At 70.5% G+C, this 53,749-nt stretch carries 47 protein-coding genes, 1 tRNA gene, 1 other RNA gene and 3 pseudogenes; 21 read left to right on the top strand and 31 right to left on the bottom strand.

The annotated features are described in order from the left end of the window. From ABZ374_RS28605 to ssd, 4 genes and pseudogenes are all read right to left on the bottom strand, one after another. Positions 1-752, bottom strand: a pseudogene (locus tag ABZ374_RS28605) (site-specific integrase); the annotation flags it as partial. After that, positions 749-1,918 carry a site-specific integrase gene (locus ABZ374_RS28600; protein WP_360316057.1) on the bottom strand — a complete coding sequence of 390 codons (1,170 nt, stop codon included), beginning with the start codon at positions 1,916-1,918 and terminating at the stop codon, positions 749-751. The gene ABZ374_RS28600 and the pseudogene ABZ374_RS28605, both read right to left, overlap by 4 nt. Then, positions 1,885-3,183, bottom strand: coding sequence for a TadA family conjugal transfer-associated ATPase (locus ABZ374_RS28595; RefSeq protein WP_360316054.1), 1,299 nt, complete (start codon positions 3,181-3,183; stop codon positions 1,885-1,887). Before ABZ374_RS28595 ends, ABZ374_RS28600 begins: the two co-directional genes overlap by 34 nt. Next, complete coding sequence (ssd, locus tag ABZ374_RS28590; RefSeq protein ID WP_360316051.1) at positions 3,180-4,274, bottom strand: septum site-determining protein Ssd; 1,095 nt, start codon at positions 4,272-4,274, stop codon at positions 3,180-3,182. The genes ABZ374_RS28595 and ssd overlap by 4 nt, the downstream gene beginning before the upstream one ends. Positions 4,275-4,864: 590 nt before the next feature. Here ssd and ABZ374_RS28585 point away from each other — a divergent pair. Continuing rightward, positions 4,865-5,671 carry an HAD-IB family hydrolase gene (locus tag ABZ374_RS28585; RefSeq protein WP_360316048.1) on the top strand — a complete coding sequence of 269 codons (807 nt, stop codon included), beginning with the start codon at positions 4,865-4,867 and terminating at the stop codon, positions 5,669-5,671. 431 nt (positions 5,672-6,102) lie between these two features. Here the strand turns inward: ABZ374_RS28585 and ABZ374_RS28580 are convergent, their stop codons facing one another. Next, positions 6,103-6,906: an oxidoreductase gene (locus ABZ374_RS28580; RefSeq protein WP_360316046.1), complete on the bottom strand. Its 804-nt coding sequence runs from the start codon at positions 6,904-6,906 to the stop codon at positions 6,103-6,105. 212 nt (positions 6,907-7,118) lie between these two features. Here ABZ374_RS28580 and ABZ374_RS28575 point away from each other — a divergent pair, with 212 nt between their 5' ends. After that, positions 7,119-8,099, top strand: coding sequence for an ATP-binding protein (locus ABZ374_RS28575; RefSeq protein WP_360316043.1), 981 nt, complete (start codon positions 7,119-7,121; stop codon positions 8,097-8,099). 58 nt (positions 8,100-8,157) lie between these two features. On the opposite strand, the gene acs is transcribed toward ABZ374_RS28575, so the two are convergent. Both acs and ABZ374_RS28565 read right to left on the bottom strand, forming a co-directional pair. Next, positions 8,158-10,146 (bottom strand): acetate--CoA ligase, encoded by a 1,989-nt coding sequence (acs, locus tag ABZ374_RS28570; RefSeq protein WP_360316041.1) that lies wholly within the window; start codon positions 10,144-10,146, stop codon positions 8,158-8,160. A gap of 148 nt (positions 10,147-10,294) precedes the next feature. Next, positions 10,295-12,643 (bottom strand): SulP family inorganic anion transporter, encoded by a 2,349-nt coding sequence (locus ABZ374_RS28565; protein WP_360316039.1) that lies wholly within the window; start codon positions 12,641-12,643, stop codon positions 10,295-10,297. Between the two features lie 258 nt (positions 12,644-12,901). On the opposite strand from ABZ374_RS28565, the gene ABZ374_RS28560 reads away from it, so the two are divergent. The 5 genes from ABZ374_RS28560 (at position 12,902) to ABZ374_RS28540 (ending at position 18,551) form a co-directional block, all read left to right on the top strand. Continuing rightward, positions 12,902-13,888, top strand: a complete 987-nt coding sequence (locus ABZ374_RS28560) for a sulfite exporter TauE/SafE family protein (RefSeq protein WP_360316036.1) — start codon at positions 12,902-12,904, stop codon at positions 13,886-13,888. A 205-nt stretch (positions 13,889-14,093) separates the two neighbouring features. Beyond that, the gene (locus ABZ374_RS28555; RefSeq protein ID WP_360316034.1) at positions 14,094-15,431 is read left to right on the top strand and encodes a hypothetical protein; all 1,338 of its coding nucleotides are present in this window, start codon (positions 14,094-14,096) and stop codon (positions 15,429-15,431) included. A 326-nt stretch (positions 15,432-15,757) separates the two neighbouring features. Then, complete coding sequence (gene nhaA, locus ABZ374_RS28550) at positions 15,758-17,029, top strand: Na+/H+ antiporter NhaA (protein WP_360316074.1); 1,272 nt, start codon at positions 15,758-15,760, stop codon at positions 17,027-17,029. 110 nt (positions 17,030-17,139) lie between these two features. Further along, complete coding sequence (locus ABZ374_RS28545; protein WP_360316031.1) at positions 17,140-17,559, top strand: phage holin family protein; 420 nt, start codon at positions 17,140-17,142, stop codon at positions 17,557-17,559. 71 nt (positions 17,560-17,630) lie between these two features. Then, positions 17,631-18,551 (top strand): alpha/beta hydrolase, encoded by a 921-nt coding sequence (locus ABZ374_RS28540; RefSeq protein ID WP_360316028.1) that lies wholly within the window; start codon positions 17,631-17,633, stop codon positions 18,549-18,551. A 492-nt stretch (positions 18,552-19,043) separates the two neighbouring features. On the opposite strand, the gene ABZ374_RS28535 is transcribed toward ABZ374_RS28540, so the two are convergent. The 4 genes from ABZ374_RS28535 to nth all read right to left on the bottom strand — a co-directional run bounded on the left by ABZ374_RS28535 (position 19,044) and on the right by nth (position 22,729). After that, a complete protein-coding gene (locus ABZ374_RS28535) occupies positions 19,044-19,730 on the bottom strand; it encodes a metal-dependent hydrolase (RefSeq protein WP_360316026.1) in 687 nt (228 codons plus the stop codon). Positions 19,731-19,807: 77 nt separating this feature from the next. Continuing rightward, a complete protein-coding gene (locus ABZ374_RS28530) occupies positions 19,808-20,992 on the bottom strand; it encodes a MarP family serine protease (protein ID WP_360316024.1) in 1,185 nt (394 codons plus the stop codon). Positions 20,993-21,143: 151 nt separating this feature from the next. Further along, positions 21,144-21,878, bottom strand: a complete 735-nt coding sequence (locus tag ABZ374_RS28525) for a CoA pyrophosphatase (RefSeq protein WP_360316021.1) — start codon at positions 21,876-21,878, stop codon at positions 21,144-21,146. Then, positions 21,875-22,729: an endonuclease III gene (gene nth, locus ABZ374_RS28520; RefSeq protein ID WP_360316018.1), complete on the bottom strand. Its 855-nt coding sequence runs from the start codon at positions 22,727-22,729 to the stop codon at positions 21,875-21,877. Before nth ends, ABZ374_RS28525 begins: the two co-directional genes overlap by 4 nt. Before the next feature lie 217 nt (positions 22,730-22,946). Between nth and ABZ374_RS28515 the strand changes: the two genes are divergently transcribed. Further along, positions 22,947-23,621, top strand: a complete 675-nt coding sequence (locus ABZ374_RS28515) for a Crp/Fnr family transcriptional regulator (RefSeq protein WP_020554920.1) — start codon at positions 22,947-22,949, stop codon at positions 23,619-23,621. A gap of 114 nt (positions 23,622-23,735) precedes the next feature. Here ABZ374_RS28515 and ABZ374_RS28510 read toward each other — a convergent pair whose 3' ends face one another. The 5 genes from ABZ374_RS28510 to ABZ374_RS28490 all read right to left on the bottom strand — a co-directional run bounded on the left by ABZ374_RS28510 (position 23,736) and on the right by ABZ374_RS28490 (position 26,739). Next, entirely contained in the window at positions 23,736-24,569 is an 834-nt protein-coding gene (locus tag ABZ374_RS28510) for an MBL fold metallo-hydrolase (protein ID WP_360316016.1), read from the bottom strand. A gap of 84 nt (positions 24,570-24,653) precedes the next feature. Continuing rightward, the gene (locus ABZ374_RS28505; protein WP_360316071.1) at positions 24,654-25,484 is read right to left on the bottom strand and encodes an NUDIX hydrolase; all 831 of its coding nucleotides are present in this window, start codon (positions 25,482-25,484) and stop codon (positions 24,654-24,656) included. Positions 25,485-25,643: 159 nt separating this feature from the next. Beyond that, the gene (locus tag ABZ374_RS28500; protein ID WP_360316013.1) at positions 25,644-26,111 is read right to left on the bottom strand and encodes a RidA family protein; all 468 of its coding nucleotides are present in this window, start codon (positions 26,109-26,111) and stop codon (positions 25,644-25,646) included. Then, positions 26,108-26,275, bottom strand: a complete 168-nt coding sequence (locus ABZ374_RS28495) for a hypothetical protein (protein ID WP_360316010.1) — start codon at positions 26,273-26,275, stop codon at positions 26,108-26,110. Before ABZ374_RS28495 ends, ABZ374_RS28500 begins: the two co-directional genes overlap by 4 nt. Positions 26,276-26,286: 11 nt before the next feature. Further along, complete coding sequence (locus ABZ374_RS28490) at positions 26,287-26,739, bottom strand: Lrp/AsnC family transcriptional regulator (protein WP_360316008.1); 453 nt, start codon at positions 26,737-26,739, stop codon at positions 26,287-26,289. 181 nt (positions 26,740-26,920) lie between these two features. Here ABZ374_RS28490 and ABZ374_RS28485 point away from each other — a divergent pair, with 181 nt between their 5' ends. The 4 genes from ABZ374_RS28485 (at position 26,921) to ABZ374_RS28470 (ending at position 31,503) form a co-directional block, all read left to right on the top strand. Further along, a complete protein-coding gene (locus ABZ374_RS28485; protein WP_360316005.1) occupies positions 26,921-27,793 on the top strand; it encodes a tryptophan 2,3-dioxygenase family protein in 873 nt (290 codons plus the stop codon). A 23-nt stretch (positions 27,794-27,816) separates the two neighbouring features. Next, entirely contained in the window at positions 27,817-29,112 is a 1,296-nt protein-coding gene (gene kynU, locus ABZ374_RS28480; RefSeq protein WP_360316003.1) for a kynureninase, read from the top strand. A 148-nt stretch (positions 29,113-29,260) separates the two neighbouring features. Beyond that, positions 29,261-30,337: an ArsA-related P-loop ATPase gene (locus tag ABZ374_RS28475; RefSeq protein ID WP_360316000.1), complete on the top strand. Its 1,077-nt coding sequence runs from the start codon at positions 29,261-29,263 to the stop codon at positions 30,335-30,337. Beyond that, positions 30,334-31,503: an ArsA family ATPase gene (locus ABZ374_RS28470; RefSeq protein WP_360315997.1), complete on the top strand. Its 1,170-nt coding sequence runs from the start codon at positions 30,334-30,336 to the stop codon at positions 31,501-31,503. Before ABZ374_RS28475 ends, ABZ374_RS28470 begins: the two co-directional genes overlap by 4 nt. Before the next feature lie 201 nt (positions 31,504-31,704). Here ABZ374_RS28470 and ABZ374_RS28465 read toward each other — a convergent pair whose 3' ends face one another. Continuing rightward, a complete protein-coding gene (locus tag ABZ374_RS28465; protein WP_020554910.1) occupies positions 31,705-32,019 on the bottom strand; it encodes a WhiB family transcriptional regulator in 315 nt (104 codons plus the stop codon). A gap of 369 nt (positions 32,020-32,388) precedes the next feature. Here ABZ374_RS28465 and ABZ374_RS28460 point away from each other — a divergent pair, with 369 nt between their 5' ends. Then, positions 32,389-34,728 (top strand): transglycosylase domain-containing protein, encoded by a 2,340-nt coding sequence (locus ABZ374_RS28460; protein WP_360315994.1) that lies wholly within the window; start codon positions 32,389-32,391, stop codon positions 34,726-34,728. 158 nt (positions 34,729-34,886) lie between these two features. On the opposite strand, the gene ABZ374_RS28455 is transcribed toward ABZ374_RS28460, so the two are convergent. Then, positions 34,887-35,342 (bottom strand): GatB/YqeY domain-containing protein, encoded by a 456-nt coding sequence (locus ABZ374_RS28455; protein WP_360315991.1) that lies wholly within the window; start codon positions 35,340-35,342, stop codon positions 34,887-34,889. 269 nt (positions 35,343-35,611) lie between these two features. Between ABZ374_RS28455 and ABZ374_RS28450 the strand changes: the two genes are divergently transcribed. Continuing rightward, the gene (locus ABZ374_RS28450; protein ID WP_360315988.1) at positions 35,612-36,535 is read left to right on the top strand and encodes a metallophosphoesterase; all 924 of its coding nucleotides are present in this window, start codon (positions 35,612-35,614) and stop codon (positions 36,533-36,535) included. 49 nt (positions 36,536-36,584) lie between these two features. After that, positions 36,585-36,661 (top strand) — tRNA-Pro (locus tag ABZ374_RS28445). A gap of 273 nt (positions 36,662-36,934) precedes the next feature. Here ABZ374_RS28445 and ABZ374_RS28440 read toward each other — a convergent pair. From ABZ374_RS28440 to ABZ374_RS28425, 4 genes and pseudogenes are all read right to left on the bottom strand, one after another. Then, the gene (locus ABZ374_RS28440) at positions 36,935-37,195 is read right to left on the bottom strand and encodes a Txe/YoeB family addiction module toxin (RefSeq protein WP_360315985.1); all 261 of its coding nucleotides are present in this window, start codon (positions 37,193-37,195) and stop codon (positions 36,935-36,937) included. 10 nt (positions 37,196-37,205) lie between these two features. Further along, complete coding sequence (locus ABZ374_RS28435; RefSeq protein ID WP_360316068.1) at positions 37,206-37,463, bottom strand: type II toxin-antitoxin system prevent-host-death family antitoxin; 258 nt, start codon at positions 37,461-37,463, stop codon at positions 37,206-37,208. A gap of 1,054 nt (positions 37,464-38,517) precedes the next feature. Further along, a pseudogene (locus tag ABZ374_RS28430) lies at positions 38,518-38,757 on the bottom strand (MarR family transcriptional regulator); the annotation flags it as partial. 168 nt (positions 38,758-38,925) lie between these two features. Continuing rightward, on the bottom strand, positions 38,926-39,384 hold the full coding sequence (locus ABZ374_RS28425) for an ATP-binding protein (RefSeq protein WP_360315982.1): 459 nt from the start codon (positions 39,382-39,384) through the stop codon (positions 38,926-38,928). A 147-nt stretch (positions 39,385-39,531) separates the two neighbouring features. On the opposite strand from ABZ374_RS28425, the pseudogene ABZ374_RS28420 reads away from it, so the two are divergent. From ABZ374_RS28420 to ABZ374_RS28400, 5 genes and pseudogenes are all read left to right on the top strand, one after another. Continuing rightward, positions 39,532-40,373 (top strand): annotated as a pseudogene (locus tag ABZ374_RS28420) (helix-turn-helix transcriptional regulator). Continuing rightward, positions 40,370-40,561, top strand: a complete 192-nt coding sequence (locus tag ABZ374_RS28415; protein WP_360315980.1) for a DUF397 domain-containing protein — start codon at positions 40,370-40,372, stop codon at positions 40,559-40,561. Before ABZ374_RS28420 ends, ABZ374_RS28415 begins: the two are co-directional and overlap by 4 nt. A gap of 141 nt (positions 40,562-40,702) precedes the next feature. Next, on the top strand, positions 40,703-42,022 hold the full coding sequence (locus ABZ374_RS28410; protein WP_360315978.1) for an MFS transporter: 1,320 nt from the start codon (positions 40,703-40,705) through the stop codon (positions 42,020-42,022). Then, positions 42,006-42,521, top strand: a complete 516-nt coding sequence (locus ABZ374_RS28405) for a cell wall hydrolase (RefSeq protein ID WP_360315976.1) — start codon at positions 42,006-42,008, stop codon at positions 42,519-42,521. Before ABZ374_RS28410 ends, ABZ374_RS28405 begins: the two co-directional genes overlap by 17 nt. 12 nt (positions 42,522-42,533) lie before the next feature. Beyond that, entirely contained in the window at positions 42,534-44,414 is a 1,881-nt protein-coding gene (locus ABZ374_RS28400) for a prolyl oligopeptidase family serine peptidase (RefSeq protein WP_360315973.1), read from the top strand. A 30-nt stretch (positions 44,415-44,444) separates the two neighbouring features. Here ABZ374_RS28400 and ABZ374_RS28395 read toward each other — a convergent pair whose 3' ends face one another. The 9 genes from ABZ374_RS28395 to ABZ374_RS28355 all read right to left on the bottom strand — a co-directional run bounded on the left by ABZ374_RS28395 (position 44,445) and on the right by ABZ374_RS28355 (position 53,540). Next, positions 44,445-45,236, bottom strand: coding sequence for an SURF1 family protein (locus tag ABZ374_RS28395; protein WP_360315970.1), 792 nt, complete (start codon positions 45,234-45,236; stop codon positions 44,445-44,447). 43 nt (positions 45,237-45,279) lie between these two features. Then, complete coding sequence (locus tag ABZ374_RS28390) at positions 45,280-46,269, bottom strand: DUF4232 domain-containing protein (protein WP_360315967.1); 990 nt, start codon at positions 46,267-46,269, stop codon at positions 45,280-45,282. Next, entirely contained in the window at positions 46,266-46,814 is a 549-nt protein-coding gene (locus ABZ374_RS28385; protein ID WP_360316065.1) for a SigE family RNA polymerase sigma factor, read from the bottom strand. The genes ABZ374_RS28390 and ABZ374_RS28385 overlap by 4 nt, the downstream gene beginning before the upstream one ends. 259 nt (positions 46,815-47,073) lie before the next feature. After that, positions 47,074-48,141: an aspartate-semialdehyde dehydrogenase gene (locus ABZ374_RS28380; protein ID WP_360315964.1), complete on the bottom strand. Its 1,068-nt coding sequence runs from the start codon at positions 48,139-48,141 to the stop codon at positions 47,074-47,076. Next, complete coding sequence (locus tag ABZ374_RS28375) at positions 48,138-49,406, bottom strand: aspartate kinase (RefSeq protein WP_126639165.1); 1,269 nt, start codon at positions 49,404-49,406, stop codon at positions 48,138-48,140. Before ABZ374_RS28375 ends, ABZ374_RS28380 begins: the two co-directional genes overlap by 4 nt. Before the next feature lie 206 nt (positions 49,407-49,612). Continuing rightward, the gene (locus ABZ374_RS28370) at positions 49,613-50,233 is read right to left on the bottom strand and encodes a DUF5063 domain-containing protein (RefSeq protein WP_355530901.1); all 621 of its coding nucleotides are present in this window, start codon (positions 50,231-50,233) and stop codon (positions 49,613-49,615) included. Next, entirely contained in the window at positions 50,226-50,825 is a 600-nt protein-coding gene (recR, locus tag ABZ374_RS28365) for a recombination mediator RecR (RefSeq protein WP_020554882.1), read from the bottom strand. Before recR ends, ABZ374_RS28370 begins: the two co-directional genes overlap by 8 nt. Positions 50,826-50,910: 85 nt before the next feature. Continuing rightward, positions 50,911-51,252 (bottom strand): YbaB/EbfC family nucleoid-associated protein, encoded by a 342-nt coding sequence (locus tag ABZ374_RS28360; protein ID WP_360315959.1) that lies wholly within the window; start codon positions 51,250-51,252, stop codon positions 50,911-50,913. Positions 51,253-51,413: 161 nt separating this feature from the next. Beyond that, positions 51,414-53,540 carry a DNA polymerase III subunit gamma and tau gene (locus ABZ374_RS28355; protein ID WP_360315956.1) on the bottom strand — a complete coding sequence of 709 codons (2,127 nt, stop codon included), beginning with the start codon at positions 53,538-53,540 and terminating at the stop codon, positions 51,414-51,416. A gap of 91 nt (positions 53,541-53,631) precedes the next feature. Between ABZ374_RS28355 and ffs the strand changes: the two genes are divergently transcribed. Beyond that, positions 53,632-53,730, top strand: an RNA gene (gene ffs / locus ABZ374_RS28350) — signal recognition particle sRNA small type. The last annotated feature ends 19 nt before the right edge of the window (positions 53,731-53,749 follow it).

The raw sequence follows: 53,749 nt of genomic DNA, 5'->3' as shown, positions 1-53,749 counted from the left end.
GGCCCGCGGACCTCCAGGTGGAACAGTGTCCCCGGGGCGTCGGCCGGGAACCGGCCCGTGTCGCGCAGCCATCCGTAGGCGAGTTGAATCGGCCGTGTCCGGTTCGTGGCACTGCGGGCCCGCAAGGCCAACAGGTCCCCGACCCGGATGTCCTCGATGCCGCCTCCGTAGGCGACCACGAGGTGCGCGAGCACGATCAGGGCCCGTGAGCCGTCCTGTGACTCGAGCACGTCCGTGGGGACGTCGGCCCTGAGCCGGGCGAACCCTTCGGCGTCGCGGGTGGCTTCGACCCCGAGTCGCAGAAAGCGCGAATTCCTCGACGCAAGCCACGAAAGGTCCGGGCGGACCGCGTCCGCGCAGATCAAGGCGAGGAGGCCCGCGGTCATCGCCGAATGGGTCGGACGAGCACCGATCTCCTGCCCGAATCTGCGGATATGCGACGTCCAGCCCCGGGCGTCCGCAGAGGCGGGACATGCCTGCCAGCGCTGCTGCCAGTTCTCGCCCGGGAACGTGGCGAGCCATCTCATGATCCACCGCGCGCCCTGCAACCTCGCCTGCTGGGCGCTCTTCGTCGCTGTCCGGAACGGCGGTTTCCCGAGCGTGTCGAGGATCTCCTCGCGGGAGGCCTCGGTCGCGGGCCAGGTCGTCGCCGGCGTCCGCGGGGGGAACTTCTCCATCAGTGCCGGGACTTGGCCCCAGCCGAGAGGGAGCGTGGCGGGTCCGCCCGTCACCGTTTCTGCCGTGGTGGTCAAGGAGTCGGTCCTCCGAACAGGTTGTTCAGCGAGTCCTGGTTGTAGGCGGCGGGCGAGGCCGCCGGCGGCGGGCTCTCGCGCTTGCGGCGCTGACGCTCGTGATGCGCCAGGCCTGCGACGATCACGTCGTCCTGCGACGGGTTGTTGTAGATGTCCAGGGTCGACAGGTATCGGTGGCCGAGGATGTGCTGGACGTAGACCGGCGGCATGGTCGGGTCGTCGAGCATCCGGAACGTCGCCGTGTGCCGCAGGTCGTGGAGGGTCCAGTTGGAGCCCAGGAGCTCGTTGGCGCGGTTGAACATCATGCGGGCCGCGTCGTAGGCCAACGGCCGCCAGGGGCGGCGCAGGGTCCACCACAGAGGCTGCGTGCGGCCGCGGGGGACGCCGTCGCGCCAGGCCTGTTCCTGGTAGAGCCGCAGCCAGACGAACGCATCGCCTGTGGCGGGCAGTTCCTGATAGACGTGGGTGCCCTTGCGGATCACCCCGATCGTCTGCCGGCCGACGACCGCGTCCACCTGGCGCGACGTCAGCAGTTCCTCGGCGCGGGCGCCGGTGGAGAGCCAGAAGGCGAGCAGGGCCCGATCGCGGTGCGAACGCAGGCCGGCGAAGACGTCGGCGTACTCGTCGTCCGGGATGCGTCGTGGGATTCGCTTCGGGATCTTGGGCCGGTAGAGGCCCGCGCGTTGCTTCCGGTGTTCCTTCTCCGGGTTGTGGTGTGCGTTCGCTCGGGCCGTGCGGCGGCCCCGAGCGAGCGGGAAGGGATTGACCAGGAGCGACCCGGTGTTGCGCTCCAGGTGGAAGTCGTAGAACGTCCGCAGCACGGTCTCGCAGTGGGCCCGCGTCGTGGCGGCGTACTTCGCTCCGCGGGTGGGCTTTCCGGTCACCGGATTCGGTGTTCCGGGTGCCGGGCCGCCGACTCGAGCCGGCGGGGACGGGGCCGAGGGGCCCTTGCTCCGGTGCCGCCAGTGGACGCGCACCGGTTTGTCGGCCAGCTTCATCCAGAGCACGAAGTCCCTGGCGTCCTCCCGGACGGCACGGTCCCACTCGATCTCGAAGGCCCACAGGAATCGGTACCAGCGCAGCAGGTCCATGCCGTACGAGCGCGGCGTCAGCGGTGAGCTGTCACCCGCCGTCAACTCCTTGAAGAAGACCGCGACGGGCTGCACCGTTTGACCGGACGGATCCTGTAACCGCCATGGATCCCACGGGTCCTTCGTCTCCAGCAACCGGCCGATTTCCGGCAGCACGAAGCTCTGGAGATCCCGTGCGGGACGTTGTTCATCGAGCATGCGGGGAAGCTAGCAGAGTGCCCTCTGACCTGCATAAATAAAGAAACTAGTTCGGTCAACACACCGCACCCGCCCTCGTGGCCGGTGTTGAGCGCGGCGAGCAACTCGACCACCTCGGCGCCGCGCACCTCGCCGACCACGAGTCGATCCGGCCGCATCCGCAGTGCCTGACGCACCAGATCCCGCAGCGTCACCTCGCCCGCGCCCTCGACGTTGGCCGGCCGCGACTCGAGCCGCACCACATGTGGGTGACGCGGCGTCAGCTCGGCCGAGTCCTCGGCCAACAAGAGCCGTTCGGCGGGATGAGCGCAGCCGAGGAGCGCTCCGAGCAGCGTGGTCTTGCCCGATCCGGTGCCCCCGGAGACCAGGAACGCGGCGCGAGCCGAGACGACCGCACACAGCAGTTCGGCCGCAACCGGCGACAACGAACCGACCCGGACCAGATCGGCCAGCCCCAACGAGGTGCGCCGAGGCACGCGCAACGACAGGCACGTGCCGCGCACCGCGACCGGACGCAGCACCGCGTGCAGCCGGATCCCGTCGGCGAGCGTGGCGTCCACATACGGCGAGGCGTCGTCCAGCCGCCGCCCGGCGCCGCTCGCCAACCGCTGGGCGAGCCGCCGCACCGCCGCGTCGTCCGCGAACGTCACCGCCGTGCGCTGCGGCCCCGCGCCCCGGTCGATCCACACCTCGTCGGGCGCGTTGACCAGCACGTCGGTGACCTCGGGATCACGCAGCAGCGCGTCCAGCGGCCCGGCCCCGGCGATCTCCGAGCGCAACGCCCGGACCAGGTCCGGCAACGCCGCCTCGCCGAGCACCCGCCCCTCGGCCCGCAGCGCCGCCGCCACCGCACCGGGCGTCGGCTCGTGTCCGCCCGCGGCCAACCGCGACCGCACCGCCTCGACCAGCCCCGGATCCGGCGGCGCCGGCACCGACGCGGCGGGGCCGGCCACCGGCACCGGTCGCAATTGCGGCGCCGAGAAGACCCCGGTACCGCCCTCCGCCGGCGTCGGCACCGGCCACGGCGGCGGCTGCGGCACCCCCGTCGGCCGCACCTGCCGCCCGCCCCGCGGCGGCGACCCACCCGGCAGCGGCGTCGGCGGCGGAAACGGCGGCATCGGCGGCACCTCGCGCGCACTCACGCGGCCTCCCGACGCACCACGCCGGCCGGATTGCCCGCCAGATACTCCCGACAGAACCGGGCCAACGGCCCGCGTGAGCGCAGCCCCGGCGGATCACCCCGCTCGGCGGCGGCCGACAATCCCGCCTCCGGTCGCAACTCGCCCGCGAGCGGCAGGCCGAGACCGCGCGCGGCCGCCTCCGAGGTCAGCCCCGAGGAACTCGGCTGCCGCACCACCGCCCGCAGGTCACGCACCATCGGACCGACCCGCGCCGACACCTGCGCCGCCGCGGCCAGCGCCCGCACCTCGGCCGGCACCACCAACAACCCGGTATCGCACTGCCGCAGTGCCTCCGCCCCCGCCGAGTCGGTGTGCCGCGGCACGTCGAGCACCGCGACGTCGTGCCGTCTGCGCACCGCCCGCACCACCGAGCGGATCGTGTCCGGCGGAATCCCCGGCGGTCGCTCGCGATCCCACGAGAGCACGGTCAGCCCGTGCAGGTGCACCAGCGCGTCGGACAGCGCACCGCCGTCGATCCGGCCCCGCGCGCTCGCCAGGTCCGGCCAACGCAGGCCGCTCTCGTCCTCACCGCCGAGCAGCACGTCCAGTCCCCCACCCAGTGGATCCACGTCCACCAGCGCGGTGTTCAGCCCCCGGCGTCCCGCGGTCACTGCGAGCGCGCAGGCCAACGTGCTCGCCCCGCTGCCGCCGCAACCGCCGAGCACCGCGATCGTGTGCGCGTCCGGCCCGGTGCCCTCCGCGACATCGCCCAGTCGATCGACGATCCACGCCTCCGCGTCCGGCAGGAACACCACGTGGTCCGCCCCGACGTCCAGGGCCCGTCGCCACACGTCGCCGTCGTCCAGGTCGGCGCCGATCAGCACCACGTCCTCCCGGCGGGGCAGTCCGCAGCGGGCCAGACCCGGTGTCACGTCGTCGCCGACGATCACCAGCGGCGCCGCCGGCCACGCGGTCCGCGCCGCGCCCGCGTCCGGCTGCACCTCGGGCTCGATCCCGGCCGCGGCGCACAACCGCAGAAGTTCGTCGAGCAGGGTCGGATCACCGGTCACCAGGAGCGGGCGGGCCGGCCGCGGTGGGGAGAGCGCTGCCACGGAACCTCCAGGGGTCGGGGAGGTCCGTCCGAACCGGCCCTCCCGAGAACTGACCCCACCGTCGCCGCCGGCGCGCGCTCGGCCGAGCGGGTGGTTCGTGCCTGTGTACAAGCCCGCGGTTGTGGACGACGGATTCACTCGTGCGAGGGACGGCCGGACCGTCCCGGACGGACTCATCGCGTCGACGCGCCCGTGACACGCCGAAAATCGCCCGGGAATCCACCGGAAACACCGGAGAAGGGCAGGTCCGAAAAGGTCACCGACCACACACGGACGGCCGACCCGGAATCGAGGATTCGATCCGAACCGGCCCGGACACTACGGTGACGAATCCCGCCCGCACGCGATGAGTCGGACAAAGAACCGGCCCACACAGGGGTACGGACGCAAAAAAGCCCCCGGACAAGCGACGACCCCCGCCGGGGGGGAGAGCGGGGGTCGTCTCCACGGCCGACTCGGGGGGGGAGGAGTCGGACCGGGTTAGCACGGTCGCGAACGATCCGTGACTTCCAGGATGTACCCGAGGGGGTTCTCTAGCAAACCCACGACGTGGAGTTTACGCCGAATGGCTGCCCTTATCCTCGTGAACTGTGGAAACCCAGGCTCCGAAGCGGACAGCAGCCTTCTTCGACCTCGACAAGACCATCATCGCCAGGTCCAGTGCGCTGGCGTTCAGCAGATCCTTCTACCACGGCGGCCTCATCAATCGCCGCTCCGTCCTCAAGAGTGCATACGCGCAGTTCGTCTTCCTCGTCGGCGGCGCGGATCACGACCAGATGGAGCGCATGCGTGAATATCTCTCCGCGCTGTGCCGCGGCTGGGACGTCCAGCAGGTGCGCGAGATCGTCGCGGAAACCCTGCACGACATGATCGACCCGATCATCTACGACGAGGCCGCCTCCCTGATCGAGGAACACCACGCCGCGGGTCGCGACGTGGTCATCGTCAGTTCCTCCGGCGCCGAGGTGGTCGAGCCGATCGGCGACATGCTGGGCGCGGACCGGGTGGTGGCCACCCGGATGGTGGTCGAGGACGGCCGCTACTCCGGCGACATCGACTTCTACGCGTATGGGCCCAACAAGGCCGCGGCGGTCAAGGAGTTGGCCCGAACCGAGGGCTACGACCTCGCCTCCTGCTACGCGTACAGCGACTCGATCACCGACCTGCCAATGCTTCTGGAGGTCGGCCACCCGTACGCGGTCAACCCCGATCGCGGCCTGCGCCGCGAGGCGACCGGGCGAGGCTGGCCGGTGCTGGTGTTCAGCCGGCCGGTCGCGCTGCGCCAGCGGGTGCCGTCGCTGTCGGTGCCCTCGCGCCCCGTGCTCGCGGCGACCGCGATCGGCGCGGGTGCCACCGCGGCCGGCTTCGTCTGGTACCTCGCCAAGAAGCGCCGCTGACCCCGAACACCCACGGGAGGCGCATCGCCCGCCGGGCCGGCCGACACGCCGGCGGGTCGACCACACGGCGGATCGGGAGCAAATCCGACAAAGGCCAAAAGTAAAGATCTTGGGCCAGGGGTTCCCCTCCTCCCGGCAACCCACTAGAAAAGGGACCAACGGCCCGTACGGCCCCGCTTCGGCGGTCGGCTCGCGCGGACCGAACACGACCGCCGGGAACCCACGTGCGACCGACCCTCGTAGGGGCCGAACGCGTCGGACGACCTGCATGTTCTTCCCCCCGTGGATGCGCATGCCGGGGCCGATCGTCATAACTGGTACACGCTTGGTACCCCGGTGGGAGTGCGCAAACGGCGGCGTCCGCAAGGGCGCCGCCGTCTCGTTTCCCGGGCCCCGCCGAGCCGGTCGTGCCGTCCCGCCCACAGGACGGATCAGATCCCGCGCATCACCGCTTCGCAGACCGCGACGCTCTCCCGCGCGCCCAGCGTCATCGCCTCGGCGCAGTGCCCGATCCAGGTCGCCACACCCGCCGCGGTGCCGCTCTCGTACGCGCGCAGCGCCGCCGCGTAGGCGTCCACGCCCAGGTCCAGGTGGCCGACCTCGGGCACGGCCGCGCCCTTGGGGTCCAGGCCGCGGGTGATCAGTACGATCCGCTGCGCGGCCCGGGCGACCAGGCCGTTGCCCCAGCCGAACGGGGCGAGCGTGAGGATCTCCGCGTGGGTGACCGCGGCGACCACGATCGCGGGGGCCGAGGACGGCGCGAGCAGCAGTCGGGACAACCCGTCCAGGCGGGCGGCCACCTCCTCCGCCGACGGCAGCGGCCCGGGCAGTTCGCCGTCGCGGCGCGGCCGGCCGAGCGCCTCGGCGGGCACCGCGTCGGCGGCGGCGACCACATGCAGCCGGGCCAGCACCTGGAGCGGGCTGTGCCCCCAGGTGCCCAGCAGCGAGCCGATCTCGGCGGACAACCGCAGCGCGCCCGCGATCACCGCGCCGTCCCGGCCCGAGGCCGAGAAGTCGGTGCGGCGGCGGATCTCCTCCAGCGACCAGTCGACCCCTTCGAGGGCGGCGCTCGCCCGCGCGCCGCGCAGTGCGGACTCGGCGCTGATGTCCATGCTGCGGCGGCGCATCGTGCGGTGGCCGAGCAGCCGGTCGACGGCCTTGCGAGTGTCCTCGACGGACTCCGGCACGCCGGGCAGGGCGGCGAGGGCGGCGAGGGGATCGGTTGCGGTGCTCACCCGGGTGACCCTACGCCGCGCCGGAAACCGTCCGCGACACCGGTCCGCGCGAGGCCCACCCGTCGACCCACCCGCCGGCGCGTGCTCACCGAACGACTTGACGCGGACACGGTAAGCGACGGATGATCCTATTCGAAAACGATTGTCAAACCCGAATGCCGGACCCGCGTCGTCGGCCCCGGACGTTCGGACCGTCACCGAAGGGCCCATCCGTGAAGATCGCCTTCGTCGGCAAGGGCGGCAGCGGCAAGACCACGCTGTCGTCCCTGTTCATCCGACATCTCGCGACCACCGGCCGGCCGGTGGTCGCCGTGGACGCGGACATCAACCAGCATCTGGGCGTGGCCCTCGGCCTGGACGAACGCGCCGCCGCGGCACTGCCCGCGATGGGCGCCGAGTTGCCCGCGATCAAGGAGTGGCTGCGCGGCGACAACCCGCGGATCGGCTCGGTCACCGAGATGGTCAAGACCACGCCGCCCGGCCGGGGTTCGCGGCTGATCCGACTCGCCGACGACAACCCGATCCACGCTGCGTGCGCGCGCGAGGTGCCCGGACTGCCCGGTCTGCGGCTGATGGCCACCGGTCCGTTCGAGGAGTCCGACCTGGGGGTGGCCTGCTACCACTCGAAGGTCGGCGCGGTGGAGCTCTACCTCAACCATCTCGTCGACGGCGCCGACGAATACCTGGTGGTGGACATGACCGCCGGGTCCGACTCGTTCGCCTCCGGGCTGTTCACCCGCTTCGACCTCACCTTCCTGGTCGCCGAACCGACCCGCCGGGGCGTCGGCGTCTACCGGCAATACCGCGACTACGCGCGCGACTGGGGCGTGTCGCTCGCGGTCGTCGGCAACAAGGTCCAGGGCCCCGAGGACGTCGAGTTCCTGCGCGAGCACGTCGGCGCGGACCTGCTGACCTGGACCGTGCAGTCCGACTTCGTCCGCGCCCTGGAGAAGGGCCGCGCGCCCGGCTTCGAGACGCTGGAGCCGGCCAACCGCGCCGCGTTGCACACGTTGGCGCGTGCCTGTGACGCCCGCTTCGAACACCGCGACTGGGAGCGATACACCGCGCAGATGGTCGAGTTCCACCTGCGGAACGCACAAAGCTGGGCCAACGCCAAGACCGGCGTCGATCTCGCCGAGCAGGTCGACTCGGCGTTCGTGCTCGGCCCGCAGGCGATCTCCGCCGGGGTCTGAACGCGGCGGGGCGGCCCGCCCCCGAAGGGACGGGCCGCCCCGGGCCCGCAGATCCCGCTCAGTCCTCGGCCGCCGCCGACGACTGCTGCGCGGAGATCTGGTCCATCACCGACGAGTCGGTCAGCGTGGTGACGTCGCCCAGCGTGCGGCCCTCGGCCATGTCCCGCAGCAGGCGGCGCATGATCTTGCCGGAGCGCGTCTTGGGCAGTTCGGTGACCACCTGGATGCGCTTGGGCTTGGCGATCGGGCCGAGCACCCGGCCGACGTGCTCGCGCAGTTCGGCGACGAGTTCGTCGGAGGAGTCCCCGGCCGAGCCGCGCAGGATCACGAACGCCACGATCGCCTGGCCCGTGGTCGCGTCGGTGGCGCCCACCACGGCCGACTCGGCGACCTTGGCGTGCGAGACCAGCGCCGACTCGACCTCGGTGGTGGAGATGTTGTGGCCGGAGACGAGCATCACGTCGTCCACCCGGCCTAGCAGCCAGATGTCGCCGTCCTCGTCCTTCTTGGCACCGTCGCCGGCGAAATACAGCCCGTCGAAGCGGGACCAGTAGGTGTCTTGGAACCGCTGGTCGTCGCCCCAGATGGTGCGCAACATCGACGGCCACGGCTGGTCGAGCACCAGGTAGCCGCCACCGCCGTCGGGCACCTCGGTCGCGGTGTCGTCGACCACCTTGGCCGAGATGCCCGGCAGCGCGCGCTGCGCGGAACCCGGCTTGGTCGAGGTGACGCCCGGCAGCGGGCTGATCATGATCGCGCCGGTCTCGGTCTGCCACCACGTGTCGACGATCGGGGTCTTCCCGGCGCCGATGTGCTCGCGGTACCAGATCCACGCCTCGGGGTTGATCGGCTCGCCGACGCTGCCCAGGACGCGCAGCGAGGACAGGTCGAACTTCGCGGGGATGTCGTCGCCCCACTTCATGCAGGTGCGGATCGCGGTGGGCGCGGTGTACAGGATGGTGACCCCGTACTTCGCCACGATCTCCCACCAGCGGCCCTGGTGCGGCGAGTCCGGTGTGCCCTCGTACATGACCTGGGTGGCGCCGTTGGAGAGCGGGCCGTAGGTGATGTACGAGTGCCCGGTGACCCAGCCGATGTCGGCCGTGCACCAGTAGACGTCGGTCTCGGGCTTGAGGTCGAACACCGCGTGGTGCGTGTAGCTCGCCTGGGTCAGGTAACCGCCGGAGGTGTGCAGGATGCCCTTCGGCTTCCCCGTGGTGCCCGACGTGTACAGGATGAACAGCGGGTGCTCGGCGTCGAACGCCTGCGGCTCGTGCTCCTCGGACTGCGCGTCGACCAGGTCGTGCCACCAGATGTCGCGGCCCTCGGTCCACGCGACGTCGCCGCCGGTGCGACGCACCACGAGCACGTTGCGCACGTCCGGGCAGGACTCCAACGCCTCGTCGATGGCGGGCTTGAGCGCGGAGGGCTTGCCGCGCCGGTAGCCGCCGTCGGCGGTGATCACGATCCGCGCGTCGTTGTCGTTGACACGTGAGGACACCGCGTCCGCCGAGAAGCCGCCGAAGACGACCGAGTGCGGGGCGCCGATGCGCGCGCAGGCGAGCATCGAGATCACCGCCTCGGGGATCATCGGCAGGTAGATCGCCACCCGGTCGCCCGCCTCGACGCCCAGCGAGGTGAGCGCGTTGGCCGCCTTGGACACCTCGCGCTTGAGGTCGGCGTAGGTCAGCGTGCGGGTGTCGCCCGGCTCGCCCTCGAAGTGGATCGCCACCCGGTCGCCGTGGCCCGCCTCGACGTGCCGGTCGACACAGTTGTAGGCCACGTTGAGCTTGCCGTCGGCGAACCACTTCGCGAACGGGGGCGTCGACCAGTCCAGCGTCTCCTGCGGCTCCACCGCCCAGTCCAGCCGCCGGGCCTGTTCGGCCCAGAAGCCGAGCCGGTCGGCCGACGCCCGCTCGTACGCCTCGGCCTTGACGTTGGCGGCCTCCGCGAGCGCCGGCGGGGGCGCGAAGCGTCGCTCCTCGCGCAGCAGGTTCGACAGTGCCTCTTGGGCCTTGTCCCCGGTGTTCCGGTCTGCGTTGCTCACGCGTACTCCTCCGTGCTGCTGCGGTCGGTTCCTTCCGCCGTAGCTCATCAGGGACCGGCCCGAGCCGGCAAGAGGAGGACCGCGATTGGTTTAGACCACTTCTCGGGCCACGGCGCATCGTGGCCGACGGCGAGATCGTACGGGGTGGCTACCCCGCATTGAGTGCCGGAAAAGTGTGATCTTCGGCGCCCGTCGCGAGCACCTCCGGCAGCGCCCCGGACTCCGCCCGCTCCGCGTCCACCGGCCCGAAATCGCCGCGCACGCCGTCGTAGAGGTACATCTGCGCGGAGGCGAGGTCGAAGTAGAGCCCGAACAGGCGCAGTCGTCCTGCGGCCACCGCCTGGGCGACCACCGCGTGGTCGAGCAGGTTGTCCAACTGCTGGACCACGTTGGTCAGGCACAGTTGTTCCACCGGTGGTACCCGATACCCGGTCAGGGTCGGCGCGGGGCCGGCGGTGAAGCGCGCCAGCGACAATTCGCCGTTGCGCAGCCAACGGTCGAGGTGCGGCGTCGTGCCGGGCTCCGCCCCGGCCTCGGGCGCCTTGCCGACCTTGTCGAGCAGCGCGCCCATCGCCCCGCAACCGGAGTGCCCGCACACCGTGATGCTGCGCACCCCGAGCACCGCCACCGCGTATTCGATCGCCGCGCCCACCGACGCGTCGGCCGTGTCGGAGCCGGCCTGCCCGGTCTCGCCGCGCGGCACCAGGTTGCCGACGTTGCGCACGGTGAACAGGTCCCCGGGGCCGCTCGCGGTGATCAGGTTCGGCACGATCCGCGAATCGGCGCAGGTGATGAACAGTTGTGCGGGCTTTTGTCCCTCCAGCGCGAGCCGCTCCAGGAACGGCTGGACCAGCGGCGCGGTGCGCTGTTGGAACTCGCGCGCACCGGCCACCAGCGCCTGGGACGCGGTGCCGTCCTCGCGCGGGCAGGCCCGCTGCCAGTGCCACCACGGCGCGAACCAACGCGGCGAGGGGGTCAGTCGAGAGCGCCTGGGGCCCGGCGAACCGCCCGCGGCCCGCTCGTAGCAACCGTCGTGGATCTCCTCGATGTCCACCCGACCGCCGCGCGCGAGGTAGCCCACGCGCCACGAGTGCACCGCCTCGAACGCGGCCTGGTCGAGGTAGTCCACCGTCATGTCGACCACGACGTGCTCGCCCGGCGGCAACTTGCCCAGCACTCGGGACAGTCGCGGCACCGACAGGAAGGTCAACGAGCCGTGCACCTCGACGTGCAACACGCCGTCGCCGGGATGCACCCGCACGGTGCTGCGGCTGAGCCGATACAGCGCGGTGAGCACCGCGACCACCACGCCGAGCAGCACGCCTTGGAGCACGCCGGCCAGGATCACCCCGGCGATGGTCGCCGCGTAGGCGGGGAACTCGCGATGCCGGTGCACGTGTCGGATGTGCGCGAGGCTGACCATCTGGATGCCGACCACCATCACCAGCGCGGCCAGCACCGCGAGCGGGATGCGCTCGACGAAGGCGCCGAGCAGGCCCACGAACAACATCACCCACACGCCGTGCATGATCGTCGCGGCCCGAGTGAGCGCACCGGCCCGCACGTTGGTCACCGAACGGATCGCCACGCCGGTCACCGGGTAGCCGCCGATCGCGCCGGAGACCACGTTGCCCACGCCCTGACCGATCAGTTCGCGATCGAGCTTGGCGCGCGGCCCGTGGTGCAGCCGATCCGCCGCGGCGGCCGAGAGCAGCGACTCCATGCCGGAGACCAACGCGACGCTGATCACACCCACCGCGATCGCGCCCCACGCGCCCGCCGGCGGCAACACCGGGGTGGTGAGGGCGATCGAGGACAGGTCCACCCGGGCCACGTTCAGGTGCAGGACGCTCGCGGTCACCGTGGCGAGCGAGACCGCGATCAGCGGCGCGGGCACCCGGCCGAGCCGCGCCCACCGCCCGGGCAGCCTGCCGAGCATCGGCCAACCGAGCAGCAGGACCACGGTGATCACCCCGACCGCGACCGTCGGGGCACGCAGATTGCCCACCTGGGTGGGCAGTTCGTGCAGGTTCTCCCAGGCCGAGCGCTGCGGCGCCCCGCCCAGGACCACGTGCAACTGGGCCAGCGCGATCACCACGCCGATGCCCGCGACGACGCCGTGCACGACGGCCGGCGACAGCGCGAGGGTGGCGCGGGCCACCCGGAGCACGCCGAGCAGGATCTGGAGCAGGCCGGCGCCGACGGTGACCAGGCAGGTCACCCGCCAGCCGTAGGTCTGGACGAGGCCGGCCACGATCACGGTCAGGCCCGCGGTGGGACCGCTCACCTGGAGCGGTGCGCCACCGATCAGGCCGACCACGATGCCGCCGACCACGGCCGAGATGATGCCGGCGCCGAGAGGGGCGCCGGCTGCGAGTGCGATGCCGAGCGACAGCGGCACGGCAACCAGGAAAACCACGAGTGAGGCGCCGAAATCCGCGCGCAGCGCGGCGATTCGGGAGACCGGCGCGAGCGTGATGTCAGGGGCAACGGGCATGTCCGTGTCCTCCGGGGTCAGTCATGTCAGTCATGTCATGGCGGGCATGGCTGCCGCAGGGGTGGCGGCGCGCAGGGTCGAACAAGAGTGCCGGGCCGGATAGGCCAAGTTAACTCTAAGTGTTTACCTTGTCACAGTAAGGCTATTCTTTTCAGAACGTAAAATATGCACCCACATGGGTGAATCAGGTGTTTCGCGTCGAGAACCTTCCACACCGTGTGTGATGGCCCGTAATCTCCCCGGAGTGGGGGTGGTTCCGTGCAGGTACTCACACTGTTCGCGACCGGGCTCGGTGCGGGGTTCGTCGCGGGCGGCGCGTCCTGCGCGGCGGTCCAGGGCGGCCTGCTCGCCGGCGCCGTCCGGCCACGCCCGACCCCGGCCGCCGGTTGCCCGACGACAGTGCCGCGCGGCCTGCTCCCCCGGGCGCTGGCCGTTTTCCTGGGCGCCAAGCTCGCCGCGCACGCCGTCCTGGGCGCCCTGCTCGGGCTGCTCGGCGGCGCGATCCAACCGACCCCCGGCACCCGCGCGATCCTGCTGCTCCTGGCGGGCGCGCTGATGGTGCTCTTCGGCCTGTCCATGCTCGGTGTGCCCGGGGTCGGCAGGCTGCTGCCGCGCGCCTTCGCCCGCGGCGCCGGCCGCGGTCCACTGCTGTTGGGCGCCGCCACCGTGCTGGTGCCGTGTGGCGTCACCCTGGGCGTCGAACTGGTCGCGGTGACCTCGGGAAACGCGTTCGGCGGAGCCGCCGTGCTGACCGGTTTCGTGCTCGGCACCCTCCCGCTGTTCGCCGCGCTCGGCCTGCTGGTCGGCGCCTCCGGACGAGTGCTGCGCGGCCGACCGACCGCGCTCCTGGGCCTGTTGGTGCTCGCGGTGGCCGCGTGGACGATCGCCTCCGGACTGCGCCTGGGCGGCTGGTGGACGCCGGCCGCGGCGGGCACCGTGGATCACGCGGCGGCGCGCACGGGCACCGACGGCGTGCAACGAGTCACCGTCCGGGTCGGGAACGAGGGCTACCACCCGGCCCGCGCGCTGGCCCGGGCCGGCGTGCGCACCGTGCTGGTGTTGCGTACCGACCACACCACCGGCTGCACCCGGGGCTTCGTGCTGCCCGCCCGGGACGAGCAGCGGGTGTTGCCGGTGACCGGGGCGGCCGAAATCGACCTGGGCACACCGCGCGCCGGCACCCTGACCTGGACCTGTGCGATGGGCATGTACAGCGGCCGCATCGAGTTCCGGAGCGACCCCTGACGCCCGCCCGGCTCGGATCGCTTCCGGGGCCCGACTCCCCGTACGGTGATGTGTCCGCGCTCACGTATGCCGGGTGATCCGCCGCGTCCCGACTCGGGTACGCGGTGAAAGGTCCGGGCACGCACGCAACCGGGTGGGCCCGGCGTGCGTATGTATCGATAGGTAATACAGCCCGGTCCGGCATGTCCATGGGAAGAGGTGAACTGTGCGAACTGTCCGCGGCGCTGCGGTGCTCGTCGTTGTCGCAGTCCTGGCCGCTATCGGTTTCGTGGTTTTCGCAAAGGACGGGAAAGATTCCGGCAATTCCTCTGCAAAGAACCCTGGCAACGGAAATCCGAGCGCTCCGGGCAAGGAATCGGACAAACCGAGAGGTCCGGTCAAGCCGATCGGCGACGGCTCGACCGCCGACACCGGCCCCCAGCCGAACCAGCCCAAGGTGGAGAAGCTCAAGCCGGGCGAGAAACCGCCGCAGTTCGTCATTTTCTCCTGGGACGGCGCGGCCGAGGACGGAAACAAGCTGGTCTCGGAATTCTCGAAGCTGTCCGAGGCGAACAAGGCTCAGATGACGTACTTCCTGAGCGGTATCTACACGTTGCCGAAGACGAAGAAGGCCATGTACACCGGCCCGAAGCACGCGGCCGGCGCGTCCGACATCAACTTCATGTCGGACGAAACGGTGCGCAATACGATCATCCAGATGCGTGAGGTCTGGCTCAAGGGCAACGAGATCGGCACGCACTTCAACGGGCACTTCTGCAACAGCGCCACGAGCGGCAAGAGCTGGAGCCCCGCGGACTGGAAGAACGAGACCGAGCAGGCGGTCAAGTTCGTCCAGAACTGGAAGACCAACACCGGGTACGCCGACCTGCCGCCGCTGCCGTTCGACTACGCGCCGGGCAAGGAACTCATCGGCGGCCGGGCCCCGTGCCTGGAGGGCCAGCCGAATCTGATGCGGGCCGCCAAGGAAATGGGATTCCGCTACGACGCGAGTTCTCCCGGCGGTCTTCAGGTGTGGCCCAAGCGCGGCAAGGAGACCGGCATTTGGGACTTCCCGCTCCAGTCGCTTCCGTGGCCGGGCAGCCCGACCAAGTCGCAGCTCTCCATGGACTACAACATCATGTACGAGCAGGAAGCGGTGCACGGCAAGTTCGACCCGTCCAAGAAGGACGCGTGGGAAAAGGAAGCCCACGATTTCTACATGAACGGATTCCAGCGCGCCTATACCACCAATCGCGCGCCGTTGTTCATCGGTAATCACTTCGAGGACTGGAACGGCGGCATCTACATGAATGCCGTCCGGGACACGGTGACCTCGGTCTGCACGAAGGCCGACGTGCGGTGCGTGACCTTCCGTCAGCTCACCGACTGGCTGGAGGGCCAGGACCCCGCGGTGATCGCCAAGCTCCAGGGCCTGGGCGTCGGTCAGAACGTGACCGACTGGAACACGATCGTCAACGCCTCCGCGCAGTCCCCGAACAAGCCCGCGGCGTCGCGCTCGCTCGCCGCGCCGGACCACGCGGTGCTGCCGCGCCGCCAGGACTGAGCCCCCGGCGGCCCCGCCACCCTCGACGCGGCCCCGTACCGAAGACAACTTCGGTACGGGGCCTTTGCGTTGCCGCCGCACCGGCGACGCGCGTACCGATCGGTTCCACCGGGTCGCACACATTATCGATATACTTACGGCGATCGAGGGCGGAATTCACCGCTCCGACACATGGGTCTCCCTTCGGGAGGCATGCCGGGAAGTCTGGTCGGCGCTGTTTTGTCGTTTTCGCGGGGCGGTATACGCCTGCGAGCCGCAGCCGACCTGGAGGTCCCGTGGGTGCCGAGTCCGCACCACGCAACAAGTTCTTTCGGCGCCCGTCCACGCTGGCCGAGCGGAATTTCATCGCCGACGCGCTGCGCACCGAGACCGTCGGCGGCGCACTGCTGCTGATCGCGGCGGTGGTCGCGGTGATCTGGGCGAACACCGCGTGGAGCGACGCGTATCACGACCTGCGCGACTTCCGGATCGGCCCCGAGGCACTCAACCTCAATCTGTCGCTGGGCACTTGGGCCGCGGACGGACTGCTCGCGGTGTTCTTCTTCGTGGCCGGCATCGAACTCAAGCGCGAACTCGTGGTCGGCGACCTGCGCAATCCCGCCCAGGCGGTGCTGCCGGTGGTGGCCGCCGCGTGCGGCATGATCACCCCGGCGCTGTTCTACTTCGCGGTGAACGCGGGTGGCGGCTCGCCGGACGGCTGGGCGATCCCCACCGCGACCGACATCGCCTTCGCCCTGGCCGTGCTCGCGGTGATCGGCACCAACCTGCCCTCGGCACTGCGTTCGTTCCTGCTGACGCTCGCGGTGGTCGACGACCTCGGCGCGATCCTGATCATCGCGATCTTCTTCACCGACTCGGTGGACTTCCTGGCCCTGGCCGGGGCGTTCGCCCTGCTCGTGGTCTTCGCCCTGCTCCAGCGATTCCGGGTGCGCGGCTGGTGGTGGTACGTACCGCTCGCCCTGGTGATCTGGGCGCTGATGCACGAGAGCGGGGTGCACGCCACGGTCGCGGGCGTCGCGATGGGCCTGTTGATGCGGGTGCTTCCCGACCGGGAGGAGCGGACCTCGCCGGCCGAGCACGTCGAGCACCTAGTCCGGCCGGTCTCCGCCGGCTTCGCGGTGCCGATCTTCGCGCTGATGTCCGCGGGCGTCGCGGTCTCCGGCCCGGTGCTCGCCGACGTGTTCACCCGCCGACCCACGCTCGGCATCATGATCGGCCTGATCCTGGGCAAGGTGGTCGGCATCTTCGTGGGCACCTGGCTGGTCGCCCGATTCACCCGGGCCCAGCTCAGCGACGACCTCGCGTGGTGGGACGTGTTGGGCATGTCGATGCTCGCCGGCATCGGCTTCACGGTGTCGCTGCTGATCAGCGAACTCGCCTTCACCGACGACCCGACGCTGACCGAGGAGGCCAAGGCCGCGGTGTTGGTGGGCTCGGTACTGGCCGCCATCGGGGCCTCGATCGTGCTGCGGATAAGGAACAACGCGTACGCCCGGATGTGCGCCGAGGAGAATCGCGACGACGACGGCGACGGCATTCCGGACGTCTATCAGAGCGACGCCGATCGGTTGCGGAACGAGAAGCTCGGGTACTCCTGACGGCTTCGTTTCCCATCCGAAACACTCGTACGACGCGCCCCGCTGGATCCGTATCGCCACAGCAGGGCATGATCGGGGTCGGATTATCCGTACCCGCACGAGGAGTGACCATGGCAGGCACCGACAGGTCCCCGGCCCAGGACGTGCCCGTCGACGCACAACGATCCCTCGGCGAGCTGTTCTCGTCGGCCAGCCGGGACATGTCCACGCTGGTGCGCAGTGAGATCGCGCTCGCCAAGAGCGAGGTCAAGGTCAGCGTGGTCAACGTCGCCAAGGGTGGCGGCGCGTTCGGCGCGGCGGCCTTCGTGGGTGTGTTCGCGTTCGTCTTCCTGAGCTTCGCCGTCGTCTACGGCATCCACGCCCTCGGTCTCGGCGTGGCGTGGAGCTTCCTGATCGTCGGCGGCTTCTATCTGTTGCTCGCGGGGGCACTCGCCTTCTACGGCATCAAGTCGTTCAAGAAGGTGCGGCCGCCGGAGCGGACGATCACCACGACCCGGGACACGGTGAGCACGCTGAAGAACGTCGGCTGACCCGGCGGCACGGGTCGCCCGACCGGCGGCGGAAACAGGAGCACCATCGCGAGTGTGCGACGCTGCTCGGCATGACGGTTCCCGAGAGCACCGTGGTCAACGTGGCCGGGCCCTGGACGCACCGCGACATCGCCGCCAACGGCGCGCGGTTCCACATCGCGGAGATGGGCGAGGGCCCGGTCGTGCTCTTGCTGCACGGCTTCCCGCAGTTCTGGTGGACCTGGCGGCATCAGCTACCGGTACTGGCCCGGGCCGGCTACCGCGCGGTCGCGCTGGATCTGCGCGGTTACGGCGGCAGCGACCGCACCCCGCGCGGCTACGACCCGATCACTTTGGCCCTGGACGTGACCGGGGTGATCCGCTCGCTGGGCGAGCCGGACGCGATCGTGGTCGGCCACGACCTGGGCGCCTATCTGGGCTGGACCGCCGCGGTGTTGCGGCCCAAGGTGGTCCGCCGCCTGGTCGCGGTGTCGATGCCGCACCCCCGGCGGCTGCGCGGCGCGCTGCTGACCGATCGGCATCAGATGGCGGCGAGTTCGCACATCTTCGGTTTCCAGCGGCCGTGGGTGCCCGAGCGGCAGTTGATCCGCGACGACGCGGCCATGGTCGGGGACATGTTGCGGGAGTGGTCGGCGCCGGGCCGGCCGGCCGACGAGTCGATCGCGCGCTACCGGCAGGCGATGCTCGTGCCCGGGACGGCGCACTGCGCGGCGGAGCACTACCGCTGGCTGATCCGCTCGATCCCGCGCCCGGACGGAATCCAGTACTCGGCCCGGATGAAGGCCCCCGTCGAGGTGCCCACGCTGCATCTGCACGGCGCCCTCGATCCGGTGATCCTGCCCCGCACCGCCGCCGGCTCCGGGCGCTATGTCGAGGCGCCCTACCGGTGGCGGCTGCTGGAGGGCGTGGGCCACTTCCCGCACGAGGAACAACCCACGATGTTCACCGAGGAACTTCTGGGCTGGCTGAAGGATCCGGAACCGGAACGTTGAAGTTCCGGCACTGAACTTCCACAATGGTTTCGGGCCTTCTTGTGTAATTTTGCCAGGGATATCCGACACTTCCGTACAGATCGCCTCGATGGTCTCCGGGGGGCATTTTCGGCCCGCCGAAGCGGGGCGATTACGCCGTCGGTGACCCGGGTAGGCGCCCCCCTATGAGCCGGACGTACAACGCTCCGAGCATGGCGGCGGGGGCCGGGGACACCCGGTCGGAGACGGCAGAGACCCTCATGGTTGAGATCGGCACCACTGGCACTCACGGGTTCGAACACACGCGAGGGGCGCCGGTCGGCGCGGTTGCCGACCGGGGGGATCATTTCCCGGGACTGATGGGGATATTGCGCCGACGAGCACGTTGGTTGACGTTGCGGCTGCGCTCCCCACGCTGACGCTTCGACGCGGCTCGACACCGGGCCGCGTCGCGGTACCGCTTTCCCGCGGGTGAGTTCTTCGTATTCGCCGAACGATTGCTTCTTTTCGTTTTCAGGCGAATGCGCCGAACCACAAAAGGGCGACGGTGGCGATCATCATCACCGGCACCAGGACGAGCGTCTCCAGACGATTCCCGGTCCGGCCGACGATCGCCAGCTCGAAGCGGGTGCCCAGCGGCCAGAGCAGCGGTATCCCCTGCCTGGTGAGGAAGTCGCCGAGCAGGTGCGCGACACAGCCGAGCACGATCACCATGGGCAACCAGTCGGGTGCGGACGGCATCCAGTGGTCGACCACCGCCGTACCGCCACCGGCGAGCGCGACGATGGTGATCCAGGACGCCGGGCCCTTGCCCGGCGGACACACGTTCAGCGCGCGCAACCCCAGCGCGAGCAGCACGAAGACCATGGTGAGGGTGAACGGCCGACCCAGGTGTTGCACGCCCTGCCAGGTCAGCAGTCCGGCCACCAGGACGAAGGCGATCGAGTGGGTGGCGTGCCGATGCCCGCCGGACACCTTGGCCACGCCCGAGCACAACGCGCGCGAGAGTGGGCCGAGGAAGTTGGCGATCGTGCCGTTGTGGTGGTCGAGGTCGGGCAGCAGCGCCGCGCCCGCGGTCAGGAGGGTGCCGATCACGATCTCGGCCCCGGACAGGTGGTTGTGCCACAGGTGTTGCGGCAGGACCGGCGCCGTCGCGGCGAACACCAGTGCCCCGCTGACCGCGTGCGAATGCCCGAGCATTCCCCCACCCCACCCTGCCGGTTGGCACCGTTGGCGGTGCTGCTCGCACGTCTGCCCGAACGGGCGTCGAACATGCGTCACATGGCGCAACTCTGGGTGTCCACCGGGCGGTCGCCGACCGCGCCCGCCTCGGCGTCGGCGCGCACCTCCTCGACGGTGAGCGCGTAGCCGGTGGACTCGTCGTCGAGCGACTTGGCGAAGATCACCCCGGCGACCTTGCCGCCGGGCGAGATCAGCGGTCCGCCGGAGTTGCCCTGGCGGACCTTGGCGTACAGCGAGTACACGTCGCGACTGACCGTGCCCCGCTTGTAGATGTCCGGTCCGCCGGCCTGGATCCGGGCCCGGACCCGGGCGGGTTCGACGTGGAAGGCGCCGTTCTCCGGGAAGCCGACCACGATCGCGTCCGCGCCGCTCTCCACCTTCGGCTCGAACTGCAACGGAGTGGCCTTGAGACCGGGCACCTTGAGCACCGCGATGTCGCGCTTCCAGTCGTAGAGCACCACTTCGGCCTGGTACTCCCGCCCCTCGCCGCCGATCTGCACGGTCGGCTTCTTGACGCCGCCGACCACGTGCGCGTTCGTCATCACCCGCTGCGGGGCGTAGACGAAGCCGGAGCCCTCGATCACCTTGCCGCAACTCTTCGCGGTGCCGACGATCTTGACGATGCTGTTGCGACTCTCCTGGACGGCGGGCATCGACAACAGCTTGGGGTCCGGCGGCGGGACCTGCGGGATGTCCTCGCGTACGAACGGGCTGAAGACCTGCGGGAAGCCGTTGCGGTCGAGCAGGTTGCCGAACGAGGAGAACCACGTGTCGGCCCCCTGCGGCAACACCCTCTGCACCCCGCCCAGCACCTGGGACGAGCGCACCTCGCGCGAGATGGTGGGCATCGAGGCGCCCGCGACCGAGGAACCGATCAGCCACACCACGATCAACAGCGCGCACACGCTCACGATCGAGCCGCCGGCCGCGTCCACCAGCCGCGCGGGCCGCCAGGTGAGATGCCGGCGCAGTCGGTTGCCCGCCGCGGTGGTCAGCGCCTGGAGCGCGGTGGCCAACACGAGCACGACGCAGATCGCCGCGATCGAGGGGCCCAACCCCGGCTCGAAGCGGTCGAGCAGCGACGGCACGAGCCACATGCCGAGCACGCCGCCGCCGATGAAGCCCAGGAAGGAGAGCACACCGACGATGAAGCCCTGCCGGTATCCGGAGATGGCGAAGGCCACCGCGGCGGCGAGCAGCAACAGGTCCAGGACATTCACGGGCTCACGTTCTCATGTACGAGCCCACGCTGTCCGCCGCCGTGCCGGTTCGTCGAACACCGGTGACACGGCTGTACAGAGCCGATGTTGACGCTCCGTCAGCCCGGCTGCGGCACCGGACGCGGCGACGGGCCGACGGCCGCGTCCCGGTTCAGTCCCGCACGTGGGGCTCGGAGGCGGTCTCCTCGTAGCGGTCGAAGCCGCGCCGGGCCAACCGGGCCTCGGTCTCGGACAGGGTGACCTCGCGCCGGTCGTCCCACGGCCGCTCCCAGCCGGTGTGGTGCAGCACCCGGTCGATCAGCCCCGCGGTGAAGCCCCAGACCATCATGTCGTGCACCAGGAACGCCGGACCCAGGTGACCGCCGGGGTGGCGCAGCCGGGCCCGGTTGGCCGGGTCGGCCAAATCGGCGATCGACACCCGCATCACCCGGGCGACCTCCTCGGGCGCTCCCGGGGCCACCTCGCTCTCGCGGTGCCACCACGCGAGCACGGGGGTGACCACGAAGTCGCTCACCGGGATGTACAGATCGGGCAACCGGCCGAAGATCCGCACACCGGCGGGGTCCAGCCCGACCTCCTCCTGTGCCTCGCGCAACGCGGTCCCCTCCGGGCCGTCGTCGTCCGGGTCCACCGAGCCGCCGGGGAACGCGGCCTGGCCCGCGTGCGAGCGCAGCGTCAGCGCACGCTGGAGCAGCAGCAGGTCCGGGCCGTCGGGTCCCTCGCCGAACAGGATCAGCACCGCGGAGCGTCGACCGCCCTGGGCGGGGGGCAGGAAGCGGCTCAGTTGCTCGGGGCTGATCGACGCGGCGGTGCGCGCGACCGGGCGCAGCCATTCCGGTAGATCGGCTTCGGCCCAGGTCTGGATCCCGGTCCCGGTCTGAGTCACCCGGCGTCCCCCTCGTCTTTCGGTACGTTCCTCGCCGCGTCGACCGGCACCGCGAGCACCGGCAGGGCGGGCGGTTTGAGCCGTTGGCCGGGCTGCCCGGCCATCTCGTACTTGAGCAGCGCCGCGGCCTTGATCGGATCCGTCTCGCCCTCGCCGTACGCCGGACACAACGGTGCGATGGCGCACGCCCCGCAGGCCGGGCGGCGGGCGTGGCACACCCGGCGGCCGTGGAAGATCACCCGGTGCGAGAGCAGGGTCAGGTCCCTGCGCGGGAAGAGCGCCCCGACCTCCTGCTCGACCTTGACCGGATCCTCGTCCTTGGTCCAGCCGAATCGCCGGGCCAGCCGGCCGAAGTGGGTGTCGACGGTGATGCCGGGGACGTCGAAGACCTCGCCGAGCACCACGTTGGCGGTCTTGCGTCCCACTCCCGGCAGGGTGACCAGGTCGGCGAGCTTGCCCGGCACCTCGCCGTCGTAGCGCTCCAGGAGCGCCTGGGACAGGCCCTGGACCGAGCGCGTCTTGGCCCGGAAGAACCCGGTCGGCTGAATGATCGCCTCCAGCTCGGCCGGCTCCGCGGCGGCCATCGCGGCGGCGTCGGGGAAGCGGGCGAACAGTGCCGGGGTGACCGTGTTGACCCGTCGGTCGGTGGTCTGCGCGGACAACACCACGGCGACCAGGAGCTGGAACGCGGTGCCGTAGTCGAGTTCGCAGTGCGCACCCGGGTATATCTCGCCCAGCTCGCGATTGATCCGGCGCGCGCGGCGCACCAGAGCGAGATGGGACTCGGTTTTCACGACCTTCGCGGCAGCCCGCGACCTGCGCGGTGCGGGCTCCGTCACGTTGCTGGACACCCGGCCAGAGTACGCAGATGTGTGGGGACTACGGTCGAGCAGTCCGCACACGCTTGATCACAGGAGCGACATGTCCGGTTACTGCGGATCCGCCCGTTCGTGATCCAGGCCACCCCGCGTAATGATTGCGGGTACCGGTGCGTCAGACTGTGACCGATCGCACTGTTTGACCGCTCGGCTTCATTGGTGTCGACCAGGCCGGCCTAGGAGGAACCTCGTGGACGACGTTTTGCAGCGGGCTCCGCTGTTCGCGGCGCTCGAAGATGAGGACGCCGCCGAGCTGCGGGCCTCCATGACGGAGGTCGCGCTCGAGCGCGGGGACTCGCTCTTCCACGAGGGCGACCCGGGTGACCGGCTGTACGTGGTGATCGAGGGCAAGATCAAGCTGCATCGCAGCTCCAACGACGGTCGCGAGAACATGCTCGCGGTGCTCGGCCCGGGCGAGATGTTCGGCGAGTTGTCGTTGTTCGACCCCGGACCGCGTACGGCGACCGCGACCGCGCTCACCGACGTGCGGCTGCTCGGCCTGGGGCACTCCGACCTGCAGCCCTGGCTGACCGGTCGGCCCAAGGTCGCCGCGGCACTGCTTCGGGCGATAGCCCGTCGGCTGCGGCGGACCAACGAGAGCCTGGGCGACCTGGTCTTCTCCGACGTCCCCGGCCGGGTGGCCAAGGCGCTGTTGGACCTGTCCCGCCGATTCGGGGTGCCGGCCGACGAGGGCATCCACGTCGCGCACGACCTCACCCAGGAGGAGCTGGCCCAGTTGGTCGGCGCCTCGCGGGAGACGGTCAACAAGGCGCTGGCCGACTTCGCCAGCCGGGGTTGGCTGCGGCTGGAGGCGCGTGCGGTGGTCCTGATGGACGTCGAGCGGTTGTCGCGCCGCTCGCGGTGACACGTCGCGAACGGATGAACCGATGACGCGGGGCCCGCCGGTCGGCGGGCCCCGCGTCATGTTCCGGCGAGGTTTTCCGACGTCGGTCCCAGGCGTCCGGTTCCGACGTCGGTCTCAGGCGTCCGCGTGCTCGGCCAGGTATTCGAGCTGGGCTCGGACCGACATCTCGGCGGCCCACCACAGTCCTCGGTCCACGTGCGCGTAGACCCGCTCCACCACGTCCTGGGCGGTCTTGTCGCCGGCGGCGACCGCGGCCCGCACCTGGGCCAGTCGGTCCGCCCGGTGCGAGAGGTAGAAGTCGAGCACGCCGGCCGCGTCGTCCAGGATCGGGCCGTGCGCGGGCAGTACGGCGGTGATCTCGCCGGATTCGGCGAGCGCGCGCAACCGGCGCAGCGAGTCCAGGTAGTCGCCGAGTCGCCCGTCCGGGTGCGCGACCACCGTGGTGCCCCGGCCGAGCACGGTGTCGCCGGTGACCACGAAGCGGTCCTCGGCCACCAGGAAACACACCGAGTCACCCGAATGGCCGGGGGTGACCAGCACCCGCAGGTCCAGTCCGCCGTCGTCGATCACCTGGCCGTCGACCAGGCCCTCGCCGCCGTAGCGCCACTGTGGGTCGACCGAGTGCACGACGGCGTTGGTGAGCGCCTTGAGGCCGGCCACACCGGCCGAGTGGTCGAGGTGGCCGTGGGTGAGCAGGATCCGGCTCACCCGGCGGCCGTCCGCCTCGACCGCGGCGACGATCGCGCGCAGGTGACCCTCGTCGTCGGGCCCCGGGTCGATCACCACGGCGGTATCCGCGCCGGGCTCGGCCACGATCCAGGTGTTGGTGCCGTCCAACGACATCGCGCTCGGGTTCGGCGCGAGCAGACACGTCACCCGTGGGCTCGCGGGTCCGCCGATGCTCTCCCGGGGATTGCCGGGCAGGGGCTGTGTGTTCATGGTCGCCATCCTGTACCTCGGTGCCGGTGCCTCGATCGCCCGGGGCCGATCCGGGCCCTGTGCGCGGACCGTCCCCGAGTCGTGCGCGGGGTCTCAGCGCAAACCGAACGGGTCCGCGATACCGGGCCATTCGAGCACGAGGCGGTCTCCCTCGAATCGGCCCTGCGCCATGATCGGGGTGATCTTTCGGTCCTGCGCGGCGGCCAGCGCCGCCGCCGGGTCGGCGAGCTCCGCGAGGTGGCGCAACGTGTCGATGGTGGGCGGCAACATCGCCATGTCCTGCGCCCGGTGCTGTTCCAGCGCGTCGGCGGGGCGGGCCCAGGTGACCCGGTCGGCCTCGCCGGAGACGTCCCGGGTGCGCTGGCCGGTGGGCAGGGCCGCGACGAAGAACCAGGTGTCGTAGCGCCGGTCCTCGAACTCCGGGGTGATCCAGCGCGCCCACGCGCCCAGCAGATCGGAGCGCAGCACCAGGTCGCGGCGCTCCAGGAACTCGGTCAGCGTCTGCTCGCGCGCCACCAGTGCCGCACGGTCCGCCTCCCAGTCCGCGCCGGTGGTGTCGGAGACGATCGTGCTGGGGTCGGGCCCGGCGAGCAGCACGCCGGACTCCTCGAAGGTCTCGCGCACAGCCGCGCAGACGATCGCGCGGGCCTCGGCGACGCCGGTGCCCAGGCGTTCGGCCCACACCTCGGGTGCGGGTCCGGCCCAGGCCACCGAGTGGTCCGCGTCGCGCGGGTCGACGCCGCCGCCGGGGAACGCGTACATCCCGGCCGCGAACTTCATCGTGGTGTGCCGGCGGAGCAGATACGCCTCGACGCCACCGGGACCATCGCGCAGCAGCACCACGGTCGCCGCGCGACGCGGGGCGACCGGCTGTGCCTCGCCGGCGATGATCGCGCGGGCCCGCTCGGCCCAGGACGCGGGCATGCCCGACTGGGCGTTTCCGGCTTGCGTACTCCCCGTTTCGACCATGCGCGGGATCGTACGCCTGACCGTGTCAAGTTCCACCCCTCACCCCCGAAAACGATCGGACCCGACCCGAAAGGGGCGGGTCCGATCATCCTGGTGGCCGAATCGGTGGTTTGCTCAGACCACCTCGACGAGGATCTCCACCTCGACCGGAGCGTCCAGCGGCAACACGGCCACGCCGACCGCGCTGCGGGCGTGCCGTCCGGCCTCGCCGAAGACCTCGCCGAGCAGTTCGCTGGCGCCGTTGATCACACCGGGCTGGCCGGTGAAGTCCGGGGCGCTGGCCACGAAGCCGACCACCTTGACCACCCGGCGCACCAGCGACAGGTCGCCCAGCTCGGACTTGACCGCCGCGAGCGCGTTCAGCGCGCACTGCCGGGCGAGGTCCTTGGCCTCCTCGGCGGTGACCTCGGCGCCGACCTTGCCGGTCGCGGGCAGCTTGCCCTCGATCATCGGCAACTGGCCGGAGGTGTGGATGTAGTTGCCGGTGCGGATCGCCGGCACGTAGGCGGCGACCGGGGGCACCACGCCGGGCAGGGTCAGGCCCAGCTCGGTGAGCCGCTGTTCGGGGTGTACCTCGCTCACTGGGCGGCCCCCTGCTTCGCGCGCTTCATGTAGGCCACCAGGCTCTCCGGGTTGGGACCCGGCACGACCTGCACCAGTTCCCAGCCGTCGTCGCCCCAGTTGTCCAGGATCTGCTTGGTCGCGTGCACCAGCAGGGGGACGGTCACGTATTCCCACTTCGTCATGTGTGCAGACTTTAGACGGACACGTCGGGCGGTTCGACGGGGCGCCACGCCACCGGCGAGGACAACACCATCGTGCTGGACGGTTTCCCGTGCTCGGCGAGCCGGTCGATCAGCACCTGGAAGTCGGCCATGCTGGCCACCGCGACCATCAGCAGGCAACACGCGTCACCGGTGACCCGGTGCACCTGGAGCACCTCGGGCCAGTCGCGCACGGTGTCCGCGTCGCGGCGCAGCAGGCAGCCCGGGCCGTAGCAATTCATCCGGACCAGCGCCACCACCCCACGCCCGGCCGCAGCCGGGTCCACGTGCGCGTGGTAGCCGGTGATCACGCCCGCGTGTTCGAGCCGGCGCACCCGGGTGGCCACCGCGGGCGCGGAGAGGTTGATCCGTCGGGACAGCTCGTTGAGCGACACCCGGGCGTCGAGCTGTAGTTCGGCGAGCAATCTGCGGTCGATCGCGTCCATGCGCAGCCTCCGTTGTCGATCGTGAGGAGATGCCCCCGGATACCTTGCGAGCGTAAACCGAACCGGCCCTTCCGATGCCCGACACCCATTCCCAACCGAATGGTCGAACGATTCCATATGGGCACTCCCCGACCGGCCCCTTCCGGCGCACCGGCGGGACGGGCCGGAGAGGTGCTCTGCGATGACGGTCGACGAACGAACGCCCCGAGCCGAACCGGCCGGCGGGTGCCCGATGGCCGGCCCGCACCAGGACTTCGGCGACGCGGTCGCGCCGCCGTACGCGGACTACGTACAACTCGACCGACTGCTGTCCCTCCAGCACACCCGCACCGACGTGCCCGCCGAGTTGTCCTTCCTGATCTCCTCCCAGGTGATGGAACTGCTGTTCGCGCTGCTGCGGCAGGAGTGGACGACCGCGGGCGAGCGGCTGGACGCGGACGACCTGCCCGGCGCGATCGGCACCCTGCGGCGCAGCAGCCGCGAGTTGGACGTGCTGGTGTCCACGTGGGACCTGCTCGCCACGCTCACCCCCGGCGAGTTCGGCGCGTTCCGAGAGGCGCTCGGCGAGGCGTCCGGCTTCCAGTCGCATCTGTACCGGCACCTGGAGTTCCTGCTCGGGATCAAGCGCGCCGGCGTGCTGCGGCCCTACACCGGCTCCCCGCGGGTGCACGCCGAACTGGCCCGCTCGTTGCGTGCGCCGAGCCTGTACGACCACGCGCTGGGCGTGCTCGCCCGCCGCGGTCTGTACACCCCGGAACGCGGCGCGGACCCGAGCCGGCCGTACCAACCGTCCGAGGATGTCGAGCGCGCGTGGGCGCGCGCGTACACCGATGCCCTGCCCGACCTGGTCGAACTCGGCGAGACGCTCACCGACATCTCCGAGCGCTGGACCCGCTGGCGTGAGCGGCATCTGGCCGCCACACTGCGAGCGCTGGGAAATCGGCCGGGCACGGGTGGCTCGGCCGGAGCGTCTTGGTTGGAGCAGACCGTACGCGTGCGCGTTTTTCCCGAATTGTGGACCATGCGCACCTTGGTCGAACCATCGAAGGTCTGAGTTCATCGAAAGATGGGTGAAGCATGTCCGATTCCATGTCGAACACGGCCGCCGGCGATTCGTCGGGCCACTTCCCGACCGGTCGTCTCGGGGCCGATCGGGTCACCGAAGCCGCCAAGCTGGACGCGGCGGACCCGCTGGCGCACGTGCGCGAGCGTTTCCTGCTGCCGGCCGGCGTGATCTACCTCGACGGCAACTCGCTCGGCGCGCTGCCGGCCGCCGTACCCGAGGCGCTGAACGACGCGGTGCACCGCCAATGGGGTACCGACCTGATCCGTTCCTGGAACGCCAACGACTGGTGGAGCGCCCCCGCGCGGATCGGCGACCGGATCGGCGCCCTGATCGGCGCCGCGCCCGGCCGGGTGGTGTGCGGCGACTCGACGTCGGTGCAGATCTTCAACGCGGTCGCCGGAGCGTTGCGGTTGCGTCCGGGACGGACCGTGGTGCTGGCCGACCCGGACAGCTTCCCCACCGACCTCTACCTGGCCGACTCGATCGCGAAGCTGCTCGGCGCCCAGGTGCGCCGGGTCCCGGTCGGCGAGGTCGAGGAGGTGCTGCGCGCGGACGGCGCCACGATCGCGGTGATCGCGTACAACCACGTCGACTACCGCAGCGGCGAACTGCGCGACCTGCCCGGCCTGACCGCCGCCGCGCACGCCGCGGGCGCGCTGGCGCTGTGGGACCTGTGCCACTCGGCGGGCGCCTTCCCGATCGACCTGGACGCGCACGAGGTCGACCTCGCCGTCGGGTGCGGCTACAAGTACCTGTCCGGCGGGCCCGGCGCGCCGGCGTTCGTCTATGTGGCCGAGCGGCACATCGCCGACTTCGCGCCCGCGCTGACCGGCTGGCACGGGCACGCGAACCCGTTCGGGATGGAACCCGGCTACACACCCGCGGCGGGCATCGAGCGGGCCCGGATCGGCACCCCGCCGCTGTTGTCGATGCTTGCGCTGGAGGCCGCGCTGAGCGCCTACGACGGCGTGTCGATGGCGGACGTGCGGGCCAAGGGCCTGGCGCTGACCGACCTGTTCATCGCCTGCGTCGGCGACCTGGGCCTGGAGACGCTGACCCCGATCGAGCACGCCCGGCGCGGCAGCCAGGTCGCGGTGCGCCATCCGGAGCCGCACGCGGTGATGGCGGCGCTGATCGACCGGGGCGTGATCGGCGACGTGCGACCGCCGGACGTGCTGCGCTTCGGCTTCAACCCGCTGTATGTCGGCTACGCCGATGTGGTCGAGTCCGTGCGCGTCCTCGGCGACATCCTGGAGACGGGGGCGTACCGGGACGCGCGCTACGCCGTTCGGGCGACGGTGACGTGACGCGGGTCACCACGGGGGGATCACCTCCGACCGGGCGGGGAGCGGGTGGTTAGGCTCGACTCGTGAGTTTGGGTGCGCGGTCACACGGATCCGGTAACGCCTCGGCTACGGCCGGATGGCGCAAGCCTTCGAGGGCAGGGATCCGGGCATGCCGACCACCCGAGACGATCGTCGCGCCGCACCGCCCGACCGCGACCGCCGGACGGACGCCATGAGCACCTCCACCACGGCGGGCGCACGCACGACCGACGGCGACGCCGATTGGGAAGGCGTGCGCCTGCACGTGGTCAGCGGCAAGGGCGGCACCGGCAAGACCACCGTGGCCGCCGCGCTCGCGCTGGCGCTGGCCTCGGGTGGGCGGCGCACCCTGCTGGTCGAGGTGGAGGGGCGGCAGGGCATCGCCCAGCTCTTCGACTGTCCGCATCTGCCCTACGAGGACCGCAAAATCGCGGTCGCGCCGGGCGGCGGCGAGGTGTACGCACTGGCGATCGACCCGGAAGAGGCGCTGCTCGAATACCTCGACATGTTCTACCACCTGGGCCGGGCCGGAAAGGGGCTGAAGAAGCTCGGGGCGATCGACTTCGCGACCACCATCGCGCCGGGCCTGCGCGACGTGTTGTTGACCGGCAAGGCGTGCGAGTCGGCCCGCCGGCGCGCACACGGGCAATTCGCCTACGACGCGGTGGTGATGGACGCGCCGCCCACCGGCCGCATCGCGCGGTTCCTCAACGTCAACACCGAGGTGGCCGGGCTGGCCCGATTCGGCCCGATCCACACCCAGGCCGAGGCGGTGATGGGAGTGATCCGCTCGCCGCAGACCGCGGTGCACCTGGTCACCCTGCTGGAGGAGATGCCGGTCCAGGAAACCGTGGACGGCGTCACCGAGTTGCGCGACTCGGGCCTGCCCACCGGCGGCGTGGTGATCAACATGGCCCGACCGCCGCTCCAGGCCGAGGACGAGAGCGACACCGGGCAACGGCTGACGCCCGAACTGCTGGAGGCCGGTCTGATCGCCGGCGGCATCAAGCCCACCCGGCCGCTGATCTCCTCGCTGCTGGCCGAGGCCGACGAGCACGCGAGTCGGATCGAGCTGGAGAGCACGGGCCGCGCCCTGGTCCGCGGCCTGGACCTGCCGGTCTACGAACTGCCGCTGTTGGCCGACGGGATGGATCTGGGCGGTCTGTACCGCCTCGCCGAGGCGCTGCGCGAGCAGGGGATGGCATGAACAGGCTGGAGATCGACGAGCTGATCGACGACCCGGGCACCCGCATCCTGGTGTGCTGCGGCTCCGGCGGCGTCGGCAAGACCACCACGGCCGCGGCCCTGGGACTGCGCGCGGCCGAACGCGGTCGGGACGTGGTGGTGCTGACCATCGACCCGGCGCGCCGGCTGGCCCAGTCGATGGGCCTGAGCGAGTTGGACAACACGCCCCGCCGGGTCGTCGACGTGGACGAGACCAAGGGCGGCAGCCTGCACGCGATGATGCTCGACATGAAGCGCACGTTCGACGAGATCGTCGAGCAACACGCCGACCCCGAGCGCGCGCAGCAGATCCTGGACAACCCCTTCTACCAGTCGTTGTCCTCCAGCTTCGCCGGCACGCAGGAATACATGGCGATGGAGAAGCTGGGCCAGTTGCACGCGACCGGCGAGTGGGACCTGATCGTGGTGGACACCCCACCGAGCCGGTCCGCGCTCGACTTCCTCGACGCCCCCCAGCGGCTGGGCTCGTTCCTGGACGGCCGGCTGATCCGCATACTCTCGGCCCCCGCGAAGGTCGGCGGGCGCGGTGCGCTCAAGTTCCTGTCCGCGGGCATGGGTTTGATGACCGGCGCGCTGAGCAAGGTGGTCGGCACCCATCTGCTGACCGACATCCAGACCTTCGTGGCCGCGCTCGACACCACCTTCGGCGGGTTCCGCAAGCGCGCGGACGCGACCTACAAGCTGCTCCAGGCCCGCGGCACCTCGTTCCTGGTGGTCGCCGCGCCGGAGAAGGACGCGCTGCGCGAGGCCGCGTACTTCGTCGACCGGCTGGGCACCGAGCGCATGCCGCTGGCCGGGCTGGTGCTCAACCGCGTGCACGCCACGCGGGCGGGCCGACTGTCCGCGGAACGCAGCCTGGCCGCGGCCGAGGCGCTGACCGAACAGGCGGAGCAGGACGAGGTCGATCCGGTCGGGTCCGCGTCGCACCCTGCGGACCTGCGCCTGGTCGCGGGGCTGCTCACGCTGCACGCCGAACGGCTGCGGGTGATCGACCGGGAGGAGCGGATGCGTACCCGCTTCACCTCGATCCACCCCGAGGTGCGGGTGGCCGAGGTCCCGGCGTTGCCCGGTGACGTGCACGACCTGGCAGGTCTGCGGGTGATCGGCGAGAGCCTGGGCGCGGGCTGAGCGCGTGGTCGGATCGCGAGCCGCCGGTCGGCGGGACGCGTTCGGGACGGGTCCGGGACCCGCGCGACGGCGGGCGGCCGGCACCTGATCCCTCGCCGGCCCGCCGGGACCCGGGCCTGACTCCCGGCCCCGGCGGGTGATGACGACTCGAACGTGGTGGTGTTCGGCTGCCTGTCGACACGTGTTCAGCGCGCGGCGCGCTCAGCCGGCAACCCGAAACTCCTCGTCTCCGTGGATGTCGCGCTCGTACTCCTCGCGCGCGGTCTCCAACAGCCGACGCCAGGACGTGATCATCGGCCGGCGACGAAGCAGCGCGCGCCGCTCCCGCTCGGTCATGCCGCCCCAGACGCCGAACTCCACTCGATTGTCCAGCGCGTCCGCCAGGCACTCGGTGCGGACCGGACACCCGGTGCACACTGCCTTGGCGCGATTCTGCGCCGCCCCCTGCACGAACAGCTCATCCGGATCGGTACTCCGGCAGGCGGCCTGCGTGCTCCAGTCGGTAACCCAGCTCATGCTGGTGCCGTCCTCTCCCGATTTTCGAGGCTCCCCCAACGGCGGCGAAGGGAATTCCCGACGCCAAGCAGGACGGTACGAAACCCTGGGCACGCGCAACAGCCCCTGCGCGGGCAGTCATCGATGGCCCGGAAGGACTATGCGCAAATATGGACCCACCCGTCCGGGTGAATGCTCTTGCGTTTCCGGTCACGGCTTCACTCAGAAGGAGGCACGCCGGCGGCACGAAGCTCGGCAGCAAGACCCGACATCCGGCCTCATTCACTCTAAAGAGTGAAATGCCTACTGACACGGATCCCCCGGCTGCTCCGCCAGCTTAGGCGAAGTCCCTTCCCCGCGTAGGGTGTTTGGCCACGTAGGCTGTCGCCCATGGCCCGAACTTCCTCCGGCTCGGCCCGCCCGAAAAGCGGCTCGTCCGGCCCACGATCCCCGCTGGGCTTCGTGGGCCGCTTCGCCGCCTTCGTGGGTGCGAGCATCCTCGCCGGTGCCCTGGTCGCGGGAATCGCGCTGCCGTTCGTGGGCGGCTTCGGCCTGTCCGCGAAGGCGGCGTCGGAAAACTTCGACGACCTGCCCGGTGACCTGGATCAACCGTTCCTGTCGCAGCCGTCGTACATCCTCGACTCCGAGGGCAACCAGCTCGCGATGGTCTACGACCGGTATCGCATCCTGGTGAACTACGACCAGATCTCACCGATCATGCGTCAGGCGATCGTGGCGATCGAGGACTCGCGCTTCTACGAGCACGGTCCGATCGACCTCAAGGGCACGCTGCGCGCCCTGATGCGCAACCAGCAGTCGGGTGGCAGCGGATCCAAGCAGGGCGGTTCCAGCCTGACCCAGCAGTACGTGAAGAACATCTTCGTGGAGGAGGCCGGCAACGACCCGGCCAAGGTGGCCAAGGCACAGGCCCAGGAGATCTCCCGCAAGATCAAGGAGCTGAAGTACGCGATCGGCCTGGAACAGCGGCTGTCCAAGGACGAGATCCTGACCAGGTATCTCAACATCACCTTCTTCGGCCGCCAGGCGTACGGCGTGGAAGCCGCGTCGCAGCGCTACTTCAGCAAGCACGCCAAGGATCTGACCCTGCCCGAGGCGGCCACCCTGGCCGGCGTGGTGCAGGCCCCTTCGGCGTTCGACCCGATCGGCTATCCGAAGGCCGCCCGGGAACGCCGCAACATCGTGTTGCAGCGCATGGCCGAGGTGAAGGTCATCTCGCAGGTCGAGGCCGACGCGGCCAAGGCCACCGAACTGAACCTGAAGACCCAGCCGCTGCCCAACGGCTGCATCACCGCCGACCAGATCGACGGTGCCGCGTTCTTCTGCGACTACGTCGAACGGGTGGTCAAGAACGATCCGGCCTTCGGCGCGAATCGGGAGGAACGCGACAAGATGTGGCGTGAGGGTGGCCTGCGGATCACCACCACGTTGGACCGAAAGGCCCAGAAGGCGGCCTACACCGCCGCAACCAAGGGTGTACTGCAAAAGGACCCGGTCGCCGACGCGGTCGTGATGGTCGAACCGGGCACCGGCCGGATCAAGGCGATGGCGCAGAGTCGGCCGTACGGCTTCGGCGACTACGAGACCACCCTGAACTACTCGGTCGACCACTCCATGGGCGGCTCGACGTACGGCTTCCAGACCGGGTCGACCTTCAAGCCGATCACCGCCGCGGCGGCGCTGGAGAACGGGATGAAGGTCGATCAGGAGTATTCGACCGAAGCCCAGATGGACATGCGGAAGGAGAAGTTCCGCACGTGTGACAAGCCGACTTCGCCGGACCCCTCGTTCAAGGTGAACAACGAGAGCACGAGCGAGGTCGGCACCTGGAACATGCAGACCGCGCTGGAGAAGTCGATCAACACGTACTTCGTCCTGTTGTCCAAGGACGTGGGGCTGTGTCCGATCGCGACGCTGGCGGATCAGCTCGGGGTGCACTCGGGCGACGGCAAGGCACTGCAGCAGGTGGGCAGCATGACGCTCGGCTCCAACACGGTGGCACCGCTGAACATGGCCGCCGCGTATGCCGCGTTCGCCAGCCGTGGCGTCTACTGCTCGCCGGTCGCGGTCACCGAGGTGGCCAAACTCGACGGCACCAAGTTGTCCGTCCCCCAGGCGGGCTGCAAGCAGGTGATGAAGCAGAGCACCGCGGACACGATCAACGCCCTGCTGGAGGGTGTGGTCGAGGACGGCACCGGAACCCAGGCCGGCCTCAAGGATCGCGACAACGCGGGCAAGACCGGCACCACCGACTACCGCAAGGCCGCCTGGTTCGTCGGCTACACGCCGAACATGTCCACGGCGGTGTGGGTCGGCGGCGCCAAGGACGACGTCAAGATGTTCGACATCACCATCGCCGGCGTCACGCACGACAAGGTCTACGGCGGACAGGTACCGGGGCCGATCTGGAAGAGCGCCATGAACGGGGCGCTCAAGGGCCTGGACTCGCCGAGGTTCGTCGACCCGCCCTCGGGCACGATCCCCTCGAAGCCGGACCCGAACAAGAAGCCGACGGACGGCAAGCCGCGGGACCGGGACCAGAACCGGCCGCCGAACGGCGGCAGCACCACACGACCGCAGTGGCCGCCGGTGACCACGCCGCCGCGCACCACGCCGCCGCCGGGCGGCGGCACCACCAAGCCGCCGGAGACTCCGCGACCGGGTCATTCGTGGCCGCCGATCGGGGGCTGGCCCGGGGGTGATGACGGGTGACGGGTGACGGGGTCGTGCGGATCTCGTCGATCTCGTCGATCCTGCCTACCCCGTGACGAATGACTGTGGCGGTGCCCCCTGTTTCTTGGGGAGCACCGCCACAGTCATTCGTGGAGCGAGGTCGGGCCGGGTGGGCCCGAGGGCACCAGGGGTGGGCGTCAGACGCCGAGCTGGCTCTTGATCTCGGCGGCGATCCGGCCGCCCTCGGCCTTGTCGCCGACCTTGGGGCGAACCACCTTCATCACCTGGCCCATCGCCTGCGGACCGCTCGCCCCGGTCTGCGCGATGGCGTCCGCGACGATCACCTTGAGCTCGTCGTCGGACAGTTGCGCCGGCAGGTAGGCCGCGAGGACCTCGCCCTCGGCACGCTCGCGCGCGGCGGACTCGGTCCGGCCGCCGTTCTCGAAGGCTTCGGCGGCCTCCCGGCGCTTCTTCGCCTCGCGCACGATGACCTTGACGACCTCGTCGTCGGACAGCTCGCGGGCGGTCTTGCCCGCGACCTCCTCGTTGGTGATCGCGGTCAGGGTGAGGCGCAGCGTCGAGGAGACCAGTTCGTCACGGGACCGGATGGCCTCGGTGAGGTCGCTCTGCAAACGGCTCTTGAAGGTGCTCATGCGCTCAAGTGTCGCAGCCGCGGGTGTGCGGCCGTACCGAATTACCCGGGCGTGCGGCGCACCGGTCCGGCGGCGGCCGGGTAATTCGGGCGGATCCGGGCGGTCCGGCCGCGCCGTCGCACGAAGTCCCGCGCGGCACCGGGCAGGACCCGCCGTACCGCCTCCAGGAGTCCGCCCGCCGGCCTCGCGGAGTCCGGTTCACCCGCCCCGCGGGGTCGTCCGCGACACCGAGACTGCCGACGACCGGCCGGTTCTGCCAGCATGGAGGGATGCGACCGCGTTCAGCCTTCCCCCTTGCCGTTGCCGTCACCGGGGCCGCCTGCCTCACCTATGCGGCGGCCTACGAGGCCCGTTCGTTCCGTCTGCGCCGGGTGGAGGTGCCGGTATTGCCACGCGGGGCGCGGCCGGTACGGATCCTTCAGGTGTCCGACATCCACATGGTCTCCGGCCAACGCCGCAAACAGGAGTGGCTGCGTCGACTCGACGCGCTGCACCCCGACTTCGTGCTGAACACCGGCGACAACCTCTCCGATCCGGACGCCGTACCCGAGACGCTGGACGCGCTGGGCCCGCTGCTCGGCCGCCCGGGGGCGTACGTATTCGGATCCAACGACTACTACGGCCCGCGCCCCAAGGACCCCACCGGCTACCTCCGCCGCGACGACGGCACCCGCCGACTCGGCCCCGAGAACCCGTGGACCGACCTGCGCGACGGCTTCGCCACGGCCGGCTGGGAAAACCTCAACAACGCCCGAGGCCGACTCAAGGTGGACGGCCTGGAGATCGAGCTGGTCGGCCTGGACGACCCGCACATCGACCGCGACCGCTACGAACAGGTGGCCGGCGGCCCCGACCCGGCCGCGGACATCTCCCTCGCCGTCGTACACGCCCCGTACCTGCGCGCCCTCGACGCCTTCACCGCCGAGGGCTACCCCCTGGTGATCGCCGGCCACACCCACGGCGGCCAGGTCTGCGTCCCCTTCTACGGCGCCCTCACCACGAACTGCGACCTCGACCGCAAACGCGCCAAGGGCCTGTCCAGGCACACCTCCGCCGACCGCGAGTCCTACCTCCACGTCTCCGCCGGCTGCGGCACCTCCCGCTACGCCCGCTTCCGCTTCGCCTGCCCCCCCGAGGCCACCCTCCTCACCCTGACCCCCCGCCAGTCCACCGCCGCCCCCACCCCCCGCTAAACCGGATTTCGCCTCAGGCCCCCGACCCGCTAAGCTGAACGCGCAGCATCGGGGTGTGGCGCAGCTTGGTAGCGCGCTTCGTTCGGGACGAAGAGGCCGTGGGTTCAAATCCCGCCACCCCGACCAGCAGGTCAGAGGCTCCATCGGAGAAATCCGATGGGGCCTCTGACGCGTTTCCGGCACGAAAAAACAGCAACCACGTTGGTTGCCGGCGGCTTTCGTCAACCGGCCACTGCGTCTGCTCGCCGACCTTCCCCACCCCGGGCGGCGGACCGGGAACCGTCTGCGGCTGCCCTAAGTGGTGGCGGTGAAGATGTGCCTACCTGATCGCCCGCCGGGAGAAGAGCCGCGAGCTGATGAAACCGCCTACGGGACCGCACTCGATCCGCTTGGGTCGCGTCAGCTCTCGTAGTGGTAGCGGCACTGTGCGATCAGGACCGTGTCCTCGGTGGCCTTGTAGATCAATCGGTGCTCGTCGTTGATACGGCGTGACCAGTAGCCCTGGAACCCGTGCTTGAGCGGTTCCGGTTTGCCGATCCCCTCGTTGCCGTTCCGGGAGATGTCCGTGATAAGCGTATTGATGCGCTTCAGAACCTTCCGGTCCTGAAGCTGCCACCAGAGGTAGTCCTCCCAGGCGCGGGAGGAGAAGGTGATCTTCATCCGCCGGCCCTCATTCGTCGGTCGTCAGCTCGCGTACGGTGCCGCCGCCGTTTTCCAACTCGTCGATGGACGCAAGCAGACGCCGGGCGTTCGCAGGGCTTCGCAACAGGTATGCCGTCTCCTTCAGGGACTCGTAGTCCTCAAGGGAGACGATGACGACCGGGTCGTGTCCGGCTCGGGTGATGACAACCTCTTCGCGGTCGTCGTTGACGGAGTTGAGCACCTCGGCATACCGCGCGCGAGACTCGGAGTACGTCATGGTCTTCATAGCCAACCCTTCCTCGTCGTACAAGAAATTGTACGTCGACCTTCATGGTGCGGCAATCGCTTGGCCGACTGCCGCGGACGGGTAGCAGGAGGCCGTGCTGCTCGGCGCCTTGACGCTGCCATCAGTCTGCCCACAGCAGCACGGCGACCACCCGGGCCCGGCTCGCGGACGACCGTGCCGGCGCACCACGGAAACTCTGCGCGTGGAGGGGTTCGACCCCGACGCCTTCGACCCCGACGCCTTGGACCGGCAACTGGCCGCGCTGGAGCCGCGTCGGCCCACAGCCACCGCAGCATCCGCGTCCGCCGAGGCCACCCTCGGCAGGCAGCACTGCTCCTGCGGGAAGTTCCACGACGACGATCTCGACATGGAATTCGTCCCGGTGCGCCCTGTCTCCCTGGCACCGAGCGCGGACCTGGCCGCCGCCGCACGGCAGGTGCCGCTGATCGACTCCGCGCTCCGTCCGGCCCACTGGTGCCGGGCGGGACGAGCCGTCACGTCCCGGGACGTACTCAAACCCGCGCTCGGCCGCCGGGCCGTCCAGGAACTCGACCTGTGGTCCCAGGACGACGAGCTGAGCGCACTCCAGCCGGCGGAGCGTGGCCAGCGGCTGGGGCGCCTACGCAGTTCCGGCGACCTGCCCTGCCTGGACAACCCCTGGCGGCTCGCCCTGTACGCGGACTTGGTGGAAACCCGTGCAGGCACCGCACGGCCCGGCGCCGGCCTGCCCGCCACGGCAGGAGACGAAGGAGTCGTGGAGCTCTGGTGCAAGTCGCTGCTGGACGAACTCGACGCCCTGAACGACCTCGAAAACCTCGGCCTGCCCCCAGTGTTGTTGACGGCGCTCGACATGCGGAGCGAGGACGGCGAAGGCTTGGCGGCAGCCGTCCTGCGGGCTCTGTACGAGGTTCCCGAAGGCGAATGGCTGGACACGGCGCTGCTCCTCGGCGCCCTCCTCGGCGCCCTCCGCGACGGCCTCCCCGATCAGGAGGCGCGACTGGTCGAACTGCTCCTCGTGCAAACCCTCGAGTACGCGGCCGTGGTCCAAGTGAGCCCACCATGCGTCGTCGCGGGCCGCAGGAGAGAAGTACGTCCGGTACACCCAGCGGGTCCGCTCGCCGCCGACGGACTCACGGACTCGGCGCAGGTGGCCGGCCGTCGACAGCGCGGTGAGCGCGGAGCGGACGGCTTGTTGTCCGTAGCGGGGAAGGGATTTGGCAAGCGTCTTGACGTCCATCGCGGCGCCGTTCGGCAGGCGGTCGACGTAGGCGGCGATATGGGCCTCGCGCTCGGGCCTCGGCCACCCAATCGATAGGAAGGCGCTCGGGTCTCGAAGCTCGACGCTCGCCGCCCGCCGCCCGTGCTTCGAGCCTCGGCGCCCCGCGAAGCGGACCCGCCGACCGCCCGTTCGCGGACCGGCGGCGGTCGAACAGACGGCACGCGCGACCACACAGCCACCGAATCATCCAGGCCCGGGAGCCTCCTCTTCGCGAGTATCCATTTCCGCGAAGACGACTTTGCCCGGCCCTGATCGCTCGGCCACGCCCCAACAGGCCGCGACGGAACTGATGAGAAGCAGACCACGACCGTTCTCGGCGTCTCCGGTCGTAGTGGGCGCACACACCGGTCGGGCGGGGTGAGCGTCGGCCACCTCGACCCGAACCACACCGGTCGCCCTGTCGTAGGCGAGTCGCAGCGCGAAATCGGTGTCCGGAACGCGCCCGTGCAGCACGGCATTCGCGGCGAGTTCTCCAACCACCAGGGCCACCGTTTCGGATGCGTTGCTGCCGTACGGAATGCCCCAGGTCGCCAGCTGGTATGTGACGAGACGACGTGCCTGGCGCGCACCGCTCCCGGTGGCCGCGAAGCACTGTGTGAACACGCTTGCGGTGGCGCCGACTTGCTTCAGCGGAAAGGTCATCCCCCAGATTTCGCAGCTCGGCAGGGCCAAGAACAGGGATTGCGCCAGTACAACCCGATCTGTACTGGTTGACCATATGGACTGGGTGGGTAACCCACCGTGACAATGAACCACGTTGCCGGGGCTCGGGAACGGAGGGTGGCGCGGATGACGGCGGAGAATGGTGGCAGATGCGGTGAGCCGGAGTTGTCGGACAGTCTCAAGACGTTCGGCGTGGTTCTCAAGGCACTGAGAGACGAAGCCGGCCTGACACAAGAGGAGTTCGCGCCACTCGTGGGCTACTCGGGTCACTACGTCGCCAAGATCGAGCAGGGCAAGCGCTTCCCTCCCAAGGACTTGGTGACACGCTCCGAAGCGGCGCTCGGACCGACTGCGGGGCGCGTGCTGAAGGCGGCGGCGCAGACCTTGTCGCGTAAGGCGGGGCTGGCGTCGTGGTTCCGGCAGTGGGCGGGGATCGAGGAGGACGCGGTATCGCTGTACGCCTACGAGTGTCGAGTGGTGCCTGGGTTGCTCCAGCCTGAGAGCTACATCCGTGCGGTCTTCGAGCGCCGAGTTCCGCCTTTGTCCGAAGGACAATTCGAGCAGCAAGTCGCCGCTCGCCTCGCCAGGCAGCAACTGCTGATCGACCGCCCCAACACCACGTTCTGCTTCATCGTGGAACAAGCACTGCTTGAGCGTCGTTTGGGTGGATCAGTCGTAACGCGGGCGTTGCTGGATAACCTGATTCGGCAAGGACAGCGGCGCAACGTGGAAATCCAAATCATGCCGCTGTGCCAGGAGGATCACTACGGTTTTGAGGGCCCCATGTACCTCGCCGAAGCGTCGGCAACCAATGGCTGGGATACCTCGAAAGTCATGAGCACAGCAATCTGATCACCGACCCGAACGCAATCAGCGCAATGCTCCAGCGCTATGGAAGGATGCGGTCGCAGGCCCTCAGCCGTCCGGCGACCGCGCGCCTGCTGGAGCAGATGCGAGGAACGCTATGAGCGATACCGACCTGCGTTGGTTCAAGAGCAGCTACAGCGGTGGCGGGGGAGACAACTGCGTCGAGATCGCCGTATGCCCCGAGGTGATCCGTATCCGGGACTCCAAGGACGTACGCATCCAGCCTCTCGCCATCTCGCCCACCGCTTGGACCCGCTTCACCGCGCACACGGCGGGCAACCCGGGCTGAGTGCCGCGACGCCGGCCGAGCCGGGCGAGGGCCGGTAAGCGACGGCCGGTGTCTATGGTGGTTCGGTTGGTCGGCTTCCGCTCGCCCCGCCGGGGGCGGCGAGCGCAGCCGTTGTCGTCTTGTGAACGAGGTAGTACCACCATGCCCTCAGCCCGTGCGCGGACGCACCGTGATCCCGTCGCCCAGTCGGCGCCGAGCGGGCGAACCGGTCGGGCGCCCGGGGCCGTGCTGACGCTGGTCGCGCTGTTCCTGGTGGCGATCAATCTGCGGGCCGCGATCACCGATGTGCCACCGCTGCTCACTTCCGTTCGGGACGACCTCGGGCTGTCCGGGGCCGCCGCCGGGGTGTTGACGGCGATTCCGGTGGTGTCGATGGGGGTGTTCGCGCCGCTCGCGCATCGTGGGGCCGCGCGCTACGGGTATGAGCGCACCGTGGCCGCGTCGGTGGTCGTGCTGCTGGTGGGGGTGCTGATCCGGCTGGGTGGGGCCTCGGTCGTGCCGCTGTTTTCGGGCACGCTGGTTGCCGGCGCCGGGATCGCGGTGCTGGGCGCGGCGCTGCCGGGGGTGGTCAAGACGCACTTCGCCGAGCGGGCGGGGGCGGTCACCGGGTTGTACAGCGCGGCGGTCGGGGTCGGCGCGGCGGGTGCGAGTGCGCTCGCCGTACCGCTGTCCGACGCGTTCGGATCCTGGCAGCTCTCCCTCGGTGTGGTCGCGGTCCCTGCCGTGCTGGGGCTGTTCGCCTGGCTGCCGGTGATCCGACGCGCGAAGCCGGTACGGACCGACCCGAGCCGCGCGGGCACCACCGACGCGACCGCGGCCCGGCCCACAGGGCGCACGCCCGGGAGTACGAAGCCCATGCCCGCACCGGCCACCGCGGCGCCCGACACCTCCCCCTGGCGACGCCCCGTGGCCTGGATCCTCGCGGTCTTCCTGGTCATGCAGACCAGCGCGTACTACGGCGTGGTCGGCTGGGTTCCCGCCGCCTACGAGGAGCAGGGCTGGAGTGCCGAGCGCGCGGGCCTGCTGCTGTCCGTGTTCGGCCTCACCGGCATCGTCTCCGGCCTGGTGATCCCGTTGCTCGCGGACCGCTTCGCCGACCCCCGGCCGCTGTTCGCGGTCACCGTCGCGGGTGCGGTGGTCGGCATGGGCCTGCTCGCGTTCGCGCCGAATCTGGCGCCGTGGCCCACCATCGCACTGCTCGGCCTGACCCTCGGCGGCGCGTTCCCGTTGATGTTGGTGATGCTCGTCCGGTTCGCGCCGAGCCCGGCGGCGGCCGGCCGGCTGTCCGCGATGACATTCCTGATCGGTTATCCGATCGCCGCGGCCCTACAGATCGTGTTCGGCACGATCCACGACGCGACCGGCGACTACACGGCGGTGTTCGGCGTGCTGTTCGCGATGACACTGGTGGAACTCGCGGTCTGCCTCGGTTTGAATCCCAAGCATGCCCGGCACACCTGACCACCCGTCACCGCGGACCGACGCCTCCGAGCACCCCTCGCTGTCCGTCCTCCCGCCACCGCTCCTCCCGCCACACTTTCGGGCCGTCCGCTATGTCTACGCCCGACACCCGCAGGCCGTCGCGACCGGTGACCTGACGGCCGGCGCCAACTGCCAGTTGTACGCGTACGCCTTCCTCGCCCATCACGGTCTGCGCGTCCCGCCCCTGCGCTCGTCCGACCTGTGGGCCGACGACGCCGCGACCGTCCGCGTGGTGGGCGAACCCGAGCCGTTGGACCTGGTCCTGTTCGACGGCGGCCCGCGCCCGGACCGGGATCCCGGCTACGCCGCGCACATCGGCGTGCACCTGGGCCCGGATCGGGTGCTGCACCTGTGTCGGGAGGTCGGTCGGCCGGCGATCTGGTCGTACACCGAGTTCGCCGCCCGTCCGCACTACGCCCGCCTGCTCGGAGTCAAACGGTGTCGGAGAGCAACGGAACACAAGCGCACCCTCGCGTAGTTGAATTGCGACATGCCCGCACGTGAGAACGCCGCCGCCAACACCACCGTGAACCCGGCCGTGAACACCGCCGAGTCCCAGTCGCCGACCGCACCCGCCCAAGCCGTCCCGGCCTGGGAACGCCGCTACCGCGCGGCCCGGATCAGCCTGCCGCGCTGGGCCGACCACGCACCGGCGAAGTCCGTCTTCGTCTCCAACGCCTCCGGCACCTTCGAGGTGTACGCGTGGGATCGGGTCAGCGGCGCCCAGCGCCAGGTGACCGACCGACCCAACGGCACCTCGTCGTCCCGGATCAGCCCGGACGGGCGGTGGATCTGGTGGTTCGCCGACACCGACGGCGACGAACTGGGCGTCTGGATGCGCCAGCCGTTCGAAGGCGGCCCGGACGAGGTCGCGATCCCCGGCCTCGCACCGTCCTATCCCGGCGGCCTCGGCCTGGCCGTCGACGGCACCGTGGTGGTCGGCCGGATGACCGACGACGAAGGCTCCACGATCCATGTCGTCCGCCCCGGCGCCGAACCGGTGACCGTGTACAGCCACGTCGAGTCGGCCTGGTTGTCCGGGCTCTCCGAGGACGGCACCCACCTGGTCATCGCGCACAACGAGCACGGCGACGCGATGCACGGGTCGCTGCGCGTACTGCGCCTGGACGGCACAACGGTGGCCGACCTGCACGACGGGCCCGAGGGCGGGCAGCCCGACTCCGACCTGTCCGCGATGGACTTCTCCCCCGTCGCCGGCGACCAGCGCGTGCTGGTCGTGCACCAGCGCCGCGGCCGGGACGAGCCGCTGCTGTGGGAGCCGCTGACCGGCGTCGAGACCGAGCTCGACCTCGGGTTGCCCGGCGACCTGTCCGCCGACTGGTATCCCGACGGCCGGGCGCTGCTGGTCGAGCACGAGCAGCACGGGCGTTCCGAGTTGTACCGCTACGACCTGGCGAACAAGGAGCTCACCCGGATCGACACCCCGCCGGGCACCATCGGCAGCGCCGGCGCCCGGCCCGACGGCAGCGTCGAGTACCACTGGTCGAGCGGCTCCACCCCCTCCGAGCTGCGCTCGACCGCGGGCGACGTGTTGCTCACCCCGCCCGGCGAGCGCCCGCCCGGTTCGGTCCCGGTCACCGACGCGTGGGTCGAGGGGCCGGGCGGCAGGGTGCACGCGCTGGTGTCCAAGCCGGCCGGCGAGGGGCCGTTCCCGACCGTGTTCAGCATCCACGGCGGGCCCACCGCGCACGACGGCGACCACTTCGCGGCGGACGTCGCGGCCTGGGTCGACCACGGCTTCGCGGTGGTCCGGGTCAACTACCGGGGCTCGACCGGCTACGGCAAGGACTGGACCGACGCGCTGCGGGTGCGGATCGGTCTGATCGAGCTGGAGGACATCGGCGCGGTGCGCGAATGGGCGGTCGAGTCCGGCCTGGCCGACCCCGACCGGATCGTGCTCTCCGGCGGCTCGTGGGGCGGCTACCTGACCCTGCTCGGCCTGGGCGTGCAGCCCGACGCGTGGGCACTGGGCCTGGCCGCGGTGCCGGTCGCGGACTACGTCACGGCGTACCACGACGAGATGGACGTGCTCAAGGCGATGGACCGCACGCTGCTCGGCGGCACGCCCGAGGAGGTGCCCGAACGCTGGGCCGCGTCCTCGCCGCTGACCTACGTCGAGAAGGTGCGCGTACCGGTGTACATCAGCGCCGGCGAGAACGACCCGCGCTGCCCGATCAAGCAGATCGAGAACTACGTCGCGCGGCTGGCCGAACTCGGCAAGCCGCACGAGGTCTACCGCTACGACGCGGGCCACGGCTCGCTGGTCGTCGAGGAGCGCATCCGGCAACTGCGGATGGAGTTCGCGTTCGTCGACCAGGTGATCGGCCTGCCGATCCCGAACCCGGCGTAATACCGCCGACGCGCGAGGCGGGGCCGGGTGTCAGCTCTTGACGCCCAGCTCCGCGAGCAGCTCCGCCTCCCGCTCCTCGGCCCGATCGTCCGCCTCCCGGCGGACCACGCGCCACCACACGAAGACGGCGGCGCCCGCGAAGACGAACCACTGCGCGGTATAGCCGAGGTTCTGCCACGCGCGGCCGGAAATCCCGCCGCCCTCGGCCGCCTTGGCCGGCGGCATCGGCGTCAACGCGGCCGAATCCGCGGCCGGGGTCTGCCCGGTCAGCGCGACGAACCCGTCGGTGAGCGGATAGGGCAGCAGGTTGACCAGCTCGGGGGTGCTGATCATGGAGAGCTGCCCGGGCCGAAGGTCGGTGGCGCGTTCCGCGTCCGAGGTGTGCTCGGCCTCCGACCACTCCAGCCGACCGGTGACGGTGACCGGCCCGGCGGGCGGCACCGGCACGCCGCTGCCCTCGACCCAGCCCCGGTTGACCACGACCGCCGGCGCTCCCGCGACCAGCAGCGGGGTGACCACGTACGACCCCGTGCGCCCGTCCAGTCGGCGCCCCGGCACCACGAGTTGGCGGGTCGCGTCGTAGGTGCCGCTCACGGTGACCGAGCGGCCGCGATCGGATCCCTCGACCCGGTCGCCGAGCGGCACGAGTTCACCGATGGGCACCGCGGGCGCCGAGGACACCTTCTCCCCGGTGCTCCCGCCGCCCTTGTGCTCGCCGTAGCGGTGGAACTGCCACAACCCCAGCGCCGCACACACCGGGACCGCGACGAGCACGATCATGTGGAAGGCCAGCCAGCGTGGCTGGAGCAGGAACCGGTACACCCCCCAACGGTAACCGCCGGTCCACGGCGGCCGAGCGCGGGTGTCACCTGGCGCGCGGGTACTCCCCCGTCCGATAGATGTCGGTGCGGAACACCGTGCCGCCACACGTGGGCGTCAGGGTCACCTTGGCCACGTTGAAGTCGTTGGCGACGAGTGCGTAGGCGAGCGCGGGCACCGCCGCCTTGGGCGCGTCCGGCGCGCACTTGCCGTCCGCGCCCGGCGCCTGCGGTTGCCACGCGAACTGGAACTCGTACGCCTGGCCCGGTCGAAGCGTGATCACCGTGCCGGCCGTCTCCGGCAGCAGCGGCAACCCGGTCGCGCCGTCGCCGGCCGTGTGCTGGTGCACGGTGACCTGCACTATCGGATTGCCCGGCGGGGAACCCACCGAGACCACTCCGGGCCCGGTCACCTGGCACTCCTTGGCGGCGTTGCTGCGCACCTGGAGCACGCCGTACGCCAATCCGTCGGCGCCGACCGGTCCGAGCCGGGCGTCCTCCCCGGACAGGTCGGTGGTCAGACACGCGGGCGTCGGCTTGACCGGCGGCGCGGTCTCGGACGGCGGCGCGCTGCTCGCGGGCGGCGCGGTCTGCCCCGCACCCGCGCTCATCCCGCTCGTCGGCGAACTCGACGCGCCGGACCCGTTGGTCGGGGTAGTGCCTCGGGTCGCCGGATGCGACTGACCGGCCCCGCCCGGAATCCCGGCGCTCATCCCCTCGCTCGGGCCCGGCAACGGCTGGGTGACGTTGACCGAGGACGACGAGGACTGGATCCCGCTGACATTCGACTTCGAGTCGCCGCCACCGTCCACCGCGGTCCGCAGCACCGGTGTGCCGACCAGCAACGCCCCCACGAGCCCGGCGGCGGCGAGCGTGGCCACCCGCCGCTGTCGGCGCCGCGCCGGCACGGCCACGCGCAACCGGTCCAGCGCGTCCGACGAGGGCTGCACGTCGGCGACCGCCGCGTGCAGTCGCCGGCGTACCTCTGCCGCGAGGTCGTCGGGGTCGGGACCAAGGGTCCCCGGGTCGTTCGTCACGGCGTCTCCATCCGGGCCCGGAGGGCTTCCAGTCCGCGTGAGGCGTACGCCTTCACCGAGCCGACCGACAGTCCGAGCAGATCGGCCACCTGAGCCTCTGTCAGATCAGCGTAATAGCGCAGCACGATCACTTCTCGCTGCCGCCGTTGCAATTCGCGCAACGCCCTTACCAGCACGTCGCGTTCCAAAACGTGCCGCGAGCCGTCCTCGGTACTGGTCGAGTCCGGCTCGGGCTTGGACAGCAGGCGCATGCCCATGATTCGCCGCCGCAGCGTCGACCGGGACAGGTTGACCACGGTCTGCCGCAGGTAGGCCAGCGTCTTGTCGGCCTCGCGCAACCGATGCCGGGCGGTGTGCACTCGCACGAACGACTCCTGCACCACGTCCTCACACGAATCGGTGTCGTCGAGCAACAGGGAAGCCAAGCGCAACAACGAACCATAGTGGGCGCGATAGGTCTCGGTGAGGACGTCGATCGAGACGCCCGCGTCAGAGGACACGGAAACTCCCGAAACGCCCTGATCCAGCGCGCCGACCACAGGCATCCGAACCGGGCGCAGCGCCGGTTCCACCCTCACGACCATTTCTGCCACGACTGTTGGACACTCGACCCCCCGGGAAGGTTGTATGCGCCTGCGATCCGGGGACGGTCGTCGGCTCAGCCACACCTCCGCCCACCGTAGTGGGCCGGGTGACGTGCAGTCAGCAACTCATGGTCGGGAAGCGGTCCGAGCACGCACGACAGCCGGTGTCCCCCGTGGGAGACACCGGCTGCCGCGACGTTCCGCAGTCCTGGGTTCGCGGCTAGTCGCGCTCGACCAGCTCGGCGGCGACGACCTCGGCGATCTGGGCGGTGTTCAGCGCCGCGCCCTTGCGCAGGTTGTCCCCGCACATGAACATGTCGAGCGCGAACGGGTCGTCGATCGAACGGCGCACCCGGCCGACCCAGGTCGGGTCGGTACCGACCACGTCGGCCGGCGTCGGGAACTCGCCGTTCTCCGGGTCGTCGCACAGCACGACGCCGGGGGCACCGTCCAGGATCTCGTGCGCGCGAGCGACCGAGACCTCGTTCTCGAACACGGCGTGCACCGCGAGCGAGTGCGTGGTGATCACCGGGACGCGCACGCAGGTGGTGTGCACCTTCAGGTCGGGCAGCCCCAGGATCTTGCGCGACTCGTTGCGGACCTTGAGCTCCTCGGACGACCAGCCGTCGTCCTTGAGCGAACCGGCCCACGGCACCACGTTGAGCGCGAGCGGCGCCGGGAACGGACCGAAGTCGCCCACCGCGCGGCGCACGTCGCCGGGCTGGGTGCCCAGCGTCTGGCTGCCCGCGACCTTGCCGATCTGCTCGCGCAGCGCGTCGACACCGGGCTGCCCGGCGCCGGACGCGGCCTGGTACGACGCGACGACCAGTTCCTTGAGGCCCAGCTCGGCGTGCAGCGCGCCCAGGGCGACGACCATGGTCAGCGTCGTGCAGTTGGGGTTGGAGATGATGCCGCGCGGCCGCACCCGCGCCGCGGCGGCGTTGACCTCGGGCACCACGAGCGGGACCTCGGGGTCCATCCGGAACGCGCCGGAGTTGTCCACCGCGACCGCGCCCTTGCTCGCGGCGATCGGCGCCCAGTGCGCGGAGACCTCGTCGGGCACGTCGAACATCGCGACGTCCACGCCGTCGAAGCATTCCTCGGTGAGCGCGATGACCTCGACCTCTTCGCCGCGCACGACGAGCTTCTTGCCCGCGCTGCGCGCCGAGGCGATCAGCCGGATCTCGCCCCACACGTCCTGGCGGGTGGAGAGCAGTTCGAGCATCACCGTGCCGACCGCGCCGGTGGCGCCGACCACGGCCAGGGTGGGCTTGTCCTTGCGGGTCATCGGCCGGTACCTCCGTAGACGACGGCTTCGCCGGACTGGTCGTCCAGGCCGAACGCGGTGTGCACGGCCTGTACGGCGGCCGGAACGCCGTCGGCGCGGCAGACCACCGAGATCCGGATCTCCGAGGTCGAGATCAGCTCGATGTTCACCCCCGCGCCGGTGAGGGATTCGAAGAACTTGGCGGTCACGCCCGGGTGCGAGCGCATGCCGGCGCCGACGAGCGAGATCTTGCCGATCTGGTCGTCGTAGCGCAGCGACTCGAAGCCGATCTCGGCCTGGGCCTTGGTCAGCGCGGTCATCGCGTTCTGGCCGTCGGACATCGGCAGCGTGAAGGAGATGTCCGTGCGGCCGGTGGAGGCCGCGGAGACGTTCTGCACGATCATGTCGATGTTGATCTCGTTGTCCGCCACCAAGCGGAAGATCTTGGCCGCCTCGCCCGGCTTGTCCGGGACCCCGACCACCGTGATCTTCGCTTCGCTGGTGTCGTGGGCGACCCCGGAGATGATCGCGTGCTCCATGTCGTCCCCTTCGGGTTCATCCGTCACCCAAGTGCCGACGAGTCCCGAGAAGGACGACCGCACGTGCACGGGCATGTCGTAGCGGCGGGCGTACTCCACGCACCGCAGGTGCAGCACCTTGGATCCGCTCGCGGCCAGCTCCAGCATCTCCTGGTAGCTGATCCGGGAGATCTTCCGGGCCTTCTTCACCACGCGGGGGTCGGCGGTGAAGATGCCGTCCACGTCCGTGTAGATCTCGCAGACCTCGGCGTCCAGCGCGGCGGCGAGCGCGACGGCGGTGGTGTCCGAGCCGCCGCGGCCGAGCGTGGTGATGTCCTTCGTGTCCTGGGACACGCCCTGGAAGCCGGCCACGATCGCGATCGCGCCCTCGTCGAGCGCGGAGCGGATTCGTCCCGGCGTCACATCGATGATGCGCGCTTTGTTGTGGACCGCGTCGGTGATCACACCGGCTTGACTGCCGGTGAACGACCGTGCGTCGACGCCCAGGTTTTTGATCGCCATCGCCAACAGCGCCATCGACATTCGCTCACCCGCGGTGAGCAACATGTCGAGCTCGCGCCCGGAAGGGATGGGACTCACCTGCTGCGCCAGATCGATCAGCTCGTCCGTCGTGTCGCCCATCGCGGACACCACCACGACCACTTCGTGGCCCTGCTTCTTGGTGTCGACGATTCGCTTGGCCACGCGCTTGATGCCTTCGGCATCGGCGACGGAGGAGCCGCCGTACTTCTGCACGACAAGGCCCACGTGCGCTCCTCGCTTGATATCTGTGCGGTCGGCACAGTCTAACTAGGCCGCACAGTGGTCAAAGCTTTATTCACATTGTGAGACGTACGTATCACTAGGCGGGATTGTGCGACGTACGCATCACTAAGCGGTCATTCGGTGACGAAGACCCGGTTTCCACGCCGGACTCCGCTCCGAAAAGATCCGAATCACCCGCTTTCGAGTGGTCAGGTGTGCGGGCCGCCCAGGACCACGGCCTCGTCCAGTTGCTCGGCGAGTTCGTCGACCAACTCGTCGGCGAGCGCCTGTCCGGCCGGATCCAGGCTCTCCATGATCGGATCGTCCAGGCGAGCGTGCGACACCACCGACTGCAGCGCGCGCAACACGGCGCTCGCGGTCGCGCCCCAGTTGGACAGGTACGAGAACTGCCACCACCACAGGGCCTCGCGACTGCGTCCGGCCCGATGATGGGCCAGCCCGTGCGCGAGGTCGGCCACCACGTCGGCGACGTCGTCCGACAGCCGCGCGGCGACCGGCTTGGACTTCGGCACGTACGGGTCGAAGACCTCGTAGTACACGTCGATCGGCTCCAGCAGCCGGGACAACGCCGAACGCAACGCGTCGACGTCCGGGTCCGGACCCGAGTCGGGCTCGAAGCGGTCGTCGGGCACCACGTCGGCGATCGCGCCGAGTCGGCCGCCCGCAAGCATCAATTGCGAGACCTCCAGGAGCAGCATCGACACCGCCTGCTCCGGCTCCTCGCCCTTGGCCACCTCGGTGACGGCCAGGACGAAGCTGTCGATCTGGTCGGCGATCTCACTGGTGAATTCGTTCAGGTCGTCAGACATCGAGCAGTCGTCTCCCCTCGAAGGCACGCCCGAGCGTGACCTCGTCGGCGTACTCCAGGTCGCCCCCCACCGGCAGCCCGCTGGCCAACCGGGTCACCCGCAGACCCATCGGCTTGCACAGGCGAGCCAGATACGTCGCGGTCGCCTCTCCTTCCAGGTTCGGGTCGGTGGCCAGGATCAACTCGGTCACCACACCATCCGCGAGCCGGGTCATCAGCTCACGAATCCGCAGGTCGTCGGGGCCCACGCCCTCGATCGGGCTGATCGCGCCACCGAGCACGTGATACCGGCCCCGGAACTCGCGGGTCTTCTCGATCGCCACGACATCCTTGGACTCCTCGACCACGCAGATCACCGCGACGTCGCGTCGCGGGTCGAGACAGATTCGGCACTGCTCCGATTCCGCCACGTTGCCGCATGTGGCGCAGAACCGCACCTTGTCCTTGACCTCGACGAGCGCGTGCACGAGTCGCCGGACGTCGGCCGGGTCGGCCGCCAGGAGGTGGAAGGCGATGCGTTGCGCGCTCTTCGGCCCTACACCGGGCAGTCGGCCCAGCTCGTCGATGAGGTCCTGTACGACGCCTTCGTACACCTACCGTCTCCCTGCTTGGTCTGATTCCTGGTGGAACTGTGTGCGGGTGTTGCGTGGGCTCGGCTTTCGGTCGTGGGGGCTCGGCTCACATGCCGGGCAGTCCGAGTGGACCGCCGCCCATGCCCTGGGCCAGCGGGCCCATCAACTGGGACTGCATCTCCAGAGCGGCGCGGTTGGCGTCGCGCACCGCGGCGACGATGAGGTCGCCGAGGGTCTCCGTGTCTTCAGGATCCACCGCGGACGGCGAGATCTCCAGAGCCAGCAGCTCGCCCGCGCCGGACACGGTCGCGGTCACCAGGCCGCCACCGGCGCTTCCGGTCACCTGGGTGCGGGCGAGTTCGTCCTGCGCCGCCATGAGGTCCTGCTGCATCTTCTGCGCCTGCTGCAACAACTGCTGCATGTCGGGCTGGCCACCACCGGGAAACACCTGGACACCCTTCGTCGCTCGGACGCGGCTTCGCACCGCCTCGGGACGGCGCCCGTTCGGCGGTCGTCCTGCGGTCGAGCCTACGGCTCCGGGCGGGGCGGATGCGCGGCGACGGGAGGCTTGGGGCAGGTCGGTGGTGGGGCCGGCGGGTCGGGTGGGGCTCAGGTGGTGGGCGACTCGTCGATGATCGTCGCGCCGAGCTCGCGGGCGAGCAGTTCGTGGGTGGACAGGCCGCCGTCGTCCGCCAAGTCCTCGTCGTCGTACCGGCCGATGTCCTCGGGGATGCCGTAGTCCGGCTCGGGCGGAGGCGGGGGTTGCTGTGGCTGGGGGCGGGTGGGCGGTGTCTGTGGGGCGCCCGAGCCTGCGCCCGGTGTGGGGCGGGGCGGGGCGGGGGGCGGGGTGGGCGCGACCGCAGGGGTGGGGGCGGGGGCGCCCGGCCAGGCGCCGGGGGGTGGGGTGGCGGGGGCGCGATCCGCGGGCGGGGGCGGGGTCGTGGCCGGGGGTGCCTGGGGCGGGGCCTGGGGGGCCTGGCTGCCGGGGCGGCGGGCGGGGGCGGCTCCGGATTCGCCGGTGACGACGCAGTCGATTCGCCAGTCGAAGCCGAAGGCGTCCTGGACGGACTGCCGGACGATCTCGTCCCGGCCGCTGCTGCGGAAGCCCTCGCGGGCGCCGGCCTGCTCGAAGGCGAGGGTCAGGGTGGTGCCGTCGAAACCGGCCACGGTCACGGTCTGCAGCATCATCCAGGCGACCCGGTTGCGGCCGCGTACGGCGTCCAGGATCTGCGGCCACATCTCGTGCACCCGGGCCAGGTCGCCGGTGGGCTGGTACTGCTGCTGCGGGGGCTGGGGTTGGTGGGGTTGGTGGGGCGCCGCGGCGGGGGGTGGGCCGGAGCCGGCGGTGCGGGCCTGGGGCCAGGCGCCGGGGGCCGTGGGGGGTTGCTGGGATTGCTGGGGCTGGTGGTGTTGCGGCTGCGGCTGGGCTTGTTGTGGCTGTGGTTGCTGCGGCTGGGTTGCGGGAGCCGATACAGGGGCCTGGGGCGGGGCGGCCTGCGGCGGGCGGGTCGGCGCGGGGGCCGGGGCCTCGGCGCGGGCGTGGTCCGGGGTGGCGGGCCCGGCGGGGAGGCCGCCGACCGACACGCGGCGTTCCAGCCGTTCCAGGCGCGTCTGCAGGCCCTGCTCGCCGGCGTCGACGGCGGGCAGCAGTACCCGAGCGCAGATCAGCTCCAACTGGAGCCGCGGCGCGGTGGCGCCACGCATCTCGGTGAGGCCGGTGTTGACGATGTCGGCGGCACGGGTCAGCCCGGCCCGGCCGAACTCGGCGGCGTGCCGAACCATGCGCTCCAACTGATCGGCCGGCACGTCGATCAGGCCCTTGTCGGCCGCGTCCGGCACCGCGGCCAGGATCACCAGGTCGCGCAGCCGCTCCAGCAGGTCGGCCACGAACCGGCGCGGGTCGTACCCGCCCTCGATCACCCGGTCGACCAGCTCGAAGGCGGCCCCACCGTCCTGCGCGACGAACGCCTCGACCACGTCGTCCAGCAGCGACCGGTCGGTGAACCCGAGCAGCGAGGTGGCCATCGCATAGGTGACGCCGTCGTCGGTGGCGCCCGCGAGCAACTGGTCCATCACCGACATCGAGTCCCGCACCGACCCGGCACCGGCCCGCACGACCAGGGGCAGCACGGTCGGCTCGACCTTGATGCCCTCCGTCTCGCACACCGACGCGAGGTGGTCGCGCAGCACGCCGGGCGGCACCAACCGGAACGGATAGTGGTGCGTCCGGGACCGAATGGTCCCGATCACCTTCTCCGGCTCGGTGGTGGCGAAGATGAACTTCAGGTGCTCCGGCGGCTCCTCGACCACCTTGAGCAACGCGTTGAAGCCCGCCGACGTGACCATGTGGGCCTCGTCGATGATGTAGATCTTGTAGCGCGAACTCACCGGCGAGAAGTGCGCCTTCTCGCGCAGATCACGAGCGTCGTCCACACCACCGTGCGACGCCGCGTCGATCTCGATCACGTCGATACTGCCGGGCCCGCCGAGACCCAGGTCCCGACACGACTGACACTCGCCGCACGGCGTGGGCGTCGGCCCCTGCTCACAGTTGAGACACCGGGCGAGAATGCGCGCGCTGGTGGTCTTGCCACACCCTCGCGGCCCACTGAACAGATAGGCGTGATTGACGCGGTTGTTCCGCAGGGCCTGCATCAGGGGTTCCGTCACGTGCTCCTGCCCGATGACCTCTGCGTAGGTCTCGGGGCGGTAGCGACGGTAGAGGGCGAGCGACACGCCCCCGACGATAGCCGGGCCGAAGGACACACGCGGACCCCTCACCCGCCCGCCCGTGCCCGAACACCGACCCGGGTCGGGTACTGTAGGCGCCGGACCCCCCGTGCGGCGGTATCCTCCTGAACCTCCCCAGGGCCGGAAGGCAGCAAGGATAGGGAGGCTCTGCCGGGTGCACGGGGGGTTCACTGCGTCCCCACCCCCTTCGAATG

This window comes from Embleya sp. NPDC005971 (assembly GCF_040629175.1).
GTDB lineage: Bacteria > Actinomycetota > Actinomycetes > Streptomycetales > Streptomycetaceae > Embleya.
The sequence above is the reverse complement of the archived record's forward strand: the minus strand, read 5'-3'. Positions and strand labels throughout refer to the sequence as shown.

What these genes read in the sequence shown, in the direction of transcription:
- ABZ374_RS28565 (WP_360316039.1), bottom strand. Translation starts at nt 12,643, where the DNA reads ATGCCCGTTGCCCCTGACATCACGCTCGCGCCGGTCTCCCGAATCGCC.
- ABZ374_RS28545 (WP_360316031.1), top strand. Translation starts at nt 17,140, where the DNA reads ATGGCAGGCACCGACAGGTCCCCGGCCCAGGACGTGCCCGTCGACGCA.
- ABZ374_RS28540 (WP_360316028.1), top strand. Translation starts at nt 17,631, where the DNA reads ATGACGGTTCCCGAGAGCACCGTGGTCAACGTGGCCGGGCCCTGGACG.
- ABZ374_RS28535 (WP_360316026.1), bottom strand. Translation starts at nt 19,730, where the DNA reads ATGCTCGGGCATTCGCACGCGGTCAGCGGGGCACTGGTGTTCGCCGCG.
- ABZ374_RS28510 (WP_360316016.1), bottom strand. Translation starts at nt 24,569, where the DNA reads ATGGCGACCATGAACACACAGCCCCTGCCCGGCAATCCCCGGGAGAGC.
- ABZ374_RS28505 (WP_360316071.1), bottom strand. Translation starts at nt 25,484, where the DNA reads ATGCCCGCGTCCTGGGCCGAGCGGGCCCGCGCGATCATCGCCGGCGAG.
- ABZ374_RS28495 (WP_360316010.1), bottom strand. Translation starts at nt 26,275, where the DNA reads ATGACGAAGTGGGAATACGTGACCGTCCCCCTGCTGGTGCACGCGACC.
- ABZ374_RS28490 (WP_360316008.1), bottom strand. Translation starts at nt 26,739, where the DNA reads ATGGACGCGATCGACCGCAGATTGCTCGCCGAACTACAGCTCGACGCC.
- ABZ374_RS28485 (WP_360316005.1), top strand. Translation starts at nt 26,921, where the DNA reads ATGACGGTCGACGAACGAACGCCCCGAGCCGAACCGGCCGGCGGGTGC.
- kynU (WP_360316003.1), top strand. Translation starts at nt 27,817, where the DNA reads ATGTCCGATTCCATGTCGAACACGGCCGCCGGCGATTCGTCGGGCCAC.
- ABZ374_RS28475 (WP_360316000.1), top strand. Translation starts at nt 29,261, where the DNA reads ATGCCGACCACCCGAGACGATCGTCGCGCCGCACCGCCCGACCGCGAC.
- ABZ374_RS28470 (WP_360315997.1), top strand. Translation starts at nt 30,334, where the DNA reads ATGAACAGGCTGGAGATCGACGAGCTGATCGACGACCCGGGCACCCGC.
- ABZ374_RS28465 (WP_020554910.1), bottom strand. Translation starts at nt 32,019, where the DNA reads ATGAGCTGGGTTACCGACTGGAGCACGCAGGCCGCCTGCCGGAGTACC.
- ABZ374_RS28460 (WP_360315994.1), top strand. Translation starts at nt 32,389, where the DNA reads ATGGCCCGAACTTCCTCCGGCTCGGCCCGCCCGAAAAGCGGCTCGTCC.
- ABZ374_RS28455 (WP_360315991.1), bottom strand. Translation starts at nt 35,342, where the DNA reads ATGAGCACCTTCAAGAGCCGTTTGCAGAGCGACCTCACCGAGGCCATC.
- ABZ374_RS28450 (WP_360315988.1), top strand. Translation starts at nt 35,612, where the DNA reads ATGCGACCGCGTTCAGCCTTCCCCCTTGCCGTTGCCGTCACCGGGGCC.
- ABZ374_RS28440 (WP_360315985.1), bottom strand. Translation starts at nt 37,195, where the DNA reads ATGAAGATCACCTTCTCCTCCCGCGCCTGGGAGGACTACCTCTGGTGG.
- ABZ374_RS28435 (WP_360316068.1), bottom strand. Translation starts at nt 37,463, where the DNA reads ATGAAGACCATGACGTACTCCGAGTCTCGCGCGCGGTATGCCGAGGTG.
- ABZ374_RS28425 (WP_360315982.1), bottom strand. Translation starts at nt 39,384, where the DNA reads ATGACCTTTCCGCTGAAGCAAGTCGGCGCCACCGCAAGCGTGTTCACA.
- ABZ374_RS28415 (WP_360315980.1), top strand. Translation starts at nt 40,370, where the DNA reads ATGAGCGATACCGACCTGCGTTGGTTCAAGAGCAGCTACAGCGGTGGC.
- ABZ374_RS28410 (WP_360315978.1), top strand. Translation starts at nt 40,703, where the DNA reads ATGCCCTCAGCCCGTGCGCGGACGCACCGTGATCCCGTCGCCCAGTCG.
- ABZ374_RS28405 (WP_360315976.1), top strand. Translation starts at nt 42,006, where the DNA reads ATGCCCGGCACACCTGACCACCCGTCACCGCGGACCGACGCCTCCGAG.
- ABZ374_RS28400 (WP_360315973.1), top strand. Translation starts at nt 42,534, where the DNA reads ATGCCCGCACGTGAGAACGCCGCCGCCAACACCACCGTGAACCCGGCC.
- ABZ374_RS28385 (WP_360316065.1), bottom strand. Translation starts at nt 46,814, where the DNA reads ATGCCTGTGGTCGGCGCGCTGGATCAGGGCGTTTCGGGAGTTTCCGTG.
- ABZ374_RS28380 (WP_360315964.1), bottom strand. Translation starts at nt 48,141, where the DNA reads ATGACCCGCAAGGACAAGCCCACCCTGGCCGTGGTCGGCGCCACCGGC.
- ABZ374_RS28370 (WP_355530901.1), bottom strand. Translation starts at nt 50,233, where the DNA reads ATGTCTGACGACCTGAACGAATTCACCAGTGAGATCGCCGACCAGATC.